The 57671-nt window shown below is 59.3% G+C and carries 49 protein-coding genes and 1 pseudogene (2 of these 50 running past the window's edge); 20 read left to right on the forward strand and 30 right to left on the reverse strand.

The window, feature by feature from the left end:
• Positions 1-665: the 3' portion of a MipA/OmpV family protein gene (locus B723_RS23170; RefSeq protein ID WP_017338229.1), read on the forward strand. 124 nt of this gene lie to the left of the window's left edge; only the last 665 of its 789 coding nucleotides appear in the window; the start codon falls outside the window, past its left edge; the stop codon is at positions 663-665.
• A gap of 240 nt (positions 666-905) precedes the next feature.
• Entirely contained in the window at positions 906-1868 is a 963-nt protein-coding gene (locus tag B723_RS23175; RefSeq protein WP_017341458.1) for an IS110 family transposase, read from the forward strand.
• Between the two features lie 84 nt (positions 1869-1952).
• Here B723_RS23175 and B723_RS23180 read toward each other — a convergent pair whose 3' ends face one another.
• The 3 genes from B723_RS23180 to B723_RS23190 form a co-directional block, all read right to left on the reverse strand.
• A complete protein-coding gene (locus B723_RS23180; protein ID WP_017339416.1) occupies positions 1953-3239 on the reverse strand; it encodes an ATP-binding protein in 1287 nt (428 codons plus the stop codon).
• Positions 3240-3947, reverse strand: a complete 708-nt coding sequence (locus tag B723_RS23185) for a winged helix-turn-helix domain-containing protein (protein ID WP_017339417.1) — start codon at positions 3945-3947, stop codon at positions 3240-3242.
• A 244-nt stretch (positions 3948-4191) separates the two neighbouring features.
• On the reverse strand, positions 4192-4800 hold the full coding sequence (locus tag B723_RS23190; protein ID WP_017339418.1) for a tRNA-(ms[2]io[6]A)-hydroxylase: 609 nt from the start codon (positions 4798-4800) through the stop codon (positions 4192-4194).
• Between the two features lie 160 nt (positions 4801-4960).
• Between B723_RS23190 and B723_RS23195 the strand changes: the two genes are divergently transcribed.
• The gene (locus B723_RS23195) at positions 4961-5824 is read left to right on the forward strand and encodes a universal stress protein (RefSeq protein ID WP_017339419.1); all 864 of its coding nucleotides are present in this window, start codon (positions 4961-4963) and stop codon (positions 5822-5824) included.
• Between the two features lie 147 nt (positions 5825-5971).
• Here the strand turns inward: B723_RS23195 and B723_RS23200 are convergent, their stop codons facing one another.
• Positions 5972-6442 carry a DUF1289 domain-containing protein gene (locus tag B723_RS23200; protein WP_017339420.1) on the reverse strand — a complete coding sequence of 157 codons (471 nt, stop codon included), beginning with the start codon at positions 6440-6442 and terminating at the stop codon, positions 5972-5974.
• A gap of 567 nt (positions 6443-7009) precedes the next feature.
• Here B723_RS23200 and acnB point away from each other — a divergent pair.
• On the forward strand, positions 7010-9619 hold the full coding sequence (gene acnB, locus B723_RS23205; RefSeq protein ID WP_017339421.1) for a bifunctional aconitate hydratase 2/2-methylisocitrate dehydratase: 2610 nt from the start codon (positions 7010-7012) through the stop codon (positions 9617-9619).
• Between the two features lie 152 nt (positions 9620-9771).
• Here acnB and B723_RS23210 read toward each other — a convergent pair whose 3' ends face one another.
• Positions 9772-11052: a serine/threonine transporter gene (locus tag B723_RS23210; protein ID WP_017339422.1), complete on the reverse strand. Its 1281-nt coding sequence runs from the start codon at positions 11050-11052 to the stop codon at positions 9772-9774.
• A gap of 301 nt (positions 11053-11353) precedes the next feature.
• On the opposite strand from B723_RS23210, the gene B723_RS23215 reads away from it, so the two are divergent.
• The 5 genes from B723_RS23215 (at position 11354) to B723_RS23235 (ending at position 15465) form a co-directional block, all read left to right on the forward strand.
• Positions 11354-11737 (forward strand): tautomerase family protein, encoded by a 384-nt coding sequence (locus tag B723_RS23215; protein WP_017339423.1) that lies wholly within the window; start codon positions 11354-11356, stop codon positions 11735-11737.
• A gap of 30 nt (positions 11738-11767) precedes the next feature.
• The gene (locus tag B723_RS23220; RefSeq protein ID WP_017339424.1) at positions 11768-12352 is read left to right on the forward strand and encodes a TetR/AcrR family transcriptional regulator; all 585 of its coding nucleotides are present in this window, start codon (positions 11768-11770) and stop codon (positions 12350-12352) included.
• Positions 12353-12464: 112 nt separating this feature from the next.
• Positions 12465-13448, forward strand: coding sequence for a 2-hydroxyacid dehydrogenase (locus tag B723_RS23225; RefSeq protein ID WP_017339425.1), 984 nt, complete (start codon positions 12465-12467; stop codon positions 13446-13448).
• A gap of 143 nt (positions 13449-13591) precedes the next feature.
• On the forward strand, positions 13592-14659 hold the full coding sequence (locus B723_RS23230) for a phosphotransferase family protein (protein ID WP_017339426.1): 1068 nt from the start codon (positions 13592-13594) through the stop codon (positions 14657-14659).
• Positions 14660-14697: 38 nt separating this feature from the next.
• Positions 14698-15465: an SDR family oxidoreductase gene (locus B723_RS23235; RefSeq protein WP_017339427.1), complete on the forward strand. Its 768-nt coding sequence runs from the start codon at positions 14698-14700 to the stop codon at positions 15463-15465.
• Between the two features lie 91 nt (positions 15466-15556).
• Here the strand turns inward: B723_RS23235 and B723_RS23240 are convergent, their stop codons facing one another.
• The 8 genes from B723_RS23240 to B723_RS23275 form a co-directional block, all read right to left on the reverse strand.
• Entirely contained in the window at positions 15557-18124 is a 2568-nt protein-coding gene (locus tag B723_RS23240) for a hypothetical protein (RefSeq protein WP_052909707.1), read from the reverse strand.
• A gap of 176 nt (positions 18125-18300) precedes the next feature.
• Positions 18301-18597, reverse strand: a complete 297-nt coding sequence (locus tag B723_RS23245) for a hypothetical protein (RefSeq protein WP_144425267.1) — start codon at positions 18595-18597, stop codon at positions 18301-18303.
• A 146-nt stretch (positions 18598-18743) separates the two neighbouring features.
• Positions 18744-20723: a hypothetical protein gene (locus B723_RS23250; RefSeq protein ID WP_052909708.1), complete on the reverse strand. Its 1980-nt coding sequence runs from the start codon at positions 20721-20723 to the stop codon at positions 18744-18746.
• Between the two features lie 847 nt (positions 20724-21570).
• On the reverse strand, positions 21571-21819 hold the full coding sequence (locus B723_RS23255; protein ID WP_017339429.1) for a DUF1652 domain-containing protein: 249 nt from the start codon (positions 21817-21819) through the stop codon (positions 21571-21573).
• A 177-nt stretch (positions 21820-21996) separates the two neighbouring features.
• Positions 21997-23493, reverse strand: a complete 1497-nt coding sequence (locus tag B723_RS23260; protein WP_017339430.1) for a helix-turn-helix transcriptional regulator — start codon at positions 23491-23493, stop codon at positions 21997-21999.
• 83 nt (positions 23494-23576) lie between these two features.
• The gene (locus tag B723_RS23265; RefSeq protein ID WP_017339431.1) at positions 23577-24347 is read right to left on the reverse strand and encodes a hypothetical protein; all 771 of its coding nucleotides are present in this window, start codon (positions 24345-24347) and stop codon (positions 23577-23579) included.
• A gap of 284 nt (positions 24348-24631) precedes the next feature.
• Positions 24632-25915: a Zn-dependent hydrolase gene (locus B723_RS23270; RefSeq protein WP_017339432.1), complete on the reverse strand. Its 1284-nt coding sequence runs from the start codon at positions 25913-25915 to the stop codon at positions 24632-24634.
• 41 nt (positions 25916-25956) lie between these two features.
• Complete coding sequence (locus tag B723_RS23275; protein WP_017339433.1) at positions 25957-27441, reverse strand: NCS1 family nucleobase:cation symporter-1; 1485 nt, start codon at positions 27439-27441, stop codon at positions 25957-25959.
• Positions 27442-27995: 554 nt separating this feature from the next.
• Here B723_RS23275 and hydA point away from each other — a divergent pair.
• The 3 genes from hydA to preA all read left to right on the forward strand — a co-directional run bounded on the left by hydA (position 27996) and on the right by preA (position 32181).
• A complete protein-coding gene (gene hydA / locus B723_RS23280) occupies positions 27996-29435 on the forward strand; it encodes a dihydropyrimidinase (protein ID WP_017339434.1) in 1440 nt (479 codons plus the stop codon).
• Positions 29436-29538: 103 nt separating this feature from the next.
• Positions 29539-30906, forward strand: coding sequence for an NAD(P)-dependent oxidoreductase (locus B723_RS23285; protein ID WP_031319006.1), 1368 nt, complete (start codon positions 29539-29541; stop codon positions 30904-30906).
• Complete coding sequence (gene preA, locus B723_RS23290; RefSeq protein WP_017339436.1) at positions 30907-32181, forward strand: NAD-dependent dihydropyrimidine dehydrogenase subunit PreA; 1275 nt, start codon at positions 30907-30909, stop codon at positions 32179-32181.
• A 115-nt stretch (positions 32182-32296) separates the two neighbouring features.
• Here preA and B723_RS23295 read toward each other — a convergent pair whose 3' ends face one another.
• Positions 32297-32917, reverse strand: coding sequence for a TetR/AcrR family transcriptional regulator (locus B723_RS23295; protein ID WP_017339437.1), 621 nt, complete (start codon positions 32915-32917; stop codon positions 32297-32299).
• Positions 32918-33280: 363 nt separating this feature from the next.
• Between B723_RS23295 and B723_RS33785 the strand changes: the two are divergent.
• The 5 genes and pseudogenes from B723_RS33785 to B723_RS23315 form a co-directional block, all read left to right on the forward strand.
• A pseudogene (locus B723_RS33785) lies at positions 33281-33410 on the forward strand (copper homeostasis membrane protein CopD); the annotation flags it as partial.
• A gap of 130 nt (positions 33411-33540) precedes the next feature.
• Positions 33541-34842 carry an OprD family porin gene (locus B723_RS23300; protein WP_017339439.1) on the forward strand — a complete coding sequence of 434 codons (1302 nt, stop codon included), beginning with the start codon at positions 33541-33543 and terminating at the stop codon, positions 34840-34842.
• Positions 34843-35125: 283 nt separating this feature from the next.
• A complete protein-coding gene (locus B723_RS23305; protein ID WP_017339440.1) occupies positions 35126-35944 on the forward strand; it encodes an NAD-dependent epimerase/dehydratase family protein in 819 nt (272 codons plus the stop codon).
• Positions 35945-35997: 53 nt separating this feature from the next.
• Positions 35998-36885 carry an SMP-30/gluconolactonase/LRE family protein gene (locus tag B723_RS23310; RefSeq protein WP_017339441.1) on the forward strand — a complete coding sequence of 296 codons (888 nt, stop codon included), beginning with the start codon at positions 35998-36000 and terminating at the stop codon, positions 36883-36885.
• Between the two features lie 26 nt (positions 36886-36911).
• Entirely contained in the window at positions 36912-37790 is an 879-nt protein-coding gene (locus B723_RS23315) for an aldose 1-epimerase (protein ID WP_017339442.1), read from the forward strand.
• Here B723_RS23315 and B723_RS23320 read toward each other — a convergent pair.
• From B723_RS23320 to pedF, 13 genes are all read right to left on the reverse strand, one after another.
• On the reverse strand, positions 37775-39502 hold the full coding sequence (locus tag B723_RS23320; RefSeq protein ID WP_017339443.1) for a PAS domain-containing hybrid sensor histidine kinase/response regulator: 1728 nt from the start codon (positions 39500-39502) through the stop codon (positions 37775-37777). The two genes, B723_RS23315 and B723_RS23320, sit on opposite strands and share 16 nt — an antisense overlap.
• On the reverse strand, positions 39486-40649 hold the full coding sequence (ercA, locus tag B723_RS23325; protein ID WP_017339444.1) for an alcohol dehydrogenase-like regulatory protein ErcA: 1164 nt from the start codon (positions 40647-40649) through the stop codon (positions 39486-39488). The genes B723_RS23320 and ercA overlap by 17 nt, the downstream gene beginning before the upstream one ends.
• Before the next feature lie 203 nt (positions 40650-40852).
• Entirely contained in the window at positions 40853-41995 is a 1143-nt protein-coding gene (gene pqqE / locus B723_RS23330) for a pyrroloquinoline quinone biosynthesis protein PqqE (protein WP_017339445.1), read from the reverse strand.
• On the reverse strand, positions 41973-42245 hold the full coding sequence (pqqD, locus tag B723_RS23335) for a pyrroloquinoline quinone biosynthesis peptide chaperone PqqD (RefSeq protein ID WP_017339446.1): 273 nt from the start codon (positions 42243-42245) through the stop codon (positions 41973-41975). The genes pqqE and pqqD overlap by 23 nt, the downstream gene beginning before the upstream one ends.
• Positions 42242-42994, reverse strand: coding sequence for a pyrroloquinoline-quinone synthase PqqC (gene pqqC / locus B723_RS23340; RefSeq protein WP_017339447.1), 753 nt, complete (start codon positions 42992-42994; stop codon positions 42242-42244). The genes pqqD and pqqC overlap by 4 nt, the downstream gene beginning before the upstream one ends.
• 108 nt (positions 42995-43102) lie before the next feature.
• The gene (gene pqqB / locus B723_RS23345; RefSeq protein ID WP_017339448.1) at positions 43103-44017 is read right to left on the reverse strand and encodes a pyrroloquinoline quinone biosynthesis protein PqqB; all 915 of its coding nucleotides are present in this window, start codon (positions 44015-44017) and stop codon (positions 43103-43105) included.
• A gap of 55 nt (positions 44018-44072) precedes the next feature.
• Positions 44073-44144, reverse strand: coding sequence for a pyrroloquinoline quinone precursor peptide PqqA (gene pqqA / locus B723_RS32505; RefSeq protein ID WP_003253598.1), 72 nt, complete (start codon positions 44142-44144; stop codon positions 44073-44075).
• Positions 44145-44403: 259 nt separating this feature from the next.
• Complete coding sequence (gene exaC, locus B723_RS23350) at positions 44404-45924, reverse strand: acetaldehyde dehydrogenase ExaC (protein WP_052909709.1); 1521 nt, start codon at positions 45922-45924, stop codon at positions 44404-44406.
• Between the two features lie 309 nt (positions 45925-46233).
• Positions 46234-48009, reverse strand: a complete 1776-nt coding sequence (locus tag B723_RS23355; RefSeq protein WP_017339451.1) for a PQQ-dependent methanol/ethanol family dehydrogenase — start codon at positions 48007-48009, stop codon at positions 46234-46236.
• Positions 48010-48281: 272 nt separating this feature from the next.
• Positions 48282-49220, reverse strand: a complete 939-nt coding sequence (locus B723_RS23360; RefSeq protein ID WP_017339452.1) for a quinoprotein relay system zinc metallohydrolase 1 — start codon at positions 49218-49220, stop codon at positions 48282-48284.
• 16 nt (positions 49221-49236) lie between these two features.
• A complete protein-coding gene (locus B723_RS23365; RefSeq protein WP_017339453.1) occupies positions 49237-49998 on the reverse strand; it encodes a quinoprotein dehydrogenase-associated SoxYZ-like carrier in 762 nt (253 codons plus the stop codon).
• On the reverse strand, positions 49995-50873 hold the full coding sequence (locus B723_RS23370) for a substrate-binding periplasmic protein (protein ID WP_017339454.1): 879 nt from the start codon (positions 50871-50873) through the stop codon (positions 49995-49997). The genes B723_RS23365 and B723_RS23370 overlap by 4 nt, the downstream gene beginning before the upstream one ends.
• A gap of 3 nt (positions 50874-50876) precedes the next feature.
• Positions 50877-51338: a cytochrome c-550 PedF gene (gene pedF / locus B723_RS23375; protein ID WP_017339455.1), complete on the reverse strand. Its 462-nt coding sequence runs from the start codon at positions 51336-51338 to the stop codon at positions 50877-50879.
• Positions 51339-51592: 254 nt separating this feature from the next.
• Here pedF and exaA point away from each other — a divergent pair, with 254 nt between their 5' ends.
• Positions 51593-53485, forward strand: coding sequence for a quinoprotein ethanol dehydrogenase (gene exaA / locus B723_RS23380; RefSeq protein WP_017339456.1), 1893 nt, complete (start codon positions 51593-51595; stop codon positions 53483-53485).
• Between the two features lie 232 nt (positions 53486-53717).
• Positions 53718-54368 (forward strand): pentapeptide repeat-containing protein, encoded by a 651-nt coding sequence (locus tag B723_RS23385; protein ID WP_017339457.1) that lies wholly within the window; start codon positions 53718-53720, stop codon positions 54366-54368.
• Between the two features lie 141 nt (positions 54369-54509).
• Here B723_RS23385 and B723_RS23390 read toward each other — a convergent pair whose 3' ends face one another.
• Genes B723_RS23390 through B723_RS33945 form a run of 3 tightly spaced genes read right to left on the reverse strand, consistent with a single transcriptional unit; the run spans position 54510 to position 56532 of the window.
• Complete coding sequence (locus B723_RS23390) at positions 54510-55148, reverse strand: response regulator (RefSeq protein WP_017339458.1); 639 nt, start codon at positions 55146-55148, stop codon at positions 54510-54512.
• Entirely contained in the window at positions 55145-56407 is a 1263-nt protein-coding gene (locus tag B723_RS23395; protein WP_017339459.1) for a HAMP domain-containing sensor histidine kinase, read from the reverse strand. Before B723_RS23395 ends, B723_RS23390 begins: the two co-directional genes overlap by 4 nt.
• A gap of 2 nt (positions 56408-56409) precedes the next feature.
• Positions 56410-56532: a hypothetical protein gene (locus B723_RS33945; RefSeq protein WP_017339460.1), complete on the reverse strand. Its 123-nt coding sequence runs from the start codon at positions 56530-56532 to the stop codon at positions 56410-56412.
• A 157-nt stretch (positions 56533-56689) separates the two neighbouring features.
• Between B723_RS33945 and B723_RS23400 the strand changes: the two genes are divergently transcribed.
• On the forward strand, positions 56690-57671 hold the 5' portion of the coding sequence (locus tag B723_RS23400) for an ABC transporter substrate-binding protein (protein WP_017339461.1). 203 nt of this gene lie beyond the right edge of the window; 982 of the gene's 1185 nt are visible here — the first part of the coding sequence; it begins with the start codon at positions 56690-56692; the stop codon falls past the right edge of the window.

Raw genomic sequence — 57671 nt, forward strand, 5'->3', positions numbered from 1 at the left:
GCAGCGATGAACGCGTCGTGGCGCCGCTGCTGGGTGGAAAAATCGTCAGCCCTTACGGTGTCTTTCTCGACACTCAAAAGGGTCTGGGCTGGGCCTTTGACGAGGATGACTACGGCCTCAGCGTGTACGTCGGCGCCAGCGATGTGCGCAAGGATCGCAAGACCGGGTTCAAAGGTTCGGACGAGCTGGACGGCATGGGCTCGATCAAGTCCCGCCCGGTGTTGGGGCTCGACGGCACGTATCAGATGGGGCCGATCATTCTCGGCGCGAGTTTTGAACATGCGCTGGAAAAGGACGATGACGATGAGGACACGGGTTCAGCCTGGAATCGCTTGAAACTCAGCATCAGCGCGCCGTTTTACGAAGGTGAGCATGGCAAGGTCGTCGGCAGCCTCAACAGTCAGTTTGGCGACGGCGATTACATGCGCACCTGGTACGGCGTCAGCGCGGGTCAGGCGTCGCGCAGTCAGTTTCGGGCGTATGACGCTCATGGCGGGCTGGTGAGTCGCGGGGCGGATTTGACCTGGTCGTTGCCGGTCAATGATCAATGGAATGTGTCGACGGTGCTGGCGGTGCAGTATCTGGCCAAAGAGGCCGCGGACAGCCCGATTGTCGAGCGGCGGATGCAGACATCCTTGGCTGGGCAGGTGGTGTACAGCTTTTGATTTGAGGTGATGCGGATGACGCCATCGCGAGCAGGCTCGCTTGTATGTTTAGACTTGAAGGGGTGGGTGGGACTAAAGCTCGTCATCTGACTCTGACCAGTACAGACCGTGGGAGACTTCGTCCCACCCCTTCACCTAATGCGCCGATAAGGAATGCATCGGCTCGGACCGACGATAGAAACAAGCCAGCGCAACGGTGAACCCCGTCAAGTATCTAAACCCTAGCTCGGAGGGTGTGCCATGACAATCCTGGATTCGCAGGTGGTCGTCGGTGTGGATGTGGCGAAGGACGAGATCGTTATCTATCGATCCGACCTGGAAAAGACCCTAAATATCGCGAACAAGCGATCAACCTTGAAGCAATGGCTCAAGACGCTGCCAGCGCACAGCGCTATCGCGCTAGAAGCGACCAATATCTATCACCTTGATACAACGGAAATGGCCCATGAAATGGGCCATGACGTTTACGTCATCGATGGCAGTCGCCTCAACAAATACCGCGATGGAATAGGCATGAGGGCGAAAACAGATACGTTGGATGCCGAGCTGCTGGCCCGTTACTTGAGCCGCGAATCCGACAGATTGAGGATCTGGAATCCGCCACCGAAGGCTTACACACAAATGAAAAGCCTGCTTCGCCGTCGGGCTCAGTTGGTCCGGGCCTGTGTTGCACTCAAGCAGAGCTGGAAAAACGAATCCTTGCTGAAAGAGCACTTCAACCAGCTTCTGGCCGCCATTGCCCAGTTCGAAAAGATGATTCAGAAAACGCTCAAGGAAATTGCTGAGGAAGGTGGGATTGATGATCAGGTGAAGCGTTGCCAGGCCATCGAGGGCGTAGGGCTCCTGACGGCCACCGCAGCGGCCACTGCTTTTATGCGTGGGGAATTTGCCAACAGCGACGAGTACGTCGCCTTCCTCGGCATGGATCCGCGTGTGAGGCAGTCAGGACAAAAGGATCAAAAGCGCCGACTCTCTAAACGAGGGGACTCGGAGTTCCGGCGCTTGTTTCACAATAGCGCTATGGCTGCCAGCCGTTCGCCGACCTGGAAGCCGTACTACGAACGCTATCTGGCCAGAGGTCTAAAAGGCACTCAGGCCTTGGTTATCCTGGCACGCAAGCTGGCCAGAGTGATGTTTGCCCTGATGAAAAACCAAACCGAATACAAGCCAAATTCTATGTTTGGGTGTTCCCCCCAAACATAGAATCTCCCACATTGGATTTGTAAACGACATAGATCCATTGTGGGAGCGAGCCTGCTCGCGATGGCGTACGCAAGAACGCCACAATTAATCCTGATGCGCCCACGTCATACGAAACGAAGCCCCACCCCACGGCGAATCCGCCACTTCCACCTGCCCGCCATGGGACTGCGACACCCGCCGGACCAGCGCCAGGCCCAAACCGAAACCACCCGTGCGGCGATCACGGCTGGCGTCCAGGCGCGAAAACGGCTCGAAGATTTTCTCCCGTCCGGCCATCGGCACGCCTGGCCCATCGTCATTGACCTGAACTTCGTAATGATCGCCGGTGCGCACCAACGACACTTCCACCCGCGCCTCGGCATAGCGAATGGCATTGCGCAGCAGGTTGATCACCGCCCGCGCCATGAAGCGTGGCTCGATGCGCACCTCATCGACCCGACACTCGACAATCAGCAGCTGCACCCCGGCCGCCTCGGCCTCCAGCGCTACGCTGCCGACCACGCTGTCGAGCCAACTGTTGGCCTGGATATTTTCTCGCGTGATCACCGTGGCACCGCGCTCGAGGCTGGCGTAGGTCAGCAGTTCCGACACCATCTCCTCCAGCTCGCCGAGGTCGGCGTACATGTCGGCAATCAGCTCGCGGTTCCGGGTCGGGTCGGGTTGTTGCTTGAGCTGGTCAAGCTCGAACGACAGTCGCGCAATGGGCGTGCGCAACTCATGGGACACCGCGTTGGTCAGCTCGCGCTGATTGGCGATCAGGCCTTCGATACGCGCGGCCATCAGGTTGAAGTGTTCGGACAGGTCGCGGATGTTCGAGCGCTTTGACAGCTGGATACGCGACGACAAGTCGTTATCGCCGAAACGCTCGGCGGCCAGGCGCAGTTTTTCCAGATCTCGCCAGTGTGGACGCACCCAGAAAATCAACACCAGACCGATCATCACCGCAATCATCAGATAGGCCGTGGCAATGTAGAACGGCATCAGGCTCGGCTCGGCCGGCAGCTTGATGCTGAGCAGTTGGGCGCCGTCGTCAATGCGCGAGATGAACTGCGTGTACTTGTCGCGAAGTACCAGCTGGCCTTGGGCCAACTCGGCTTTCTCCTGATCGGTCAGGGCCAGTTGAGCGCTTTCGACCAGGCTCAGGCCCAAACCATAGTGAGGGCGCACGGCTTCCAGTTGGCGTTCCCGGGCCTCATTGTCGAGGCCGCGCAATTGCTCCACCAGCGACCAGGCCTGACCACGCACCGCCTCTCGGTTGTAACTTTGCATCTGACCGTCGAGCAGCGCATCGAACGTGCGCTCGACGGTTTGCAGCCCCAGGACCAGGCCAACCGTCATCACCAGAAACAGCCCGAGAAATAACCGCAGCATTTACAGCTCCCACGCGAACGGATTGAACAGGTAACCCTTGCCCCAGATGGTCTTGATGCACACCGGTTCGCGAGGGTTGTCCTTGAGCTTGCCGCGCAACTTGCTGATGTAAACGTCGACGCTGCGGTTGAGCCCATCGAAAGCGATGCCGCGCATGCGATTGAGTATGTCATCGCGGGACAGAATCTTGCCGGCGGCGCTGGCCAGCAACCACAGCAACTCGAACTCCATGGTGGTCAACTCGATGCCCTCGCCCGCCAGCCGCACTTCGCGACAACTGCGGTCGATACTCAGATGGCCGAACTCCAGCGCGCAGCAAACGCTGCTGTCCGGCGTTTGCCGACGTTGCAACGCGCGCAGGCGAGCCAGCAACACCGGTGGCTTGATCGGCTTGATCACGTAGTCATCAGCGCCGGATTCCAGGCCGAGGATGTGATCGAGGTCGTCTTCCTTGGCGGTGAGGATGACGATCGGCGTGTCGGACACGCTGCGGATCTCGCGGCATACGTGCAGGCCGCTCTGGCCCGGCAGCATCAGGTCGAGTACAACGATTTTCGGTTTGAAGTCGAGGAAAGCCGCCAACGCGAGGTCACCGCGGTGCACCTGCAACACCTCAAAGCCATGTTGGGACAGGAAATGCGCGATCAGCCCGGAGAGCCTCTCATCGTCTTCCACCAGCAATACTTTGCCAAAACCCAGGTTATCCATAACGAACGCTTGCCAACCCTTGAGTGAAGTGGGCGGCATTATGGCGCCAATCGGTGACGGGACGGTGATGCCAGGCAGCAAAAACCGGCCTCTTGGGCCGGTTTTCAGTGATCTTTCATACTCTTAAGAGTTTTTAACAATTCACGTGCAAAGATTGCAGTCTCGTTCCACTCGACAGCGCCTACAGGAAATGCGCTCCAATGCAGGAGCTGTCGAGTGAAACGAGGCGGCGCTCTTTTGATCTTCACGCCGCAGCAGGGACGCCACTGTGAAAGCGGAATTCCACGTCCGGCGACTCGATCAGCTCCTGCTCGGCGGCACGAACCCGGTCAATCACCTGAGCGATATCCTTGGCGTCACCGTACTGATAAGCCAGTTTCAGATACCCCTGGAAATGTCGGGCCTCGCTTTTCAGCAAACCGAAGTAAAACTTGCCCAGCTCTTCGTCCAGATGCGGCACCAGCGCTTCGAAACGCTCGCAGCTGCGGGCTTCGATGAACGCGCCCACCACCAGGGTATCCACCAGTTTGACCGGTTCGTGACTGCGCACCACTTTGCGCAGGCCCGAGGCGTATCGCCCGGCGGACAACTGACGCAGCTCGATCTTGCGCTTTTTCATCAGGCGCATGACCTGTTCGTGATGCACGAGCTCTTCCCGGGCCAGACGCGACATCAGGTTGATCAGGTCGACGTGGGAGTGGTATTTAGCGATCAGGCTCAATGCCGTGCTGGCGGCCTTGAATTCGCAGTTCTTGTGGTCGATCAGCAAGGTTTCCTGATCGGCCAGCGCGGCCCGGACCCAGCCGTCAGGGGTGCGGCAGCCAAGGAACTCGTGAATTTCGGGAAGGATCATGGGGCTCACGGATAAAGGGTTCAAAACGAAGGGCGCCGATTATACCGGCCCGCCGCCAGACCACCAGTCACGACCGTTGATATGCATCAACTCCCCGGTTGCCTCGCAACAACTATAGTTGTGCAACGCCATGCTTTTTTAACCTCTGGAGATCCCGATCATGCAAGCCATTCGCAGCATTCTGGTGGTCATCGAGCCCCAACACTCGGAAAGCCTGGCGCTCAAACGGGCCAAGCTGATTGCCGGCGTGACCCAGGCGCATCTGCATCTGCTGGTCTGTGACCGCAAGCATGACCACAGCGGCATGCTCGGCGTGCTCAAGGCGGCGCTGCTTGAGGACGGCTACAGCGTCACTACAGAGCAGGCGTGGAACGAAAGCCTGCACGAAACCATTGTCGATGTGCAGCAGGCGGAAGGTTGCGGGTTGGTGATCAAACAGCATTATCCCGACAGCTCGTTGAAAAAAGCCCTGCTGACCCCGGCGGACTGGAAACTGCTGCGCTTTTGCCCGACGCCGGTGCTGCTGGTCAAAACCTCGAAGCCCTGGACGGGCGGCGTGATTCTGGCGGCGATCGACGTCGGCAATACCGATAACGAACACCGCCACCTGCACAACACCATCATCGATTACGGTTATGACATCGCCAGTCTGGCCAAGGCGCATCTGCATGTGGTCAGCGCCCATCCGTCACCGATGCTGTCGGCGGCCGACCCGACGTTGCAGCTGAGTGAAACGATCGAGGCGCGTTATCGTGACCAGTGCAAGGCGTTTCAGGCCGAATTCGACATTGATGATGAGCACCTGCATATCGCGGAAGGTCCGGCGGATGTGTTGATTCCGTACATGGTGCACAAACTGGGTGCGGCGGTGACGGTGATTGGCACCGTGGCGCGGTCCGGGTTGTCCGGGGCGTTGATCGGGAATACAGCGGAAGTGGTGCTGGATGCAGTGGAGAGTGATGTGCTGGTGCTGAAAACGCTGGAGATTGAGGACCATCTGCAGGAGATCGTGTCTCATCATTGAGACTTGCGGTGCATTTGTGGCGAGGGAGCTTGCTCCCGCCGGGTTGCGAAGCGACCCCAATTCGTACGGCGCAGTGTTATCAGGTAATACTCGCCAGCCGATTTGCGACTGCTGCGCAGTCGAGCGGGAGCGCCACAGGACTGAGAGTCAGCCGCCGAAGGCGTCCTTGAGGAAGCCCGGCGCAATGTAGCGCTGGTAATGCGCTTCAGAGAGCAAAAAGAATTCCCGATCAATCGCATCCCGCAGCTCAGGCAGGTTCCACTCGCGAAACTCCGGCAGCAGGACCATCCCGTAGGCGTCCAGATTGTTGATCACCCGCGCCCCGCGAGCGATCAGCTGATAGGCCCAGCAATATTCCGACTGATGCGGCACGAAGCGGATCTTGCGCTGTTCCAGCTGCATTCTCAGCAGCGCCGGATCAAAAATTTCTACCTTGCCGGCCATCACCTGGGACAACAGCTGTTCGAGACGCAGCCATACCGCGCGTTTTTCTTCCTCGTTGTAACCGTTCCAGTGGATCACTTCATGGTGGAAACGCTTGCAGCCACGGCAGACCAAGTCACCGTAAACAGTGGAACAGAGGCCGACGCAGGGGGTCTTGATGGTCTGATTTGGCATAGATAAGAAAAACACGGGAAAGCAGAACAGGCCGGCATGTTAGCCCTTTGTCTGACATTCATCACCCCTCAAAGTGAAAGGGCTGAGGGTCTCTTGGACTTTGGTGCCGGCCGCGTTGCGCGCCTACGTGCGCGAGGTGGCGTCGCGGGATTTGCCAAGGGAACAACCATCAGCGGCATCCCCCGCCTTGCCTTGCACACGCAGGCACACATCGCGACTCGCCACCAAAGTCCAATAGCCCCTCACTTACCTTTAAATTTTTTTTGCCGTAGAATCAGCCAGCCTTTTAAGGCGCCAATGTCCGTTAGAAGCTGTTTTCAAAGCGTCACGAGCACAGTCGTTCCTTCAGAGCGGTGTTGGCGAAGGGTTTTTCCAGCGGGGAAAAGCTCTACGCCAACCCTCATCAGCTCCCCGTTCTGCAGGCGTAAAACTTTGAAAGCAGCTTCTGTAAGGAATTGTCGGTAATTCTGGCTAAGTGGCCCACAACGCCACGCAGCGCATGAGTACGGCAATTTCGGGATGAGCGTCCCGGACACCCATTTGGGACCACTGATGAGGGTAATAACTGTGCTTGAAGCCTACCGCAAACATATCGAAGAGCGTGCAGCACTGGGTATCGTTCCCCAGCCGCTTAACGCCGAACAAACTGCAGGCCTGGTCGAGCTGCTGAAGAATCCCCCGGCTGGCGAAGAAGCTTTCCTCGTTGACCTGATCACCAATCGCATTCCACCTGGCGTGGACGAAGCGGCCTATGTAAAGGCCGGTTTCCTGTCTGCCCTGGCCAAAGGCGAAGCCACCTCCCCTCTGATCGACAAGAAGCGCGCTGTTGAACTGCTCGGCACCATGCAGGGCGGCTACAACATCGTGACCCTGGTTGACCTGCTCGACAGCGCCGAACTGGCTCCTGTTGCCGCCGCTCAACTCAAGCACACCCTGCTGATGTTCGATGCGTTCCACGACGTCGCGGAAAAAGCCCGTAACGGCAACGAACACGCCAAAGGCGTGATTCAGTCCTGGGCTGACGGCGAGTGGTTCCGCAACCGTCCGGTCCTGGCCGACAAGATCAGCCTGCGCGTGTTCAAGGTCACCGGCGAAACCAACACCGACGACCTGTCCCCTGCCCCGGACGCCTGGTCCCGCCCGGACATCCCGCTGCACGCCCTCGCCATGCTGAAAATGGCCCGTGACGGCATCGTTCCGGACGTCCAGGGCGTTACCGGCCCGATGAAGCAGATCGAAGAAATGCGCGGCCAAGGCTTCCCTATCGCTTACGTCGGTGACGTGGTCGGTACCGGTTCCTCGCGTAAATCGGCCACCAACTCGGTGCTGTGGTTCTTCGGCGACGACGTTCCTTACGTGCCGAACAAGCGTGCTGGCGGCTTCTGCTTCGGCAGCAAGATCGCTCCGATCTTCTACAACACCATGGAAGATGCCGGCGCACTGCCGATCGAATTCGACGTCACCAACATGAACATGGGCGACGTGATCGACCTGTATCCGCATGCTGGCAAAGTCTGCAAACACGGCACTGACGAAGTCCTGACCACCTTCGAAATGAAGACCCCGGTCCTGTTGGACGAAGTTCGTGCCGGCGGCCGTATCCCGCTGATCATCGGTCGCGGCCTGACCGACAAGGCGCGTGCCGAATTGGGCCTGGGCCCTACCGATCTGTTCAAACTGCCTGAAGCACCTGTCGACACCGGCAAGGGCTACACCCTGGCACAGAAAATGGTCGGCAAGGCGTGCGGTCTGCCAGAAGGCAAAGGCGTTCGTCCTGGCACCTACTGCGAACCGAAAATGACCACCGTCGGCTCTCAGGACACCACTGGTCCTATGACCCGTGACGAACTGAAAGACCTGGCGTGCCTGGGCTTCTCGACCGATCTGGTGATGCAGTCTTTCTGCCACACCGCGGCCTACCCTAAGCCGATCGACGTGACCACCCACCACACCCTGCCAGACTTCATCATGACCCGCGGCGGTGTTTCCCTGCGTCCGGGCGACGGCATCATCCACAGCTGGCTGAACCGCATGCTGCTGCCGGACACCGTCGGTACCGGTGGTGACTCGCACACCCGTTTCCCGATGGGCATTTCGTTCCCGGCCGGTTCCGGTCTGGTTGCGTTCGCCGCAGCCACCGGCGTCATGCCGCTGGACATGCCGGAATCGATCCTGGTGCGCTTCAAAGGCAAAATGCAACCGGGCGTCACCCTGCGTGACCTGGTTCACGCCATTCCTTACTTCGCGATCCAGGCTGGCCTGCTGACCGTTGAGAAGAAAGGCAAGAAGAACGCGTTCTCCGGCCGCATCCTGGAAATCGAAGGCCTGGACAACCTGAGCATCGAGCAGGCTTTCGAGCTGTCCGACGCCTCGGCCGAACGTTCGGCTGCCGGTTGCACCATCAAGCTGTCGAAAGAGTCGATCACCGAGTACCTGAACTCCAACATCACCCTGCTGCGCTGGATGATCGGCGAAGGCTACGGCGATGCGCGTACCCTGGAACGTCGTGCTCAAGCGATGGAAGCCTGGGTTGCCAACCCTGAGTTGATGGTTGCCGATGCTGACGCCGAATACGCCGAAGTCATCGAAATCGACCTGGCCGACATCAAAGAGCCTGTGCTCTGCGCGCCGAACGATCCGGACGACGCCCGTCTGCTGTCCAGCGTTGCTGGCGAGAAGATCGACGAAGTGTTCATCGGTTCGTGCATGACCAACATCGGTCACTTCCGCGCTGCCGGCAAGTTGCTGGATCAGGTCAAGGGTCAGCTTCCAACCCGTCTGTGGCTGTCGCCGCCGACCAAAATGGATGCTCACCAGCTGACCGAAGAAGGCTACTACGGCATCTACGGCAAGGCCGGCGCACGCATGGAAATGCCGGGCTGCTCGCTGTGCATGGGTAACCAGGCACGTGTAGAGCCGAACTCCACTGTGGTGTCGACGTCGACCCGTAACTTCCCGAACCGTCTGGGTGACGGCGCGAACGTTTACCTGGCTTCGGCTGAGTTGGCGTCCGTTGCTTCCATCCTGGGTCGCCTGCCGACCGTCGAGGAGTACATGGAATACGCTGGCAAGATCGACAGCATGGCGGCTGATGTCTACCGCTACCTGTCCTTCGACCAGATCGCCGAGTTCCGTGAGGCTGCTGCGAACGCCAATATCCCGGTCGTTCAAGCCTAACGTTACAACGCTGTAGAAAACGCCGCCCATCGTGAGATGTGCGGCGTTTTTTTATGGCTGGATGATTGGGGTTTCGTGTACATGTCCGCTCAAAAAAAACGGCCAACCCGCAATGCGGATCAGCCGTCATCAAATCAAACGAGCAGCACCAATCAGGCACTCAGCGAATAAATCAACGCCGAAATAGCCACCAAACCCACCGCCGTCACAAACACATTGGACGCCTGACCACGATAGCGCGCCATCGCCGGCACCTTGCGAATCGCGTACATCGGCATCAGGAACAGAATCGCCGCGATGATCGGGCCACCCAGGGTTTCAATCATCCCCAGAATGCTCGGGTTCAGCGTGGCCACGACCCAGCACACCACCAGCATGAACGCCGCGGTCATGCGATCCAGCGTCTTGGGTGCCGGACGCTTGCCGCTCTTCACAATCAGCCCCTTCAGGCCTTCACTGGCACCGATGTAGTGCCCCAGGAACGACTTGGAAATCGCCACGAACGCAATCAACGGCGCAGCGAAGGCGATGGTCGGGTTGCTGAAGTGATTAGCCAGGTACGACAGGATCGACAGGTTCTGCGCCTTCGCTTCCGCCAGTTGCGCCGGGGACAGGGTCAGCACGCAGCTGAACACGAAGAACAGCACCATCACCACCATCAACACGTGCGCGCGGGACAGGATCTGCGAGCTGCGCTCCTCGGCGTGATCACCGTAGCGACGCTTCTGGTCCACCGCGAACGCCGAGATGATCGGCGAATGGTTGAACGAGAACACCATCACCGGAATCGCCAGCCACAACGTGTTCAACAGCGCCGACGGCTCAGGCAGCGTCGATGCAGTGGTCAGGATGCCGCCATTCCAGTGCGGAACCAGGAACACCGCCAGGAACAGCAACGCCACGATAAACGGATACACCATCAGGCTCATGGCCTTGACGATCACCTGCTCACCGCAACGCACCACCGCCAGCAGGCCGAGGATCAGCACGAACGACAATACGGCGCGCGGTGGCGGCATGATGTGCAGTTGGTGCTCAAGGAAACTGCCGACGGTGTTGGTCAGGGCCACGCTGTAGATCAGCAGGATCGGAAAGATCGCGAAGAAGTACAGCAGGGTGATCAGCGCACCGGCCTTGATGCCGAAGTGTTCTTCCACCACTTCGGTGATGTCCGCCCCTTCTCGTCCGGACAATACGAAACGTGTCAGGCCACGGTGTGCGTAAAAAGTCATGGGGAATGCCAGCAGCGCCAGGAACAGCAACGGCCAGAAACCGCCCAAGCCTGCATTGATCGGCAAAAACAGCGTACCGGCCCCGATGGCCGTGCCAAACAGGCCGAGCATCCAGGTGGTGTCGTGGCGGTTCCAGCCTTCAAGGCTGACAGGTTTCGCCGCTACATAGCGTTCGTTGACGCTATTGGCCTGATCATTCATCCGGTGGGATCTCCACATTCCGGTCAGTTGCTACCCGGTCAGGACGAGTCGGAAAAATCCGACAGGCAGCGCCCTGGCCGAAACAGGGGCGCGATTGTCCGGGATTAATTAGCAGAAGCAAAGACTTAGGTGAGGAATGGTTGTACGGGTCAGATAATAGTGGACGACAGAAACCCTGGGGGATTTGGACTGTCTTCGAGATTTGCTTGACTGCGTTTCATCGCCAGACAAAAAATCCTGCTTGATAAAGGTTGTTCGTCATGTATTTTTAACTGACCGATATTTCTTCCGGAGTAATGCCATGCCCCTGGTTCGTATCGACATCAAAAAGCATCAGGACCCCACCCACGCCAAACGCATCGGCCAGCTGATTTACGCCGCCATGCACAGCGCCATTGGCGTTCCGGAAAACGATAACTTCCAGATACTCGCCGAACACGACGAGCAGCACTTCATCTTCGATCCGCAATACCTGGGGATCGATCGCTCCGACCAACTGGTGGTGATTCAGATCACCCTGAGCGAAGGCCGAACCGTCGATCAGAAAAAACTGCTCTATAAAACCATCGCCGAGAGCCTGAACGCGGAGCTGGCGGTGCGGCTGGAGGATGTATTCATTAATCTGGTCGAAGTGAAAAAAGAGAACTGGTCGTTCGGCAACGGAATTGCCCAGTACGCCCTATGATCACCAGCCATTTAACATTGTGAGCCGCCAATGCCCCGTGTTTCCCGCAAGCAAGCCGAACTCAACCGCGAAATCATCGTCGAGGCGGCCACGCGCCTGTTTCGCGAACGGGGTCTGCATGGTATCAGCGTGATTGATGTGATGGGGGCGGCGGGCCTGACCCATGGCGGCTTCTATGGGCATTTCGAGTCCAGGGAAGCCCTGGCCCAGGAGGCCAGCGGCCGCGCATTCCAGCAATCGACAGACCGCTGGAAAGACTGGATCGCCGCCAACGAAGACAAGAACGCCGCCCGTCAGGCCTTGATCGGCCCCTACCTGTCGGCCGCCAGCCGCGACAATCCGGGCGATAGCTGCCCGGTGGTGGCGTTTGCCGGCGACATGTGCCACGAAGCCGCCGAAAGCGGCCTGCGCCAGACCTTTATGGAAGGCCTCGGCTCATTGCTCGACACCTTCACCCCCCTGATGGACACCGGCGACAACGCCAGTGATCGTCAACAGGCGCTGGTGCAATACGCCCTCATGGTCGGCGCGCTGACGCTCGCCCGCGCCACCCGTGGCGATGCTTTGTCCGATGAAATCCTGGAGGCTGCGCGCACCTTTCTGACGGCGCCATAACCTGCTGCTGCTGTTCCGCTATGATCATCTGGCAGTGTTGCGATCTTTGATCGTTGCCCATGCGTTTTGAAGCCAGCAATCTCTAGGGATATTCAAGCCACAGGAGCCCAGCATGCCCGCAACCGTTCTGGTACTGGTTGAAACGATCAATGATTACTTGCCGATTCTCGAACATCAGGGCTTTCACCTGATTTTGGCGCCTACCCCCGCCGAGCGGGCCGAAGCCATTTCGACCCACGGCGCACGTATCGATGCGGTACTGACCCGAGGCCCGCTGGGCCTGTATGCCGATGAAATCGCCGCGCTGCCGGCACTCAAGATCATTTGCGTGATTGGTGCCGGTTACGAACATGTCGACCTGCAGGCCGCAGCCGACCGGGGCCTGACCGTGACCAACGGCGCCGGGGTCAACGCCTCGTCGGTGGCTGACCACGCGATGGCGATGCTGCTTTCAATGGTGCGCGACATCCCCCGTTGCGACGCCGCCGTGCGCCGAGGCGAGTGGCCGAAAATCATGCGCCCTTCCGTGGCCGGCAAACGCCTGGGCATACTCGGCCTCGGTGCCGTCGGCATGGCCATCGCCAAACGCGCAGCCAACGGTTTTGACATGACCGTCAGTTACCACAACCGCCAGCATCGCAGCGACGTGCCGTACAGCTTCTGCTCGACACCGAGCGAACTGGCCCGCGCATCGGACTTCCTGGTGGTGGCCACGCCCGGCGGGCTCGGCACCCGCAGCCTGATTAACCGTTCGGTGCTGGACGCGTTGGGCCCCAACGGATTCCTCGTCAACATTGCCCGGGCCAGCGTGGTGGTGACCGCCGATCTGATCAGCGCCCTGGAGCAACGACGCATTGCCGGCGCAGCACTGGATGTCTTCGATCATGAACCTCAGGTGCCTGATGCGTTGAAGTCACTGAGTAACGTGATTCTCACGCCCCACGTTGCCGGGCTGTCACCCGAAGCAACCCGGGGCACCGTCGAGCTGGTCGGGCGTAACCTGATGGCCTTCTTTTCCGGCCAACCGGTACTCACTCCCATCGACCTGCCGGCGTCGGCATCGGTGACGCCGCCCGAAAACAAGGCGGTTCTGTAGGGCAATTCAAACAGGTGTATCAAAAGCAATGATTGCCCGGCAACACCCTCACCTATAAGGGCCGATCGTAGTTGTGGGTACGGGGTGTGCGCATTAGATTAGCCAATAGTTTCAGGCCTCCAGAATAAGCAGAAGGGATAAGCATGGCGCTTACTGACCAGTCCACCCGTATCCGCACCGGCGAAGAACTCGATGCCAGCCTGATCGATCCGTACCTCAAGGCCCACATTCCGGGTCTCAGCGGTTTGCCGCAGATCAGCCAGTTCCCCGGCGGTGCGTCGAACCTCACCTACTTGCTGGAATACCCCGAGCAGGAATTCGTCCTGCGTCGGCCGCCGTTCGGTCACAAGGCCAAATCCGCCCATGACATGGGTCGCGAATTTCGCATCCTCAATCAACTGCGCGACGGTTTTCCCTACTGCCCGAAAGCCTACGTACACTGCACCGACGAATCGGTGATCGGCGCCGAGTTCTATGTGATGGAACGGGTCAAGGGGATCATCCTGCGCGCCGAACTGCCACCGGAACTGGGCCTGGATTCGGCGAAAACCGAAGCCCTGTGCAAAAGCTTCATCGACAAGTTCGTCGAATTGCACCGGGTCGACTACAAGGCCTATGGCCTGGGCGACCTCGGCAAGCCCGAAGGTTATGTGGCGCGGCAGATCAAAGGCTGGAGCGACCGCTACGAGAAAGCCCTGACCCCGGACGCGCCGAAGTGGGAAGCCGTGAAGGCCTGGCTCAACGACAAGATGCCTGCCGATCACCCGACATCGAGCATCGTCCATAACGACTATCGCTTCGACAACGTGATCCTCGACCCGAACAACCCGATGCAGATCATCGGTGTGCTCGACTGGGAACTCACCACCCTCGGCGACCCGCTGATGGACCTGGGCAACACCCTCGCCTACTGGATCGAAGCCGACGACCCGGCGCCGGTGCAACTGATGCGTCGCCAGCCGAGCCACGCACCGGGCATGCTGACCCGCCGCGAGTTCGTCGACTACTACGCCCAGCGTTCGGGCATCCAGATCGACAACTTCGACTTCTACTACACCTACGGCCTGTTCCGCCTGGCCGGCATCGTGCAGCAGATCTACTACCGTTTTTTCCATGGTCAGACCCAGGACAAACGCTTCGCGCAGTTCATTCACATGAACAAACTGCTGGAGCAGATGAGCCTGCAGGTCATCCAGAAATCCAGCCTCTGATCCAGGCCATCCAATAAGACTTCTCACAAGGGAATCCCATGTCCAAGACTCAGTTGTTCGACCTCGACGGCAAGATCGCTTTCGTCTCCGGCGCCAGCCGTGGCATCGGCGAAGCCATCGCCAAACTGCTGGCCCAACAAGGCGCCCATGTGATTGTCTCGAGCCGCAAACTCGAGGGCTGCCAGCACGTCGCCGATGCAATCATCGCTGCCGGCGGCAAAGCCACCGCCGTGGCCTGCCACATTGGTGAGATGGAACAGATCAGCCAGGTCTTCGCCGGCATCCGCGAACAGTTCGGCCGTTTGGACATCCTGGTCAACAATGCCGCGACCAATCCGCAGTTCTGCAACGTACTGGACACCGACCTCGGCGCCTTCCAGAAAACCGTCGACGTGAACATCCGCGGCTACTTCTTCATGTCGGTAGAAGCCGGCAAGCTGATGCGCGACAACGGCGGCGGCAGCATCATCAACGTGGCTTCGATCAACGGCATCTCGCCGGGGATCTTCCAGGGCATCTATTCGGTGACCAAGGCTGCGGTGATCAACATGACCAAAGTGTTCGCCAAGGAATGTGCGCAGTTCGGGATTCGTTGCAATGCCCTGTTGCCGGGGCTGACCGACACCAAGTTTGCGTCGGCGCTGGTAAAGAACGAGGCGATTTTGAACACGGCATTGGCGCAGATTCCGCTGAAGCGCGTGGCGGATCCGAGTGAAATGGCGGGGGCGGTGTTGTATCTGGCGAGTGATGCGTCGAGTTATACGACGGGGGTTTCGCTGAATGTGGATGGGGGGTTTTTGTCTTGATTTGTTGGTAGGCAGCGCGCCTGGCAATTGATGCAGTCAGAATCTTGCATTGAGTAAAGGAGCTCCAAATGACAGGAGCTCCTTGCCCTTCTTACGCATTAGCAGGAATAAGTAATATCAGTATCCGAATCATGGAAACACGACCTGTTGCTTCGGTCGTTTTCGCCAAAAGTTCAATGACATGCCTTTCTTTAGGATAATACTTGATTACCACGGAGCTTCCGGTCACCCCGGTTGCGTTAGTTGTTCCAAAACCGACTGGGTGATCAGGTGTAATGAACTCGACGTTAACGCCCGCAACCGGAACCCCTTCCTGCGTAGTCACTTGTACCCCAGGCTTAACGCCCCACCCTGCTCCGGCAATCAATTCCGCAGCGAGTACTTCTGTCGGTGGATAAGGCATAGATATTTCAAGAAATCTGAAGCGCATATTGTAGGTTCCAGCCTTCAACGACACTGGAGTTTCCAAAGCAGTCAAAGATGCCCCTTCCCACTCCGCTTTCACTGAAAACTCGGCATCCACGCCGAGGCACCTCAGCTCCCAAGTGGCCCCTTCTGTCGGATGGACCGCCTGAGAGACACCCGGGGCAGGTGTCATTGTCACCCCGTCAGGCGCCTCAATGCCCCAATCGAGCTTGACTTTGTTATCGGGAGCGCCGCTCTTCGGTATGAGTGTAATGGTATGCCGCCCATATCGTGTCGCATGCGCCTTATCGCCAGGTTTCAATGAATTACCATCGAACTGAACCGTAAAGTAATCCGGCACACCGACCCCCGACAAATGACAGACCGGAACAACGAGTTCACTGGTCATGTTGTTGCCCGCCAGACTCAGTTGAAACTTTCCGATCCCTCTTAAACCGGTCATAGTCCAGCGGTGGGTAGTTTGCTCCTCGCCATAATCGGGTTCACTCGGCAAGCTTCCCTCTTCCAACCCTTCTACTATTCTGCACTTCAGTTTTACGGGATGTCCCGGCAGTGGACTGTCGGTTTTATACCTTAGCGTAAGGACCTGGGGTTGCAGATGCTTGAAGTCGATACCTTCTGGAGGAACAATGTTGCCACCAATCAGTACATCGGCCTCATCCGCCAAATCCGGCGACAACAGTTTGTTAGCATCAATTTTTATGTTGCCCCTGCCGAAATGTTCGCCTGCGAGCTCAAAATGAAACATACCGCTTCTATCCGAAGCCAAGGTGATCGTCCAGGAATGCAATCCGGTAAAGGTTTCCGCCGGGGGGTTGCTGGTCACGAGCGGCGACCGCCCGAGCCACAACCCGACCCCATAACCCGCAATCGGGCTGCCTACCTTGGGGACAAGCGTCAGCGTGTGTACCCCGCCCCTGAAATAAAGTGCGCCGGGCTCCGCATCTTTTCCGTCAATCTGAACCGTTGCCTCATCCGCCAGATTGCGCGACAACACCTTGCTGACAGGAGTCGAGACGCCTGCGGTAAAGCCCGCCCCCGTCAAATCCAGCTTGAACGTACCGCTGTTGTTGGAAGCCACAATCGTCCATGTATGCAACCCGTCCGAAGTCACCACCAGGTCGCCATCCTGCAATCCGCTGAGCAAGGTGGCCGTCAGTTCCAGAGGCCAATCCCGCACGGGACTACCAGCCTTATAGCTCAGGGTGATGGTCCGAGGTTCGTCCCTGAACAACACAGCCCCCTCGACTGGATACGCGACACCGTCTACCCAAACACCCTCCACTTCGTCCGACAGGTTGGCGGACATCACCCAGAACGGAAGCTCCCAAGGCAACACCACATCCGTACTGAAAAGAACCAACATGCCAAGACCGCTTAGCCCATCGTCCGGTGTGACCGTCCAGTTGAACGTTTCGCCGACCGGGCTGACATCGCTTTCAAAAGGCGGGTTTGATACAAGGTTCAAGCCTCCAGACTCTCCCACCCCCAGACGCAACACCTTCGCAATCTCGGGCGCAACTTCGACTCTTAAAGCGTTTGCTCTTCCGCGAGTCAGCCCAATGGGATCGCCCCACATCACTTCCCTGTCATTGACGTACAACTTCGCGTCTTCCCAAGGACTTGTCTCATAAACCTTGATCTCAAAAGACTCACTCACCGTTTTATCGTCATACGGGCTGTAGAATTCTGCCGTGATCGTCTGCTCACCCAATGTTTGAACCGTATGGCTGAACTGGCTTACGCCCGACGTCGATGTCGGTACTGTCGTTGTCGTCCCACCAATCGACCACTTGACCTCAATATTTTCCAGCGCCTGTTTTGTGTAGAACGATCCGACCGTGATTTGGGCCTTTACTGTGTCTCCTATCACCGGCGCACTGATTGGGCTGCGGCTGTCCAGAACCTCACGACGATAGTGCCCCAACCGCATCGAGATTTTGTAAGGCACGGCGGTAAACTCACTTTGAATCGAGTATTCGAAGTCGTGATCGATGCCATCGGCCGGACAGCGGAGCTTCCATTCTGAGCCCTCAGGTTCAAGTTTCTGAAGTTCGCCATATCCAGGGTCGGCGAAGATCAAAGGCGAATCAGCGGAAGCGTGATTGAGGCTCACTCCCTGACTGACCCAAGGACTATCCTCAGCGCCTTCAATTCTGAGCGTATGACTATCGGAGCCATAGCAGAGGTATACGGCTCTTTCGGCTGAACTGGACCTGATCTGGATGGTCATGGCATTTCCTCGAACATCGACAATGGTTGAAAAAGGCCATTCGACTATTCAAGAAAAAACGGGGCTGGGTAACTGTCAAAACTGACAAACCAATAGAACAAAACGCGATAAAAACAGTAAATTTCCTTTCCCTTAACCTTTCAACGCCGAAGCCCCGGTAGTCGACATTGTCAGGATCAAGCATTGAAAAAAGGAGCTCCGAACGACCGGAGCTCCTTGGGTTTACTGAATGCATTGCCGACCGGATCGGCAGGGGTGCCGAACTCCGGGGAAGCGGTGATGGCCAGGTCGCGGGAATCCTCTTTCGTGAGAGATATCTGTCCAGTAAAGGACGAGGGGACTTCCACCCTTATATCGTGTACCTGCCCACGCCACAGCATAATGGGCCCCTCGATCAGTTTGTCGTTGAAGAACAACTTGGCGTCTTCCCAACCATTTGGCCGAGCTGATACAGATTTGATTTCATTGGTCATGACGGTACTCTCAGATATCGAATTGGCCGCTCGAGTATCGAGGAAAAACATTGACTGGGTAACTGTCATAACTGACAGCAATCCAGAGAAAACTGTAATAAAACATGGAACTCCAAATGACAGGAGTTCCTTGCCCTTCTTACGTATTAAGCAGGAGTAAGTAATAACAGTAACCGAATCATGGAAACACGACCTGTTGCTTCGGTCGTTTTTGCCAAAAGTTCAATGACATGCCTTTCTTTAGGATAATACTTGATCGCCACGGAGCTTCCGGCCCCCCCGGTTGCGTTAGTTGTTCCAAAACCGACTGGGTGATCAGGTGCAATGAACTCGACGTTAACGCCCGCAACCGGAACCCCTTCCTGCGTAGTCACTTGTACCGAAGGCTGAACGCCCCACCCTGCTCCGGGAATCAATTCCGGAGCGAGTACTTCTGTCGGTGGATAAGCCATAGGTATGCCAAGATAAGTGAAGCGCATATTGTAGGTTCCAGCCTTCAACGACACTGGAGTTTCCAAAGCAGTCAAAGATGCCCCTTCCCACTCCGCTTTCACTGAAAACTCGGCATCCACGCCGAGGCACCTCAGCTCCCAAGTGGCCCCTTCTGTCGGATGGACCGTCTGAGAGACACCCGGGGCAGGTGTCATTGTCACCCCGTCAGGCGCCTCAATGCCCCAATCGAGCTTGACTTTGTTATCGGGAGCGCCGCTCTTCGGTATGAGTGTAATGGTATGCCGCCCATATCGTGTCGCATGCGCCTTATCGCCAGGTTTCAATGAATTACCATCGAACTGAACCGTAAAGTAATCCGGCACACCGCCCTCCGACAAATGACAGACCGGAACAACGAGTTCACTGGTCATGTTGTTGCCCGCCAAACTCAGTTGAAACTTTCCGATCCCTCTTAAACCGGTCATAGTCCAGCGGTGGGTAGTTTGCTCCTCGCCATAATCAGGTTCACTCGGCAGGCTTCCCTCTTCCAACCCTTCTACTATTCTGCACTTCAGTTTTACGGGATGTCCCGGCAGTGGACTGTCGGTTTTATACCTTAGCGTAAGGACCTGGGGTTGCAGATGCTTGAAGTCGATACCTTCTGGAGGAACAATGTTGCCACCAATCAGTACATCGGCCTCATCCGCCAAATCCGGCGACAACAGTTTGTTAGCATCAATTTTTATGTTGCCCCTCCCGAAACCATGGCCTGCGAGCTCAAAATGAAACGTACCGCTTCTATCCGAAGCCAAGGTGATCGTCCAGGAATGCAATCCGGTAAAGGTTTCCGCCGGGGGGTTGCTGGTCACGAGCGGCGACCGCCCGAGCCACAACCCGACCCCATAACCCGCAATCGGGCTGCCTGCCTTGGGGACAAGCGTCAGCGTGTGTACCCCGCCCCTGAAATAAAGTGCGCCGGGCTCCGCATCTTTTCCGTCTATCTGAACCGTTGCCTCATCCGCCAGATTGCGGGACAGCACCTTGCTGTCGGCTAGCGTTATGCCGGTGGTAAAGTCCGACCCCGTCAAATCCAGCTTGAACGTGCCGCTGTTGTTGGAAGCCACAATCGTCCACGAATGCGGCCCGGCCAAAGTGACCACCAGGTCGCCATCCTGCAATCCGCTGAGCAAGGTGGCCGTCAGTTCCAGAGGCCAGTCTTGCACGGGGCTGCCCGGCTTATAGGTCAGGGTGACGGTCTGAGGTTCGTCCCTGAACAGCACGACACCCTGGGTCGGATAAGGGGCACCGTTCACTTGAACACCGTCCACTTCGTCCAGCAGGTTGGTTGACATCACGCGGCAAGAGAGCACCCAAGGCACCTCCACTTCCTTGCTGATCAGCACCAGCGTGATTCGGCCACTGGCACCATCGCCCGGTGTAATCGCCCATGCGAATTCGCCCTCCACCCAATCGCCAAATCCCGGCGATGAAACAAGATCCAGTTCGTCATCTTCAGCCAATTCCAACCTTATCTGCTTCGCGATATCCGCTGACACCTCCACCTTTACTTGATTTGGCTGGCCGCGGAGCAAGAAAAACTCCTCCCCTTCCTGGAACTCCTGGCCGTTGATAAATAACCTGGCGTTATCCCAGAAGCGTTGTAACGTTGATCCGGCGTGGCGTTCGAAGGTCATGGCGTTATCCCGTTAGTCAGCAGTCGCATTAAAAAAGACTGCTCGACTATCGGAAAAAATGCAGGTTTATGGAACTGTCATATTTGACAGTAAAGTTAGATCAAATCGCGATTAATGCACGATTTGACGAGAGTATCGGTGCCATAAAATAGATTGCGTTACTCGTTTTATAGAATGAGCAAAAGACAACCTTGGCTGCCTTTTTTTTCAAGCGACGGGTAATGATTCAAAATTCGCGAAGCAAAAATTGTTTATCGTCTGGACAAATCAGCAAGCCATGAGTTACAGCGTGTGCTGATTTCACCTGACTTGTGATGACTCATAGCACCGCCTCGACATCCAGGGTGGCATTAAGAAATACCGACCACTCAACTATCGAGACAGTGCATGAATTATGGAACTGTCAGAGTTGACAGTTCGGCTAGAACCAATTGCGATCAAAAGCCAATTTTTCATAAACAACACGCCGCTACTGAGTCACACACCGAGTCAACGTAGTCACTCGTGTGACCTCACCCTCCGCCCTTACATCACCCAGTACATCGGTTTTTTCGGACGTTTCACACGTGCGTTGAGGCATCGGAGGTGGAGCGGCGGGCGGCGGTGGGGGAGGACTGGCACAACCGCCGAGTATCGTTATGCAAAAGGCGAGCGACAATGACGCAAACGTGCATTTCCCAAGACTGTTCATAAACTGACCCGCGATAAGTGATCGACATATTCCGCGACAAACAGCAAACACTACAAAAGTGTGGACCGGTCACGGCAAACAAACGTTCACTTTTCTTATAGGCGGCATGGTTGAGATCGCTTGGCTTTTTCATAGCAAGGATCTAACCGGCACGCGCTATCGGACAGGGTCGGGGCGATGCAGCGTGTTGCTCTCAAGTTCATAACGCAGTTCTTCAATCAGTGCCTCTACCGCTTCCAGAGTCGCAAGCGGGACCCTCAAGCCACTGACTACCAGGTCAACCTGCCCGGAAACCGGGTGATAGAGTTTCACCGTCAACGAGTGATCCCCCGTCAGCGTGCACTCACAAGCCAGCGGCGAAAAACTGCGCTCCAGTTGCAGACGTAATTGCGCCAGGGAAATCATTGCAATTCACCTTGGCGGCGGCGCATCAAACAGTGCGCTGTGAACGTGACCATGTGACGGTTCCTTTTCATGTATCGAAGGGGTTCGCGAAGACTCGTATCGCACCCTTACAGCTTAAGAACCGCCAAGCCCGGTCAGAACATCCATTTGCACTGGCTAATCTAGTGCAATTGCACCTTACCTTTGCCGCTTCGGTCGGCGTTCGCTGGAGAACAATCCGCGCTCGCGCGCCCAGACAATCGCTTCACTGCGACTGTGCACGTCCAGCTTGGAATACACCGTCGAAACATGGTTGCGCACGGTGTTGGGGGCCAGTTTCAGGCGCGCTGCGATTTCCTTGTCAGCCAGGCCTTCGCAGATCAGGCCAAGCACATCGCGTTCACGGGCGGTGAGGTCAGTGAAGGAGACGCTGGGCAATTTCGGCGAGTTGACGCTTTTCACGTTGGCCAGTTTTTCGATCAGCGTACGGCTGAACCAGGACGCGTCTTTCATCACCTCTTCAATCGCGGCCACCAATTCCAGCTCGGTGCGTTTGCGTTCGGTGATGTTCATCAACACCAGCAGGTAGCAAGGGCTGTCCTGAATGTTCACGGTGTCGGCGGAAATCGCGCAATCGATCAGTTCGGTATCTTTTTTACGTACGCTGACATCGATGCGATCCAGGCTGCCGGTTTTCTCCAGTGCCGCAAACAGACGAGTGCGTGCGCCGGTGTCATGGATGAAATCGATCTCGGCGATGGTCTTGCCGAGCACTTCTTCACTCGGATAAGCGAGGGTTTCGAGGAACGCCTCGTTGACGTCCAGCACCACTTGATCACTGGCGTTGCACACCAGGATCGGCACCGGTGTCAGGCGGAAAGCCTTGGCAAACCGTTCCTCGCTCTGGCGAAGGGCAACCTCGGCCTTATGCCGGGGTTCCATGTCGACGAAGGAAAACAACATGCATTCTTCGTCGTTGAGCTCAAGCGGCTGGCCCGCGACGATCACCTGCTTGCTGCCGCCTTCAGGCAATTTCAGCTCGGCCTGCATCTGGGGAATAGTGGCGTGTTCACGCAAGCGCTCGATTGCCAGGTCTTTCTTTTCGGCGCCTTCAAGAATGTCCAGCTCATAGGTCGACACACCGATGACCTGATCGCGGCTGTAGCCGGTCATTTCAAGGAAGCCGGCATTGACCTTGATGTAGCGCAGATCGCTGAGGCGGCAAATCACCGCCGGGGCCGGGTTGGCATTGAAGGTCTTTTCGAAACGCTGCTCGGCGCTGGCCCACTCGGTGACATCGTCCATGATCAGCACCAGCAACTCCGGTTCGCCGCCGCTGTCGGTCAGGACCAGGCTGCGTACGTTGTGGACCCAGGTACGCGCTTCATCGTCGAGCGGAGTCACTTCCACCAATACATCGCTGAACGTATCACCACGGGCCACGCGATTGATCGGGTAGTTGTCGGCCGGCACCGGATGATTGTTGCGATAACGCAAGGCGAAGCGTTTCGCGTACTCCTTGGCATTGGCGCCCAGTTCGCTGATCCGTCTGACACCGTGCATGGTCAGCGCGGCTTCATTGGCCCAGAGGAGGGTCTGATCGAGCTCCAGCAGGATCACGCCGTCGGACAGACCGGCGATGATCTGCTGCAATTGACGGCGATTGGTTTCAGTGGTCAGGACGTCTTGGCTCATTGGATCTCCACAATCGCGGGAGCGCCAACGTGCGGCGCTCTGTGAAGATTACGACCTCAGGGGTTTGTGATCGTGCGTTACTTCTACTCCTTGGCTGAATCTGTGGAACTCTCAATTGCTTCTGAATGCTCCAACTTGCCAGATACGGTTTCAGTCATGACATCTGCTGTGGGCGAAAAGTCAAAACTAGTAGCTAACGGCACACCTTCAGCCTCAAACCGTGCGGTTACCGGCACTACTTTATCGAATTTATCGAAACTAAAATTCCACTTCAATTCTAAGTGCCCCATCGTCTGAGGCTCGGCAGGCGTAACATCGGGAACTCCATGCTCCCCCGTCAATGTCATTGTTATTTTTTTACCAAACAATCTGTTCCCAACGGGCCAAAGCTGGATGCCATTTCGGTAGTCAGTTTGAGTAAGGCGCAAAATACCCTTATGAGCAAAAAATCCATTATTGGTCGGCGTAAAAACGTAAAACCTTGAACTTGAATACCAAGGGTGATCGGCCGCATAGGATTCGCAGTGAAATGCCAACGTTTGATTAAAGTCCCGGCTGTACAGTACCAAAGTGAAACGCTCTTCCGTACTTCCAGGTGTTATCGTCCACTTTAACTTACCAGCCACCGGTTTCACCCACGTATCGGTACCCGGCTCTAAATAGATGGGTTGTCCATCAGAGACTACCCCCAGACGAAACGCCCCCAACGAGCCGGGCATATTAATGCTCAACTTATTTGCGAAAGAACTTTGCAGCAGCAGAGGCGCGCCACGCGTTAGTCTGTTCTGGTTGATCTCCATGAATAGATTATCGTACGGGTCATTTCTTGATTCAGCATCTACGACAGTTCCCATAATGCAATCTCCCTCTAATTGATTCACACACCAGCCTATGCGCGACTACTATTAGAGAAAATAAACTACAGCGCCACTGTCAAATATGACAGTTGCTTAGAATCAAATTCGAATAAACAGCCTTTTTAATAGCCAAAATAGAATCACAACACCTTCGTCGTAGCGAAGCTTGCTCACGAAGAGTCCATCATATGCAACATCTTCGCCGCCTGATCCGACGTCTTCGCGAGCAAGCTCGGCTCCTGCAGGGGTTGCGTGCACCTGAAAACACGAACGTCGGATCTTCATGCCGCGATTTGCCCTCCGGCAATCGCCGCCGACGCCGCCAGCATCGCCCGTAACAACACCGCACACCCTGCCGCCAGGTCGTCCGGTGCGGCGTTTTCGATTTCGTTGTGGCTGATACCACCCTCGCACGGTACGAAGATCATCCCGGCCGGGCCGAGTTCGGCGAGGAAGATGGCGTCGTGCCCTGCTCCGCTGACGATATCCATGTGCGACAAGCCAAGCCCTTGGGCCGCGCCGCGTACCGCTTCGACGCAGCCTTTGTCGAAGTACAGCGGCGGGAAGTCGGCGGTCGGTGTCAGTTCGAAGGTCAGGCCGTGCTCTTCGCAGGTGGCTTCGATCACTTCGCGGACTTCGGCGATCATCGAATCCAGGCGTGCCGGTTCCAGATGCCGGAAATCCAGGGTCATGCGCACTTCGCCGGGGATGACGTTGCGCGAGCCAGGATAGGCTTGCAGGCAACCGACAGTGCCGCAGGCGTGGGGTTGATGGCCGAGGGCGGCGCGATTGACGGCGCCGACAATGACGGACGCACCGACCAATGCGTCTTTGCGCAGGTGCATCGGGGTGGGTCCGGCGTGGGCTTCGACGCCGCGCAGTTTCAGGTCGAACCATTTCTGGCCGAGGGCGCCCATGACCACGCCGATGGTTTTGCGTTCGTCCTCAAGGATCGGCCCCTGTTCGATGTGGGCTTCGAAATAGGCGCCGACGGCGTGACCGCTGACCTTGCGCGAGCCGGCATAGCCAATCGCGTTCAGTGCTTCGCCGACGGTAATGCCTTCGGCGTCGACCTTGGCCAGCGTTTCTTCAAGGGTGAATTTTTCCGCGAACACGCCGGAGCCCATCATGCACGGGGCGAAACGCGAGCCTTCCTCGTTGGTCCAGACCACCACCTCCAGCGGCGCTTCGGTTTCCACGCCGAGGTCGTTGAGCGTACGCAAGACTTCGACGCCGGCGAGCACACCGAAGCAGCCGTCGAACTTGCCGCCGGTGGGTTGAGTGTCGATATGACTGCCGGTCATCACCGGTGGCAGGTTGGGATTGCGCCCGGGGCGCCTGGCGAAGATGTTGCCGACGGCGTCGATACTGACGGTGCAGCCGGCCTCCTCGCACCACTTGACGAAGATGTCCCGGGCCTGGCGGTCGAGGTCGGTCAGGGCCAGGCGACAGACGCCGCCCTTGACTGTGGCGCCGAGTCTGGCCAGGTCCATGAGCGACTGCCACAGGCGGTCGCGGTTGATGTGCTGATGGGTGGATTGCAGAACGTCTACGGCCGCGTTCATGGTGATCTCCTCAGGAAGTTGTCATAGGTGTATGCCTGTACCTACACCGCAGTTTTCGCAACAGACGGACTGGGCCGAACAGAGCACAACCCGTAATAAATCAACCCACCCAGCGCCGAACCCGTGAACCAGCCATAGCTGTAGAACCAGCTGAAGGCATCGCTGCCCAACGACAGCAGCGTCAACACCACCGGCACACCAAACGCGATAAACCCGCACCAGTTCCACGCCGGATAGACGTCATCGCGATAAAGCCCGGCCAGGTCCAGTTGCTGTTTCTTGATCAGGAAATAATCCACCACCATGATCCCGGCGATGGGGCCGAGAAGACTGGAATAGCCCAGCAGCCAGTTCGAATAGACCGTTTCCAGGCTCACATCGGAAACGATCAGCCCGAGCTTCTTCAGCAGCTCATGCGCCATCAGCACCAGGCCAACCACCCCCGTGAGCATTACCGCCTTGGTGCGGTTGATCACCTTCGGCGCGATGTTCTGGAAGTCGTTGGTCGGCGAAACAATGTTGGCGGCGGTATTGGTGGAGAGCGTGGCGATGATGATCAGCGCCATGGCCAGCGCGACCCAGACCGGGCTCTGGATGTGACCGATCAGCGTCACCGGGTCGGACACGGTCACGCCCACCAGCTTGACCGATGCGGCCGTCATCACCACGCCCAGTGAAGCGAACAGGAACATGGTCAGCGGCAGGCCGATGATCTGCCCGACGATCTGGTCCTTCTGACTTTTGGCGTAGCGGCTGAAGTCCGGAATGTTCAGTGACAACGTGGCCCAGAACCCGACCATCGCAGTCAGCCCGGCGGCGAAGTAACTGACCACGCTCGCCCCTTCCGGACGCTTGGCCGGGATCGCCATCAATTCGCTCATCGATACGTTCGGCATGGCCCACACCAGCAGCCCGACACCGACCAGCACCAACAGCGGCGCGGACAGCGTTTCCAGCCATTTGATCGACTCGGCGCCGCGAATCACCACCCACAGGTTCAAGGCCCAGAACACCATGAAACCGATGACCTCACCCGTGCCGCCGAGGGATTTCCAGCCCTCGAACACCGAGCCCAGGAACAGGTGAATCGCCAGCCCACCAAACATCGTCTGGATGCCGAACCAGCCACACGCCACCAAGGCGCGAATCAGACAGGGAATGTTGGAGCCCAGAATGCCAAAGGATGAACGCAGCAGGACGGGAAACGGGATGCCGTATTTGGTGCCGGGGAACGCGTTCAGCGTCAGCGGAATCAACACAATGATGTTGGCAAACAGAATCGCCAGCAGCGCCTCACCGACGCTCAGGCCGAAGTAAGCGGTCAGCACCCCGCCGAGGGTATAGGTCGGCACGCAGATCGCCATGCCGACCCACAGCGCGGTGATGTGCCATTTGTTCCAGGTTCGCTCGCGCACCTTGGTCGGTGCCATATCGTGGTTGTAACGGGGACTGTCGAGGACATCGCTGCCGGCTTCGAGCTCGAACAAGCCGTCGCGCTCGGTCACTTGCGATCTGATCTGTTGCATGGCCGCTCCACTGTTCTTTGAATTATTTTTTGCTCAACAAGGGGCTGGTGGCATCAATAAACGTGCCGGGCACCCCGATTGCGCATCGGGCAGTTCCATAAAAACTTCGTAAAGCACTGATGTTTATCAGCTTTATTTATATACCTGGTGAGTCCTCGGTGACTTGCCTGTTTCCTCAGGCTAAAAGGCCAGGCCAGTGGTCCGAACCGTCAGGACTCAATCTGGTGCGTCGATCTTTTTTTCAAAGTTGCGCATCAACCATAGACCATCCTCAAGCGGCTGATTTCACATAAGAAATCTTGACCATTTTTGGAACCTGTCAAGTGCGTCAAAATGGTGAGAGGCCTCACCATTTTGGTGATTAATCGTTTTAGTACTTATATTTCAAATACTTAAATCAGTTATATGCTTATAAAAATTATTCTTGCTGATTCCACGAACTCATACTAGTTTCTATTCCTGACAGTGTTGACAGGAATACTCCTGTCTACGCCTGCTTCATATAAAACATTTAGAACCGGCACCAGTCGGTCATTGCCTGCGAGGAACTCGGAATGTCTCTGTTGATCCGTGGCGCCACCGTTATTACCCATGATGAAAGTTATCGCGCCGACGTCTATTGCGCCGACGGCGTGATCAAAGCCATCGGTGACAATCTTGATGTTCCGGCAGGCGCCGAAGTGCTCGACGGCAGCGGCCAATACCTGATGCCCGGCGGCATCGATCCGCATACGCACATGCAGCTGCCTTTCATGGGCACTGTGGCCAGTGAGGACTTTTTCAGCGGTACGGCGGCAGGCCTTGCCGGGGGCACCACGTCGATCATCGACTTCGTGATTCCCAACCCGCAGCAATCGCTGATGGAAGCCTTTCATCAGTGGCGCGGATGGGCCGAGAAGTCGGCCTCCGATTACGGTTTCCACGTTGCGATCACCTGGTGGAGCGAGCAGGTCCGCGAGGAAATGGCCGAGCTGGTCAGCCATCACGGCGTCAACAGCTTCAAGCATTTCATGGCTTACAAGAACGCGATCATGGCGGCCGATGACACCTTGGTAGCGAGTTTCGAACGCTGCCTGGAACTGGGCGCGGTGCCGACGGTGCATGCGGAAAACGGCGAGCTGGTTTATCACCTGCAACGCAAGCTGATGGCGCAGGGCATCACCGGCCCTGAAGCGCATCCGCTGTCGCGTCCGTCGCAGGTCGAAGGTGAAGCGGCGAGCCGGGCCATCCGCATCGCCGAAACCCTGGGCACGCCGCTGTATCTGGTTCACGTATCGACCAAGGAAGCCCTCGACGAAATCACCTACGCCCGCAGCAAGGGCCAGCAAGTCTACGGTGAAGTGCTCGCCGGTCATCTGCTGCTGGACGACAGCGTCTATCAACACCCGGACTGGCAGACCGCCGCCGGCTACGTGATGAGCCCGCCGTTCCGTCCGCGCGGCCATCAGGAAGCACTTTGGCATGGTCTGCAATCCGGCAACCTGCACACCACCGCCACCGACCATTGCTGCTTCTGCGCCGAGCAAAAAGCCGCGGGGCGTGACGATTTCAGCAAGATCCCGAACGGCACCGCGGGTATCGAAGACCGCATGGCGGTGCTCTGGGATGAAGGGGTGAACACCGGGCGTTTTTCGATGCAGCAATTTGTCGCGCTGACCTCTACCAACACCGCGAAGATCTTCAACCTCTACCCGCGCAAAGGTGCGATTCGCGTCGGTGCCGATGCGGATCTGGTGCTGTGGGATCCCGAGGGCACACGGACGATTTCAGCGAAGACCCATCACCAGCAAGTCGACTTCAACATCTTCGAAGGCAAGACCGTACGCGGGGTGCCGAGCCATACGATCAGCCAGGGCCGTGTGGTCTGGGCCGATGGGGATTTGCGCGCCGAGCGTGGGGCCGGGCGGTATGTCGAGCGGCCGGCGTATCCGGCGGTGTTTGATTTGCTGAGCAAGCGGGCTGAGTTGAATCAGCCGGTTGCTGTGAAACGCTGATCTGCCCCCTGTGGCGAGGGTGCTTGCTCCCTCGCCACTGGGTGATGCAAAAAAGCCAATGCCCACCAGAGGCAGTTACCTCAATAACCGTGAGGCCAACACCGTGATCAAGTCCCTGAACCACCTCCCGCATCCCTACGAGAATGCGGCCGACCTCGCTGGTCATTTCACCGACCTGGCGCCGCCGCTCAACGACCGCCAGGCACATCTGGAAGCCTCGCGCTGCCTGTATTGCTATGACGCGCCGTGCGTGAATGCCTGTCCGAGCGACATCGACATTCCCTCGTTCATCCGCAATATCCATCAGGACAACGTGCAAGGCGCGGCGCAGAAAATCCTCTCGGCGAACATCCTCGGCGGCAGTTGCGCCCGGGTCTGTCCGACGGAAATCCTTTGCCAGCAAGCCTGCGTGCGCAACAACGCCCATGAATGCGCGCCGGTACTGATCGGCCTGCTACAGCGCTACGCCGTGGACAATGCGCACTTCAGCGAACACCCCTTCCCTCGCGCCGCAACCACCGGCAAGCGCATCGCCGTGGTCGGTGCCGGTCCGGCCGGTTTGTCCTGCGCCCATCGCAGCGCCATGCATGGGCATGACGTGGTGATTTTCGAAGCACGGGAAAAGGCTGGTGGCCTCAACGAATACGGGATCGCCAAGTACAAACTGGTGGACGATTACGCGCAGAAGGAACTGGACTTCCTGCTGCAGATCGGTGGCATCGAAATCCGTCACGGACAAAAACTCGGCGAAAACCTGACCCTCAGCGAGCTGCATCAACAATTCGACGCAGTGTTCCTCGGACTTGGCCTCAACGCCAGCAAACAGCTTGGGCTGGCCCGCGAAGATGCACCGGGCTTGCTCCCCGCCACTGAATACATCCGTGAATTGCGCCAGGCCGATGATCTGACACAACTGCCTTTGGCCAACCGCTGCATCGTCCTCGGTGCCGGCAACACCGCCATCGACATGGCCGTGCAAATGGCCCGCCTCGGCGCGCATGACGTGAATCTGGTGTATCGCCGCGGCGTCGAGGACATGGGCGCCACCCACCACGAACAAGACATCGCCAAAGCCAATCAGGTGCGCTTGCTGACCTGGGCGCAACCCGAAGAAGTGCTGCTCGACGATCGAGGCAACGTGCGCGGCATGCGCTTCGCTCGCACGCACCTGGTGGAAGGTCGCCTGCAAACCACCGGCGAAACCTTCGAACTGGCGGCCGATGCGATTTTCAAAGCCATCGGCCAGGCCTTCGACTCGAGCGCTCTTGGCGATCCGCTGGCTCGCGAACTCAAGCGTTCGGGCGATCGGATTCAAGTCGATGAACACCTGCGCACCAGCATTCCGGGCGTGTATGCCGGCGGCGACTGCACCAGCCTCGATCAGGACCTCACCGTGCAAGCAGTGCAGCACGGCAAACTGGCGGCCGAGGCCATCAACGCTCAACTGATGCTCAACGTGGAGGCTGCGTAAATGGCCGATCTTTCGATTGTCTTCGCCGGCATCAAAAGCCCCAACCCGTTCTGGCTGGCCTCCGCGCCACCGACCGACAAAGCCTACAACGTGGTCCGCGCCTTCGAAGCCGGTTGGGGGGGCGTGGTCTGGAAAACCCTGGGTGAAGACCCGGCGGCGGTCAACGTGTCCTCGCGCTACTCGGCGCACTTCGGGGCCAACCGTGAAGTGTTGGGTTTCAACAACATTGAGCTGATTACCGACCGTTCGCTGGAGATCAACCTGCGGGAAATCACCCAGGTCAAAAAAGACTGGCCGGATCGGGCGTTGATTGTGTCGCTGATGGTGCCCTGCGTCGAAGAATCGTGGAAATACATCCTGCCGCTGGTGGAAGCCACCGGTGCCGATGGCATCGAACTGAATTTCGGTTGTCCGCACGGCATGCCGGAACGGGGCATGGGCGCGGCGGTCGGTCAGGTGCCGGAGTATGTCGAGCAGGTCACGCGCTGGTGCAAGACGTATTGCTCGCTGCCGGTGATCGTCAAGCTGACGCCGAACATCACCGACATCCGCGTCGCCGCCCGTGCGGCCCATCGCGGTGGTGCCGACGCGGTGTCGCTGATCAACACCATCAACTCGATCACCAGCGTCAACCTGGAGCGCATGGTCGCCAACCCCACCGTCGGCAGCCAAAGCACCCACGGCGGTTATTGCGGTTCGGCGGTGAAGCCGATTGCGCTGAACATGGTCGCCGAGATTGCCCGCGATCCGCAGACGCAAGGCTTGCCGATCTCCGGCATCGGCGGCATTGGCAACTGGCGCGATGCGGCGGAATTCATCGCGCTGGGCAGCGGCTCGGTGCAGGTGTGCACGGCGGCGATGCTGCATGGTTTCCGGATTGTCGAGGAAATGAAGGACGGTTTGTCACGCTGGATGGACAGTCAGGGTTACGCCAGCGTGTCGGAATTTTCCGGGCGCGCGGTGGGCAATACTACCGATTGGAAGTACCTGGACATCAACTATCAGGTCATTGCGAAGATTGACCAGGAAGCGTGTATCGGCTGCGGGCGTTGCCATATTGCCTGCGAAGACACGTCCCATCAGGCCGTGGCCAGTCTCAAGCAGGCGGACGGTACGCATAAATATGAAGTCATCGACGAGGAGTGCGTGGGCTGCAATTTGTGCCAGATCACTTGCCCGGTACAGGACTGCATAGAGATGGTGCCGATGGAGAACGGGAAGCCGTTTCTGGACTGGAATCATGATCCGAGGAATCCGTATCACGTTGCGGTCTGAAATCTTCGGCGCCTGAACTGACGCCATCGCGAGCAGGCTCGCTCCTACATTTGAAATGCATTCCAATGTGGGAGCGAGCCTGCTCGCGATGAGGCCGGCAGCACCACTCGAGATTTTAAGGCTCCAGACCGATCCCCCGCAAAATCACACTCGTCACCGTCTGCACCGCCCGCTCGAACTGCATGTCCGACAGCGGCTGATGATCGTTCAGGATATTCACCTGATGATCAAAGTCAGCGTAATGCTGGGTCGAGGCCCAGATCATGTACAGCAGGCTTGAAGGCTCCACCGGCAAGATGCGTTTGTCGTCCACCCACTGGCGAATTTTCGCCTCTTTCATCTTGGCCCAGTCGTACAGGCTGACGTCCAGTTTCTCACCCAACGTCGGTGCGCCGTGGATGATTTCATTGGCCCAGACTTTCGAGCCGTAAGGCCGGCTGCGGGAGTGGTTCATCTTGGCGCGGATGTAGCTGCTGAGCACCACGCGCGGATCATCGAACATCTCGAAACACAGGGCGTCCTGCTTCCACACCTCCAGCAAATCGAACAGCACGGCGCTGTACAATTCGGTCTTGGTGCTGAAGTAGTAATGCAGGTTGGAACGCGGCAGTTGCACTTCGGCGGCGATGTCGGCCATGGCGGTGCCGCCGAAGCCTTTTTCGGCAAAGACCTTTTCGGCCCCGAGCAGGATTTTTTCGACGTTACTGCGGCGAATCTCGATCTTGTGATTGCCCATGGGGGCTCCCTGGCAACAGCGTTGCTCAAGACTAGCATCCGCTCTACCTCGCGGCGACATCGGAAAACGAAACTTCGTACCACCACCCGCTAACGCTCGCAGTTAACTGTCGCCCTTCTTCGAACCTGCCTCTGAGATCTCCGCGATGCTTTTCAAGAAATCCCTCTCCATCGCCGTCCTCCTCGGCTCGCTGCTCGCCGCCTCGTCGGTATTTGCCACGCCCATCTGAAAGGCCAGCCCCCGGCCGCTGACAGCACCGTGAGTGCACCGTCGGACTTGCGTCGGTCGACACCCATAAAAGCGAAGGCGCGTACAGCTTCAAGGTTGACGGGTCACTCATGACGAGCGCGCTGGTGCTGTGCCGTTTCCTGCATTTTGCGGTTGGTGCTGTTCAATCGGTTGCAGATCAAGGATTGCGGAATGGTTGGTGGGGATGGGCGCAGTGGCTGCGGTCTCCCTCCTGGGCACCATGCCTCCCATGATTTCTAGCTGACAGCACAATCCCCAAGTCATCGTATAACTTCCGATTGACAACCCGCTAAACCCTCGCAAATAATCGCCCTAATGTTGTACGACGACGTATGACAACAATAAAAACAACAAGAAACATCGGGAGCGTCACAGTGAGCAAGCACGTCCGTAATTCCTTCGCCTGCACCCCTCGCCCAACCTTCGTACGCCGCAATACCCTGAGCCTGATCGGTTGCAGCAGCCTGGCCGTACTCGCCATGCCCATGATCAGCAACGCCGAAGGATTCGTCGATGACGCCAAGGCCACGCTGAACCTGCGCAACGCCTACTTCAATCGCAACTACACCAATCCGGCCTACCCTCAAGGCAAGGCTGAAGAGTGGACGCAAAGCTTCATCCTCGACGCCAAATCCGGCTTCACTCCGGGCCCGGTCGGCTTCGGCGTGGATGTGCTCGGCTTGTACTCGCAGAAACTCGACGGCGGCAAAGGCACGGGCGGCACCCAGTTGCTGCCGATTCACGATGACGGCCGCCCGGCGGACAATTTCGGCCGGATGGGCGTGGCGCTGAAAGGCAAAGTCTCGAAGACCGAATTGAAAGTCGGGGAATGGATGCCGGTGCTGCCGATCCTGCGCTCTGACGATGGTCGCTCTCTGCCGCAAACCTTTCGTGGCGGCCAGGTGACGTCCACCGAGATCAGCGGCCTGACGCTCTACGGCGGCCAGTTCCGCCAGAACAGCCCGCGTAACGATGCGAGCATGGAAGACATGTTCATGAACGGCAAATCGGCGGCCTTTACCTCGGACCGCTTCAACTTCGGCGGCGGTGAATATGCGTTCAACGAAAAACGTACCCAGGTCGGTGTCTGGTACGCGGAACTCAGCGATATCTATCAGCAGCAGTATTTCAACCTGAGCCACAGCCAGCCAATCGGCGACTGGACCCTGGGCGCCAATCTCGGTTACTTCATCGGCAAGGAAGACGGCAGCGCCCTGGCCGGCGACCTCGACAACAAAACCGCGTTCGCCATGCTCTCGGCCAAGTACGGCGGCAGCACGTTCTATGTCGGCCTGCAGAAACTCAGCGGCGACGATGTCTGGATGCGCGTCAACGGCACGAGCGGCGGCACCCTGGCCAACGACAGCTACAACTCCAGCTACGACAATGCCAAGGAGAAATCCTGGCAGCTGCGTCATGACTACAACTTCGTGGCGCTCGGCATTCCCGGCCTGACGATGATGAACCGCTACATCAGCGGCGATAACGTGCACACAGGGGTGATTACCGATGGCAAGGAATGGGGTCGCGAATCGGAACTGGCCTACACCGTCCAGAGCGGCCCGCTGAAAAACCTCAACGTCAAATGGCGCAACGCGAGCATCCGCAAAGACTTCAGCACCAATGAATTCGATGAGAACCGGATTTTCGTCAGCTATCCGATTTCGTTGCTGTAAAACCTTTTGAAGCCTGGACAACTCTGTGGCGAGGGAGCTTGCTCCCGCTCGGCTGCGAAGCAGTGGCAAAACCGGACAATCCAGTCTTGCTGAAGGATTGCAGGGGCCGCTTCGCGCCCCAGCGGGAGCGAGCTCCCTCGCCACAGTTGGGCGCTTGACAACCCTCCGTCCATTTCCACCAAAGTCGCGTTGACAAGACCCGGAAAGCCTAACGATACTCCGACCAAGTCATACGACAACCTACAACGATTCTGACAACAATAATTTGCGTCCAGGAACTGCCATGACCACTACGCCCAACGCCCCTTTCAATCGCCTGCTGCTGACCGGTGCCGCCGGTGGCCTCGGTAAAGTCCTGCGCGAAAGCCTGCGGCCTTACGCCAACGTGATTCGCCTGTCGGACATCGCTGACATCGCCCCCGCCATCGATGATCGCGAAGAAGTCGTGACCTGCGACCTCGCGGACAAGCAAGCCGTGCATCAACTGGTGGAAGGCGTGGATGCGATCCTGCACTTCGGCGGCGTTTCGACGGAACATTCGTTCGAAGACATCCTCGGCGCCAACATTTGCGGTGTATTCCACATCTATGAAGCCGCACGCCGCCATGGCGTGAAGCGGGTGATTTTCGCCAGTTCCAACCACGTCATCGGTTTCTACAAACAGGATGAAGTGATCGACGCCCACTCCCCTCGCCGCCCGGACAGCTACTACGGCTTGTCCAAGTCCTACGGTGAGGACATGGCCAGTTTCTACTTCGATCGCTATGGCATCGAGACCGTCAGCATCCGCATCGGCTCTTCGTTCCCGGAACCGCAAAACCGCCGGATGATGAGCACCTGGCTGAGTTTCGGCGACCTGACCCATTTGATCGAACGCGCCCTGTACGCCCCTGGTGTCGGCCACACCGTGGTCTACGGCGCCTCCGACAACAAGAAGGTCTGGTGGGATAACCGCTATGCTACCGCCCTGGGTTACGTACCAAAGGACACGTCTGAAGTGTTCCGCGACAAAGTCGAAGCCCAGCCGATGCCGGCCGCAGATGACCCGGCCATGGTTTATCAGGGTGGTGCCTTCGTCACGTCCGGCCCGTTCGGCGACTGACCCCATTCGTTTCACTTGATCTCCACAACAAAAAACCAAGGGAATGAGTCGCCATGCAAGCCGAATTGATTGTCGATGCCCGAAACGGGGTCGGTGAAAGCCCGGTCTGGGTTCCTGAGGAAAACGCCCTGTACTGGGTCGACATTCCCGCCGGGGGCCTGCAACGCTGGAGCGCCGAAACCGGCCGTGTCGAGGCCTGGACTGCACCGGAAATGCTCGCCTGCATCGTGCGAAGCCCTGACGGCGGTTGGGTCGCCGGGATGGAAAGCGGATTCTTTCGCCTTCACACGCACAACGATGGCAGCCTTGACAGTGAATTGCTGGCGCACGTCGACCATTCCCGCACCGACATGCGCCTCAATGATGGTCGTTGTGACCGTCAGGGGCGTTTCTGGGCCGGCAGCATGGTGCTGAACATGGGCGCCAATGCGGCCGACGGCGCGTTGTATCGCTACAGTGCCGGACAGCGCGGGCCGCTCGGCGCGCAACTGGGTGGATTCATCGTGCCCAATGGCCTCGGCTTCAGCCCGGATGGCCGCACGATGTACCTGTCGGACTCGCATCCCTCGGTCCAGCAGATCTGGGCTTTCGACTACGACATCGACAGCGGCACGCCGTCCAGCCAACGGCTGTTCGTCGATATGCATCAGTTCCCTGGCCGCCCCGACGGCGCCGCAGTAGACGCCGATGGCTGCTACTGGATCTGCGCCAACGACGCTGGGCTGATTCACCGTTTTACTCCCGACGGTCGTCTTGATCGTTCCCTCGCCGTACCCGTGAAAAAACCAACCATGTGCGCCTTCGGTGGCAGTCGACTGGACACGCTGTTCGTGACCTCGATCCGCCCCGGTGACGACCACGACCCACAGTCACTGGCCGGGGGCGTGTTCGCCCTTGAACCCGGTGTAAAGGGATTGCCGGAACCCGTTTTCAACCACTGACTGAAACGCTCGTATCGCTGGTGAACATGACGCCAACCTTGCTCGAACTCAACGACGGACTCACCCTCCTCACCCTCGCCCCCGAACTCGGTGCGAGCATCGTCAACTGGACCGTGCGCAGTTCGGGTCAGCCGCTGTTGCGCCACAGCGACGCTCACGCGCTCAACACCGGCCTGCCGGGCAAGCTCGGATGCTTTCCGCTGGTGCCATGGTCGAACCGCATTTCCGACGGTGGTTTTGATCGCCCGGATGGCTGGCTCGCGCTCGAGCCCAACAGCCTCACTGATCCGCTGCCGATTCATGGCAGCGCCTGGCAGCAGCCGTGGCAGGTGGTTTTGCAAACGCAGGATGAAGTCGTGCTGCAACTCGACAGCACCACACCGTTCGCGTATCGCGCCCGGCAGCGTATCCATCTGAGCAACGGCAAACTGAGCATCGAATTGCACGTCTCGCATCTGGCCGAACGCGCTGCGTGGCATGGTTTGGGATTGCACCCGTATCTGCCGCGCACCGCTGGCACGCGGTTGCAGGCAAAAGCCGGGCAAGTCTGGTTATGCGACGCGGCCAAACTGCCCACACGGCTCAGCACATTGCCGGCCGATTGGGACTTTCAGCAACTCAAGGCCTTGCCCGGCACGCTGGTCGACAACGGATTCTGCCAATGGGATGGCCACTGCCTGATCCAGCAACCCGACCTCGGTTATGAACTGGAATGCCAGGCCAGCGGCAGCGATTACTACTTGCTCTACTGCCCGGTGGACCTGGCGTTTTTCTGCATCGAACCGGTGAGCCATCCGGTCAATGCGCACCACTTGCCCGGCCGGCCGGGATTGGTGTTGCTGGAGCAGGATCAGTCCGCTGAACTGGCTTTCAGCATGCAGTACCGCGCCTACCCCAATAGCTGACTCAGCACTGCGCGCAACTTGCCGGGTTTCACCGGTTTGTTCAGCAGCGGCGCGTCGAGTCGTTGCAACGAGCGTCGGCACTGGTCCGTGCGGTCGGCGGTGATGATCACCGCCGGAATGGTCTGGCTGAAATGCTCGCGTAGATGCCGGACCACCTCACACCCCACCACCCCGTGATCGAGGTGGTAGTCCGCCAGGATCAGTTCCGGCGCCTGGCCCTGCAACGCGGCCAGTGCCGAGGTTTCGTCGGTGGCGACGACCACTTCGCAGCCCCACTGCCCGAGCAATGCGCTCATGCTTTGCAGAATGCTCACCTCATTGTCCAGCACCAGCAACCGCCGGCCCGGCAACGGATTTCCGGTCCCCGACTGGGGCGCCGCGAGGCTGATGGGTAACGGAATCTCATGGGAGATCGGCACCTCAATGCTGAACATCGAGCCGCGTCCCGGCAGCGAATGCACCTGGATCCGGTAGTCGAGGATCTTGGCGATGCGCTCGACGATGGCCAGCCCCAGCCCCACACCTTTGCGGTCGGCGGCGCGGCCGACGTCCAGTTGATTGAACTCGAGGAAAATCGAGTCGAGGCGATCCGCCGGTATCCCGCGCCCGGTGTCCCAGACTTCCAGGCGCAGCCTGTCACCCCGCCGCCGGGCCCCGAGCAGAATGCTGCCTTCGTCGGTGTAGCGGCAGGCGTTACTGAGGAAGTTGCGCAGGATACGGGTCATCAGCCGCAGGTCGGTGCGAATGGCGAAATCGCCCATGTGCACGCGCAAACGCAACCCGGCCGCATCGGCCACTGACCGGAACTCGGACGCCAGCGGCCCGAGCAATTCATCGAGGCGGTACAACGCGACATCCGGTTTGACCGCGGCCTGATCGAGCCGGGAGATGTCGAGCAAATCGGTAAGCAAGTCTTCCGCCCCTTCCAGGGCCTGATGGGTGCGTTCGACCAGCACCTGTTCGACGTCCGGCAGTTTGCGTTCACGCAAGGTCGAAATCAGCAAACGCGCGGCGTTGAGCGGTTGCAGCAGGTCGTGACTGGCGGCGGCGAGGTATTTGTCCTTGCTGCGATTGGCGGCCTCGGCAGCGTCCCGGGCATCGCGCAAGGCCTCGGCGATCTGTTTGCGCTGGGTGATCTGTTGCTGCAGGTTGCGGTTGGCTTCAAGCAATTCGTCGGTGCGCGCGGTGACACGCTGTTCCAGTTCGTCATTGAGCTGTTGCAACCGTTGCTGCGCCTGCTTGCGTTCAGTGATGTCGGCGACAAAACCCTCCACCAGCGCCTCTTGATCGGGCTTGAGCAGCAGGTTCATCAGCACATCGAGGCTGCTGCCGTCCTTGCGCCGCAACTGGGTTTCATAGCCGTGCAGACTGCCCTGATGCCGGAGGATTTCACCGATGTTTTCCAGTTCCCGCGCACCGCCGACAAACAGGTTGCTCGCCAGATCCGCCAGGGAAAACAGCACGTCCTGAGGGTTTGCATAGCCCAGCATCCGCGCCAACGCAGGGTTGGCGGCGCGCATGCCTTCGAGCAGGCTCGCCTGGAAGATCCCGTGCACGGCATTTTCGAACAGCCACTTGTAGCGATTGCGCTCGGCTTCGAGCTCGTCGAGGCGCGCGGCGAGTTCCGGGTAATGGCTCTTGCGCGCCGAGTGACTGCCTAATCCGAGTAACCCGGCCAGCGCCCGTTGTTGTTCGTCAGAGGGCTTCGCCATAGACGACCTCGACATCACGCTGACTGGATTCGCGCGGGTTGGTGAGGATGCACGGATCGTGCATGGCGTGTTGCGACAGGAACGGGATGTCCGCCGTGCTGACGCCGTGCAGACCGAGGGTTTCATGGAAGCCAATCGCATGTTTCAACGCGATCAGGTGCTCAACCAGACGCCCGCAGATCTGCCGGTGATTGAGGCCACGGCAATCGATGCCGAACGTTTCGGCAATCACCTTGAACCGTTCCGGCGCGGAGCTGTAATTGAAGGCCACCACGTGTTCCACCAGTACCGCGTTGCACAGCCCATGGGGCAAGTCGAGGAAGCCGCCCAGGCTGTGGGACATGGCATGCACTGCGCCGAGGATCGCGTTGGAGAACGCCAGCCCGGCCTGCATGCTGCCGAGCATGATCTTCTCGCGCAGGGCGATGTCGCTCGGGTTGGCGATCATCTGCACCAGGTTGCCGTTGATCAGGCGCATCGCTTCCAGCGCATGCGGGTCGGTCAAGGGGCCGTGACCCGTGGACACGAAGGCTTCGATGGCGTGCACCAACGCGTCGATGCCGGTACAGGCCGACAGGAACGGGTCCATGCTCAGGGTGGTTTCCGGGTCGATCAGCGACACGTCCGGGACCACCGCTTTGCTGACGATGGAGAACTTCATGCGTTCTTGCTGGTTGGAGATGATCACGAATTGCGAGACGTCCGCCGAGGTACCCGCGGTGGTCGGAATCAGGATCAGCGGCGGGCTGGGCACGCGAATGGTGTCCACCCCTTCGAACTCGAGGATGCTGCGCCCGTGAGCGACGACAATGCCGATGCCCTTGCCGCAATCCATCGGGCTGCCGCCACCGACGGCGACGATTACGTCGCAATGGTTTTCCCGGTACAACTCGGCACCGAGCATGACCTCCTCGACCCGTGGGTTGGGCGAAACGTCGCTGTAGAGGAAGTAATCGATGCCCAGGGCTTGCAGGCTGGCCTCGACATCGGCGACCCAACCGGCGGCGATCACGCCAGGATCGCTGACCACCAGGACCTTGCGGGCACCAAAGGTCTTGGCGTAGTTGCCGACGTTGTGCCGGCAACCGGCACCAAAGATGATTTCAGGTGAAACGAATTTACGCAGCTGGCTGAGACTCTGGCTCATTGGAAAGCCTGTTTTTATTGTTTTGGAAGGTAAGAGCCACACTAACCCATCCGGCTGTGAATGCAATCAGACCAATGGTTACACCGCAGATCCCTGTGGGAGCGAGCCTGCTCGCGATGGGGGCGGCACATTTAACATCTGTATTGCCTGACAAACCGCTATCGCTAGCAGGCTGGCTCCCACAGGGATTTGTGTCGCTGTATTCATCCGCGATAGATCAACCGCGAGGCCTTTTCATTGCGCAACGTCAAGTGTTCCATGCCCTGCCCCGGCGCATCGGCTTCCTCGCGGGCCTTGAGGATCACGCCGTGGTGCGGCGACTTGCTGCACACCGGGTCGGCATTGGCCGCATCGCCGGTGAGCATGAACGCCTGGCAGCGACAGCCGCCAAGGTCCTTGTGCTTTTCATCACAGGAGCGGCACGGTTCCTTCATCCAGTCATCACCACGAAAGCGGTTGAAACCGAAGGAATCGGTCCAGATGTGCTCGATGCTGTGTTCGCGCACATTCGGGAACGTCACCGGCAATTGCCGGGCACTATGACAAGGCAAGGCCGTGCCGTCCGGGGTGATGTCGAGAAACAGATTGGCCCAGCCGTTCATGCAGGTCTTGGGGCGTTCTTCGTAGTAATCCGGGGTGACGAAAATCAGCTTGCACGGATGGCCCTGCGCCTCAAGCCGCTCACGGTATTCGTTGGTGATGCGCTCGGCGCGCTGCAATTGCTCGCGGGTCGGCAACAGGCCCACGCGGTTGAGCTCGGCCCACCCATAGAACTGACACGTGGCCAATTCGACGAAATCCGCTTCCAGCTCAAGACACAGGTCGATGATCTTCGCGATCTCGTCGATGTTGTGCCGATGGGTGACGAAGTTCAGCACCATCGGATAACCCTGGGCTTTCACCGCGCGGGCCATGGCAAGCTTCTGCGCGAAAGCCTTGCGCGAGCCGGCGAGCATGTTGTTGACCGCTTCGTCGGCGGCCTGGAAGCTGATCTGGATATGGTCGAGCCCGGCGACTTTGAAATCATGGACTTTCTGCTCGGTCAAACCGATGCCCGAGGTGATCAGGTTGGTGTAGTAACCCATGTCCCGTGCGGCTTTTATCAGCTCCGCCAGGTCCTGGCGCACCAACGGCTCGCCACCGGAAAAGCCCAGTTGCGCAGCGCCCATTTCGCGGGCCTCGCGGAACACGCGAATCCATTCTTCGGTACTCAACTCCGCGCCTTGCTGAGCGAAATCCAGTGGATTGGAGCAATACGGGCATTGCAGCGGACAACGATAAGTCAGCTCCGCCAACAGCCACAGCGGCGGTCCCGGGCGCGAATCATTCGATCCAGAATTGAGCATGGGCCACCTCCAGAAACGCCAGCACGTCCTCGTCGATCCCCGGCACACCGGGAAAACTCGCGGAGAGTAAATCAATGATCGCCGCCACACTGCGTTGACCGTCCAGCAGATCGAGAATCTGCCCGGCGCTGGCGTTGAGTTTGATCATGCCTTCGGGGTACAGCAGTACATGGCAGTCCTGACGCGGCTCCCACTGCAAGCGGAAACCCTGGCGCAACGTCGGCGCCTGCGCACGGTTGATCAGGCTCACAGCGCAATCCCCCGATGCCAGACGCGGTCGGTCGTCACCGTGTGATACGGCGGGCGTTGCAGCTCGTAAGCCATGCTCATGGCATCGAGCATGCTCCACAGCACGTCGAGCTTGAACTGAAGGATTTCCAGCATCCGCTGCTGGCCTTCGACGGTGACGTAATGCGCCAGGGTGATGCGCAAACCGTGCTCGACATCACGCCGCGCCTGACTCAGGCGCGTGCGGAAATAGTCGTAGCCGGCGACGTCAATCCACGGGTAATGCGTGGGCCAGGCATCGAGCCGCGACTGGTGGATCTGCGGCGCGAACAGCTCGGTCAGCGAACTGCTGGCCGCTTCCTGCCAGCAGGCGCGCCGGGCGAAATTGACGTAGGCGTCCACGGCGAAACGTACGCCGGGCAATACCAGTTCCTGGGACAGGATCTGTTCGCGATCCAGGCCCACCGCTTCACCGAGGCGCAGCCAGGCTTCGATGCCGCCTTCACTGCCGGGCACGCCGTCGTGGTCGAGAATCCGCTGCAGCCATTCGCGGCGCACGTCGCGGTCCGGGCAGTTGGCCAGGATGGCGGCATCCTTGAGCGGAATGTTGATCTGGTAGTAAAAGCGATTGGCGACCCAGCCCTGGATCTGCTCGCGAGTGGCGCGTCCGGCGTACATGGCTTGGTGGAAAGGATGATGGATGTGGTAGTACGCACCTTTGGCGCGCAGGGCGGCTTCGAATTCGGTGGGGGTCATTGGGGTGTCAGTCATTGCGGTTCTCCGGGAATATGCGGTGTCTGGTCTGGCCCCATCGCGAGCAGGCTCGCTCCCACAAGGGATCTGCGGTGTACACAAACCTGCTCGCGATGAGGCCATCAGCTACAGCTCAATACTCATGCCATCGAACGCGACCTCAACGCCCCGCCGCTCCAGCAACGCCCGCTCCGCCGAGTCTTCGTCGAGGATCGGATTGGTGTTGTTGATGTGGATCAGCACCTTGCGCTGGCGGCTGAAACCCTCCAGCACTTCAAGCATGCCGCCCGGTCCGCTTTGCGGCAGGTGGCCCATTTCACTGCCCAGGCTCTGGCCGACTTCACACACGCGCATCTCGTCATCGCGCCACAACGTACCGTCCAGCAACAAACAATCGGCACGTTGCATCCAGCTCAGCACCTCATCGTCGATCTGGCCCAGGCCCGGGGCATAGAACAGCGACCCGCCCGTGCGCAGGTCTTCGATGAACAGGCCAATGGTGTCGCCCGGTTGCGGATTGCCGCGATTGGGCGAATACGGCGGCGCGTTGCTGACCAACGGAATCGCCCGGAACTGCAAATGCTTGCACGCCGCGATAGTGAACGGCTCGCGGTCAAGCCCCACGGGTTGCCACTGCAAGCCGCCGTTCCAATGCTTGAGCATGGTGAACAACGGGAAACCGCTGCTCAGGTCTTCATGAACCCGCTCGGTGCACCAGACCGAATGCGGGCAACCTTCGCGCAGGCTCAACAGGCCGGTGCAATGGTCGATCTGGCTGTCCATCAGGACCACGCCGGCAATCGCCGTGTCGCGCAAGCGGCGGGCCGGTTGCAACGGCGCGAAACTCTCGAGTTGCGCGCGAATGTCCGGGGACGCATTGCACAGCACCCAATCCACACCGTTGTCGCTCAGGGCAATGGAAGACTGCGTGCGTCGTTGCGCGCGCAGGCTGCCATTGCGCATACCGGCGCACTGGCGGCAGTTGCAGTTCCACTGCGGAAAACCACCGCCAGCGGCGGAACCGAGAACCCGAATGTACATGGGCGATGCTCCAGAAGGCAGGCCCGGCCAACGCAGCGGCTGGCCGGGTGGACGATCAACGGTTGGCGAAATACATCGTCACTTCGAAGCCAATGCGCAGATCGGTAAACGCGGGTTTAGTCCACATGGGTCATTCCTCTTCTTGTGCCGGACGATTCCGGTAAAGCCATTAATGCACGGGGCGGCAGGCGCCCGAATGCTACTTTCGAAGGAGGTTGTGGGGTGCGTTGGTAGGGGGTATGGCGGGGAGTTCAAGCACACACAAACCAATGTGGGAGCGAGCCTGCTCGCGATGGCGGCGTGACAGTCAACATCAATGTTGAATGTACTGGCCTCATCGCGAGCAAGCCCGCTCCCACAGGGGGATTGTGGTGTTCTTGCGGGGGTTAGAAGAACCCGAGCGGATTGATGTCGTAGCTCACCAGCAGGTTTTTGGTCTGCTGATAGTGATCGAGCATCATCTTGTGGTTTTCACGGCCGACACCGGATTTCTTGTAGCCACCGAACGCAGCGTGCGCCGGGTACAGGTGGTAGCAGTTGGTCCAGACACGCCCGGCCTTGATCGCCCGACCCATACGGTACGCACGGTTGATGTCGCGGGTCCACAGGCCGGCACCGAGGCCGAACTCGCTGTCGTTGGCAATCGCCAGGGCTTCGGCTTCGTCCTTGAACGTGGTGATGCCCACCACCGGACCAAAGATTTCTTCCTGGAACACGCGCATCTTGTTGTGCCCCTTGAGCAGGGTCGGCTGGATGTAGTAACCGGTCGACAAGTCGCCTTCGAGCCGCTCGGCCGCGCCGCCGGTGAGCAGTTCGGCGCCCTCCTCCTGGGCGATTTTCAAGTACGAGAGGATCTTGTCGTATTGCTGCTCCGACGCCTGGGCGCCGACCATGGTTTCGGTGTCCAGCGGGTTGCCGCGCTTGATCTTGACGATCTTTTTCATCACCACTTTCATGAAGTCGTCGTAGATCGATTCCTGCACCAGCGCTCGCGATGGGCAGGTGCAGACTTCGCCCTGGTTGAAGAAGGCGAGCACCAGGCCTTCGGCGGCTTTCTCGATGAACTGCGGCTCGGCGTTCATGATGTCTTCGAAGAAGATGTTCGGCGACTTGCCGCCCAGTTCGACGGTGCTTGGAATGATGTTCTCGGCCGCACATTTCATGATGTGCGCACCAATCGGGGTGGAACCGGTGAAGGCGATCTTGGCGATGCGCTTGCTGGTGGCCAGCGCCTCACCGGCTTCGCGACCGAAACCTTGCACGATGTTCAACACACCGGCCGGCAGCAGGTCGGCGATCAGTTCGGCGAAGATCATGATCGACAACGGCGTTTGCTCGGCCGGTTTGAGCACGACACAGTTACCGGCCGCCAGGGCCGGGGCGAGTTTCCACGCGGCCATCAGCAGCGGGAAGTTCCACGGAATGATTTGCCCGACCACGCCCAGCGGTTCGTGGAAATGATAGGCGGTGGTCAGCTCGTTGATCTCGGCGGCGCCGCCTTCCTGCGCGCGAATGCAGCCGGCGAAGTAGCGGAAATGGTCGGCGGCCAGCGGCACGTCGGCATTCAGGGTTTCGCGCACGGCCTTGCCGTTGTCCCAGGTTTCGGTGACGGCGAGGATTTCCAGATTCTGCTCGATGCGATCAGCGATTTTCAGCAGCACCAACGAGCGGTCCTGCGCCGAGGTTTTGCCCCAGGCATCGGCAGCGGCGTGAGCGGCGTCGAGGGCTTTGTCGATGTCGGCGGCGCTGGAGCGCGGGAACTCGGCGATCACTTCACCGGTGACCGGCGAGGTGTTGGTGAAGTATTCGCCATTGACTGGCGCGACGAACTCGCCACCGATGAAGTTGCCGTAGCGCGCCTTGAACGTGACGACGGCGCCTGGTGTTCCGGGTTGTGCGTAGATCATGGTGAGCCTCTGTCTGGGTCGATGCCTGTCGGGCAAACAGGCGATGAACCGATAGTAGAGAGCCCCGCGTGCCGAACGAATGCGCCGTTGGCAGGGGGGTTCTCGTTATTTGGTAGTAGTCGCCGCCGGGTCAGCAGGCTTTTGTGGCGAGGGCGCTTGCTCCCGCTGGAGTGCTAAGCGCTCCCGAACCCAGACGCTGCGGTTTATCTGTCACACCGCGTAGGCCGGATTTACGACTGCTTCGCAGCCGAGCGGGAGCGAGCTCCCTCGCCACAGGTACGTCATTACCCCAGGGTTGTGGTGGTTGGGTCAGTGTTTGGCGACCAGGTCTTTCGGCAACTTGAACGTCCAGAGCATGCCGCCCTGGTTGAAGTCCTTGATGCGCTTGGCCACTTCACCACCCCACAGCGGAACAGCACCGCCCCAACCGGACAGCACCGAGACGTACTGCTCGCCATCCATTTCCCAGGTCACGGGCGAACCCAGCACGCCGGAGCCGGTCTGGAATTCCCAGACTTTCTCGCCGGTCTTGGCGTTGAATGCCTGGAGGAAACCTTCCGGCGTGCCGGTGAATACCAGGTTGCCCTTGGTGGTCAGCACCCCGCCCCACAGCGGCGCGAAGTTCTTGTGACGCCAGACTTCCTTGCCGGTTTTCGGGTCGATGGCGCGCAGTACGCCGATGTAGTCTTCGTTCAACGGCTTGATGGTGAAACCGGCACCGAGGAACGCCGCGCCTTTCTTGTAGGCAATGCCTTCGTTCCAGATGTCCATGCCCCATTCGTTGGACGGTACGTAGAACAGCCCGGTGTCCTTGTTGTAGGCCATCGGCATCCAGTTTTTCGCGCCGAGGAACGCCGGGGCGACGAACACCGAACTGCCTTTGGCTTCAGTGCCCGGTGCGCCAGGACGGCTGGCCTCGTTGTAGATCGGCCGGCCCTCTTTATCGAGCCCGGTGGCCCAGGTGATCTTGTCCACGAACGGGAAGCCGCGAATGAATTTGCCGTTGGTGCGGTCCAGCACGTAGAAGAAACCGTTACGGTCGGCAGTTGCCGCCGCTTTGATTTCCTTACCGCCTTCGGTGTAGTTGAACGAGACCAGCTCGTTCACGCCGTCATAGTCCCAACCGTCGTGGGGCGTGCTCTGGAAGTGCCATTTGATCGTGCCGTCGTCAGGGTTCAGCGCCAGACGTGACGAGGAGTAAAGGTTGTCGCCAGGACGCAGGTGCGAGTTCCACGGCGCCGGGTTGCCGGTGCCGAACAGCAGCAGATTGGTTTCCGGATCGTAGTAACCGCCCAGCCAAGGTGCCGCGCCGCCGGTTTTCCACAGATCGCCCGGCCAGGTCTTGCCCGCTTCGCCACCGGAAATGCCGTTCTCCACGGCTTTGCCGTCCTTGTAGACATAACCCATGTGCCCTTCGACGGTCGGGCGACTCCACAGCAAGTCGCCATTTTTTGGGTCATAGGCTTCGATCTTGCCGACCACCCCGAACTCGCCACCGGCCACACCGGTAATCAGCTTGCCGTTGATCACCAGCGGCGCCGCGCTGATGGAATAGCCTTCCTTGTGGTCGGCGACTTTCTTGCTCCAGACGACTTTGCCGGTGTCTTTGTTCAGCGCCACGAGTTTGGCGTCGAGGGTGCCGAAGAACACCAGGTCGCCGTACAGCGCCACGCCCCGGTTGATCACGTCGCAGCACGGGCGGATGTCATCGGGCAGGCGCGCATCGTATTGCCAGAGCTTCTTGCCGGTGCGCGCGTCCACCGCAAACACCCGCGAGTAGGAACCGGTCATGTACATCACGCCGTCCTTGATCATCGGCTGTGCTTGCTGACCGCGTTGTTTTTCGCCGCCGAAGGAGAAGGCCCAGACCGGCCGCAAATCCTTCACGTTGTTGACGTTGAGGGTGTCGAGCGGGCTGTAGCGCTGACCCTGGACGCCCAGACCGTTGGTGACGATCTGCTCCGGGTTCTTGGGGTCCTGGAGAATGTCCTGATCGGTGACGGCGGCCAATGCCGTGCCGGACAACAGCATGGCACTGAGCAACAGGCTCAAGACGAAGGGTTGGCGACGTGCGGGTTGGGTCATGACGGCTGCCTCTGCGGTTTTTGTTATACCCGGGAAATTTTCCCGGTCTGGTGCAGATTCTTGGGCGCCGCCGCCCTTGCAACAATTGCCCGCAGTGCGGAGATTGCTAGTTCCTTAGTAGCGGGTCGGAGGAGATGAACACCGGTTTTTGTGATCGACACCAGTTCCCTGTGGGAGCGAGCCTGCTCGCGATGAGGGCCTGACAGTCGATATCTTTATCGACTGCTACACCGCTATCGCGAGCAGGCTCGCTCACACAGGGTTGCGTGTTTTCACTTGGTTGGGGCGGAATCGACTCGGGGCATTTGTGCGCGCTCGTAGCGCGGGTAGAGATGACTGACGCTGCGAATCAGCTCATAGCGACTCAGGCTGATACTGGCGAACCGTTCAGGGATGGGACTGCGGATCATCTCGCCCATGTCGCTGCCATTGGCCGCGCCATCACGCATCAGTTGATCGAGCCAGCCCAGGTAATCGCGCATTTGCTCGAAGGGTTTTGCGTCCGTGGCGACCGGGCCGTGGCCGGGGACGATGAGCGTCCACGGCAAGCCTTGCAGCGTCGCAATGTCCGCCAGCCACACCGACAAACCCGGACTGTTGGGCGTGGTCAGCGCCCGTTGATAAAACACCAGATCCCCGGCAAACAGCACGCCGGTTGTCTGGTCGAGAATAGCCAGATCAGCGCCCGTGTGCCCACCCAGGCTCAGCAGACGCAGATCGTGATTCCCAAAAGTTCGCACGCCCGGCGTCAGCGTCTCGGTCGGCAACACCACTTCGGTGCCACGCATCCAGTCGCCCACCAGTCGGTACATATTCTCGGCCATGGCATCGCCCTGCTGTTTCAACAGCTCGGCTGTACCGCCCAACGCGCCAATCGGCACGTCACTGAAGGCCTGATTGCCCAGCACATGATCGGGATGATGATGGGTCAGCAGCACCTGGATCACCGGTTTGTCGGTGGTCGCGGCAATCGCTTTGCGCATCGCTTCGCCGTATCGCCTGGACGGCCCGGTGTCGATCACCACCACGCCGCGTTCGGTGACGATGAACGCGGTGTTGACGATGTTGCCACCGTTGTCCTTGGCGAAATTGTCGGTGCTGCCTTCCAGCAGCCAGGTGTCTGCGGCGATCTGCCGGGGCTTGAGTGAATAGTCGAGATCGGCCAACGCAGGAAGGCTCAGGCTCATGAACAACAGCAGCATCCAGCGCATCACGCGCTCCTTTGAGTCAGGGTATGGCCGCATCAAACTGGTTGCCGCTGTTGTCGCGCAGCAACAAGCGCGTCTGCCCTGCCCCTTCAATGTCGAACGCCAGGCTGGGGTTTTCGCTGACGGCGGGAAACAGTTCGAGACGGGCCAGCAACCGGTCGTTGTGATCGCGCAACTCGGCATGGTTGATGAAGAATTCCGGGATACCGCTGACCATGCCGTTGTCCATCGGATGCGCCACCTGCAAGCGCAAGCGGCTGTATTCGCCACGCGGGTAGCGCCCGCCGATGACTTCGCCAATGTGTTCTTCCCAACCCGGCTGGGTGCGCACCACGCTGGGCGCCGTGCAGCCGCCGCCCGCCGCATCGATCAGGGTCGAGCCGACATGCCACAATCCATCGCGGGTCAGCACCGCTGCACGCAACGGCGTGGCTTGTTCGACACGAATGCGGATCGACAGCCACGGCAGCACGCGATCCAGCGGTTGAAAATCGACAATTTTCGGCAACGGATTAAGCTCGGCCCAGGCAAGGATTTTTACCACCTCGCCCTTGAACGCCCGGGCGTCGATTTCCAGCGGCACTTGCCGGGCATCTTCGGCGAACGGCGGCGCCATCAGCTTGACCCGCTCGTCGAACACGAACGGCGCATCGCCAAGCATTTGCTTGTGATAGAAGGCCCACATCACCGACGGCACCGGGTCTTTGCCCGGTTCGATGACTGCCGCGTGCGCGGCCAAGGGTAGCCAGCAGGCCAACAGGCAAAACGCGCTCCAGTTCACTGTTGATACATCTCCGGCACGTCATAGCGCAGGCCGTAACGGGCGTAAATGGCTTTGACCGAGCCTTCACGGATCAAGGTTTCCAGGGTTTCTTCCACGGCATAGGCCAATTGACGATTGCTTTCGTGCACCGCCATGCCGATCTCCCAGAGTTGCTTGCCCATGTTCGGATAGGCGTTTTCCGCCAGCGCGAGTTGCGGGTCCGCCGCCTCGTGAACCTGCCAGTCGATCTCGCCGCGCATCGCCATGACCGCGTCTACTTCACCGGCCTTCATGGCCGCGAACGCCTGGGGCACACCGGGATAGTGGCGGGTTTTGCCGGCGAGCATGCCGCTGAACACCGAGGTCAGGTAGAACGACGGCACGCTGTCGACCTCGACGCCAATCGGGTGGTGCTCGAACACCGCGACGCTGCCCACCGACTCCAGCCGACGGCGGTCATACGCGACCTGCCATTGCTCGTTCTGGTACGGACCGAACATCACCACATGGCCGTTTTCCAGCTCGCCCAGTTCGTTGCGCTTGCGCGCGTAATCCTGGTCATAGGGCACGCGCATCATCAGGTCGGCCAGTTGCAGATCGTGCAACTGGCTGGCGCGCCAGATGTAGTCGCGCAGGTCGTCGTCGAGCTTCTCGCCGGCAGGCGCCCAGATCAGTTTCAAGTGAACGCCAAGGGCTTTGGCCAAGGCCTCGGCCAGTTCGACATCCACACCACGGGGCTGGCCGGCGTCTTCGAAACTGTAGGGAGCAAAGTCTTTGTAGACCGCCACCTTCAGCTCCCCGGCAGCGATCATTTCGTCATAGGTACGAATCTGCGCCTGCACCACCTGGCAGCACAGCAGCACAGCGCTGATCAACACAGCGAGCAGGCGCATGCATTACTCCTCGACGTGAACGCTGTCCAGGTAAGTGCGCACAGCCCACAGGGCTTCCTGACTCAGGTAATCAGCCATCTTTGGCATGTACACCCGGCCGTCCCTCACGGCGCCGTGGCGGACCCGTTCGACGAACCATTCATCACCGGCCTCGCCGACGTCGAGCATGCGCAAATCAGGGGCGATCCCGCCAGATTTCGCTTCCAGACCATGACAGGCCGCGCAGTTCTGGTTGTAGGCCGATGAGCCGATTTCGACGGCTTTATCGTGCTCGGCTGTCGTACGGTAAGGGTTTACTGCCGCCCAGCCATCGCCATCAACCTGCACGCCGGCGTCCTTGATCGGGGTCAGTCCCTTGGTTTCGACGGCTTGTGGCACCACGTTGCCGTGGGCCCAGACTGAACCTGCACTGATAAAGCCGGCCAGCAGTCCGGCAACGAGCAAGGCGTTGCGTTTTGTTGTCATTGTTATGCCCTCAGGATTGCACGCAAAACCTCTTGGCAGAGGCTATGGCAACCATCTTAGGAAGCGTTTCACGCAAGCCCCATGCTGCTTTGGTGGCCGCCGTCCAGTACCTTGGTAGTAGGGCTTGTGGCGCACACCCAAATCAGGTGCCGCATGGGAAATATTCCCGGCAACAGCGGGACTTTTTCCGTATTCGCCACCCCGTCGGACACACCACCCTGTGCAGGCCAAAACCTCCACTGGGAACTGCAACCATGACAATAAGATCGCTACCCGCCCTTTCCCCTTTGACCCTCGCCGTGCAAGCCTTTTTGCTGGTGAGCAGCCTGACCCTGAGCGCTGCCGGCCAAGCCGCGACCGAACCCGCGAAGCCGACACACAACGTGAGCTGGGAAGACATTGCCAACGATCACCTGACCACCAAGGATGTTCTGCAATACGGTATGGGCACCAACGCCCAGCGCTGGAGCCCGTTGGCCCAAGTCAACGACAAGAACGTATTCAAACTGACGCCCGCCTGGTCCTATTCATTCGGCGATGAGAAGCAGCGCGGCCAGGAATCCCAGGCGATCGTCAGTGACGGCGTGGTGTACGTCACCGGTTCGTACTCGCGGGTATTTGCCCTCGATGCCAAGACCGGCAAGCGCCTGTGGACCTACAACCATCGCCTGCCGGACAACATTCGTCCGTGCTGCGATGTGGTCAATCGCGGGGCGGCGATCTATGGCGACAAAATCTACTTCGGCACCCTCGACGCGCGCCTGATCGCGCTGGACAAGAACACCGGCAAAGTGGTGTGGAACAAGAAATTCGGCGACCACGCCGCCGGCTACACCATGACTGGCGCCCCGGTGCTGATCAAGGACAAGACCAGCGGCAAGGTACTGCTGATTCATGGCAGTTCCGGCGATGAGTTCGGCGTGGTCGGGCAACTGTTTGCCCGCGACCCGGACACCGGCGAAGAAGTGTGGATGCGGCCTTTCGTCGAAGGCCACATGGGTCGTTTGAACGGCAAGGACAGTACCCCGACCGGTGACGTCAAGGCGCCGTCCTGGCCGAACGATCCGACCACCGAAACCGGCAAGGTCGAAGCCTGGAGCCACGGCGGCGGCGCCCCTTGGCAGAGCGCCAGTTTCGATCCGGAAACCAACACCATCATCGTCGGCGCCGGCAACCCTGGCCCGTGGAATACCTGGGCGCGCACCGCCAAGGATGGCAACCCGCACGATTACGACAGCCTCTACACCTCGGGCCAGGTCGGCGTCGACCCGAGCACCGGCGAGGTGAAATGGTTCTACCAGCACACCCCGAACGATGCCTGGGATTTCTCCGGCAACAACGAGCTGGTGCTGTTCGACTACAAGGACAAGGACGGCAAAGCGGTCAAGGCCACCGGCCACGCCGACCGCAACGGTTTCTTCTACGTCGTCGACCGCAACAACGGCAAATTGCAGAACGCCTTCCCCTTCGTCGACAACATCACCTGGGCCAGCCACATCGACCTGAAGACCGGGCGGCCGGTCGAGAACGAAGGCCAGCGTCCGGCGAAACCGCTGCCGGGCGAAACCAAAGGCAAACCGGTTGAAGTGTCGCCGCCGTTCCTTGGCGGCAAAAACTGGAACCCGATGGCCTACAGCCAGGACACCGGGCTGTTCTACATTCCGGGCAACCAATGGAAAGAGGAATACTGGACCGAAGAGGTCAACTACAAGAAAGGCTCGGCGTATCTGGGCATGGGTTTCCGCATCAAGCGTATGTACGACGATCACGTCGGCACCTTGCGCGCGATGAACCCGACCACCGGCAAAGTGGTGTGGGAGCACAAGGAACCCCTGCCACTGTGGGCCGGCGTGCTGGCGACCAAGGGCAACCTGGTGTTCACCGGCACCGGCGATGGTTTCTTCAAGGCCTTCGACGCGAAAACCGGCAAGGAGCTGTGGAAGTTCCAGACCGGCAGCGGCATCGTCTCGCCGCCGATCACCTGGGAACAGGACGGCGAGCAGTACATCGGTGTGACCGTCGGGTATGGCGGTGCGGTGCCGTTGTGGGGCGGCGACATGGCCGAGCTGACCAAACCGGTGGCTCAGGGCGGGTCGTTCTGGGTGTTCAAGATTCCGAGCTGGGATAGCAAGGTGGCGAAGAAGTAACACGCCTCCCCCCTGTAGTCACAGGGGGCTTGCCTGTATTCAGCAAGCCCTTCTGTGGCGAGGGAGCTTGCTCCCGCTGGGTCGCGAAGCGGCCCCTCCATACTTCAGCAATACCGGGTTGTCCGGGTTTGCGACTGCTTCGCAGTCGAGCGGGAGCAAGCTCCCTCGCCACAGGAACCTGCCTGGCCACAGTTTTGTGTATCCCGCCGACTCTCCATTCCGAGGACCTGCCATGAACTATCTACCTTTGATACTGTTGCTGACTGCACTTCCGGCTTACGCCACCGATGACGGCGAAGACACCCCGTTGATCATCAACGGCTGCACCATCGCCGAACACAGCCCCTGCCCCGGCGCCAATCTTAAAGGCGCCAACCTGAGCAATCAGGACCTGCGCAACATGAACCTCAGCGGCGCTGACCTGCGCGATGCCGACTTGCGTCACGCCCGCCTCGACCTCGCCAATCTGGAAAAAACCCAGCTGCAAGGCGCCAACCTGACCCGGGCCAGCCTGCAACAGAGCAACCTGCGTCTCGCCGATTTCACCGGCGCGACGCTGATGGCGATTCAGGGTTGGGGAATGTTCGCCCAAGGCGCGCAATTCGAAGACGCCAACCTCAGCGGCGCCTATCTGCAATTCGCCCGGCTCTCCGGGGCCAGATTGCACAACGCCAACCTCCGGGCGGCCGACCTGGAGATGACCTGGCTGAGCAAGGCTGATCTCAAAGGCGCGGATCTTAGCGATGCCAATCTGCAGGAGGCCAAGTTTGGCGAAAGCAACCTGGAGCAGGCGAACCTCAATGGCTCGCGCCAGCATTATACGAATTTTCAGGATGCGAATATGGAGGGTTGCAGCGGCTGCCCGACGACGTGGAACAAGTGAGACCCGAATCGACAATGCAACACAGACCTCCTGAGAGAGCGAGCCTGCTCGCGATGACGGTATGGCAGCCAATATCAATGTTGAATGTTATGCCCTCATCGCGAGCAGGCTCGCTTCCACAGGGTCTTGCCGTGGATTGAATCATCTCGCCACCCGCACCACCCCCATATCAATCCCCAAATGCACCAGCTCGGCGTGGGAACTGACCTGCAATTTGCTCTTGAGCAAGGTCAGGTGATTGGAGACGGTCTTGCTGCTGATGCTCAACTGCTCGGCAATCAACCGGGCCGGGGTGCCTTTGGCGAGCATCACGAAAATCTCCAGTTCACGCTGGGTCATGCTCTGCAAACGCGGATCGCTGGCGTCCTGCTGCGGATGACAGACCAGTTGAGTCGCCAGCGGTTGTTCGATGTACGCGTGGCCGGCGAGGATGCGCCGCACAGCCTCGATCAATACATCCGGCGCCGAGCTTTTGGTCAGGTAGCCCGAGGCGCCCGCGTCCAGTGCCTGGCGCACCAACGGCAGCTCATCGTGCATGCTGAAAAACAGCACGCGCAATTGCGGCAGGCGCTGTCGCAGGCGGCGCGTGGTTTCCAGCCCGCTGATCCCCGGCAAGCCGAAATCCATGATCACCAGATTCGGCACGGCTTCCTGAACCTTGGTCAGCGCCTCTTCACCCGTTGCGGCTTCACGCACTTCCATCGCCGGCAACAACGCGCGCAACAAACTCGCGTAGCCCTGACGGACCACCGCATGGTCATCCACCAGCAGAATATTCATGACGCCTCCAAAGGCATGCTCAAGGCCAGCGCCCAACCGGCGCCGGGGTGGCTGATGATGCATAGCTCGCCGCCCAGACTGCGAGCGCGCTCGAACATCGAATACAAACCGACGCCCGGTCGCTGTGGCGGGTGCGCACCGCAACCGTTGTCACGCACCAGCAAGCGCAACCGCCCGCCACGGTGGTGCAGGCGCACCCGCACTTCACTGGCACCGGCGTGGCGGGCGACGTTGGTCAAGGCTTCTTGCAACAGGCGGTAGAGATGGGTCTTGTCCGGTGCGGACAACGACGGCAAGTGCGCGCTGACCCGTAACCGGCAATCGATCCCTTGTCGGGCTTGCCAGTGTTCCACCAGCAACCCGAGGGCTTCGGCCAGTGGCAGGTGTTGCAACACCACCGGGTAGAGGTCGTGAACCAACGCTCTGAAACCGTGTTGAAGGTGTTCGCAGTTGTGCTCCAGCTCACGCACCGTGCGCTCAACGGTGTCGGGTTGATCGGCGACCAACCGCAACAGACAGGCCTGAGCCCGAATCCCCGCCAGGTATTGACCGAGGTCGTCGTGCAGGGTCTGCGCCAGATGGGTGCGTTCCTGTTCCTGCACCGCCAGCAAGGTCTGGGTCAGTTGCGTGTTGTCGGCGCATGCCTGTTCCAGCGCTTCGGTCATGCGGTTGAAATGCGTCGCCAGTTGCTGCGCTTCCGGCAGTCCTTGTACACGCAATCGCACCTTGAGCTGGCCGCCGGAGACCTGCCGCAACGCGCGCAGCAACTCGTCGAGCAGGCCCATGCCCCGGCGCACGGCCCAGCGAATGGTCAACAGACTCAACAACAACGCCAGACCGCACAGGCTCAGTAATTGCTGGAGGGAATCCCAGACTTCATCGATTTCATCCCGTGGGTCGACCGCGATCTGCACGCGTCGGCCATCCTGCAAATCCAGGACCCGCGCGTGGTGTCGGGCCTCGGCAAACAGCAATCGCCCGAGCCAGGCGTCGAGCCCGTCCTGCGTCGGCAGTTGTGCCGCCTCGCCCGGTTCGAGCCAGCGCACCCGTACGTGACGCAGACTTTGCGTCAGCCGTGGTTGCAGGCTGACGGGATCACGCTCGGCAGTTTCGCTCAAGTATTCGACCACCGCCTCGGCGGATTGCAGCTCACGCTCCACATCCGCCAGCGCCTGGTGCACCAGCAAGCCCATGCACGCAAAGGTGACCAGGGCGAAGAATCCGCAGACCCAGAGGTTGATCCGCCACAGCGCTGACATGCCTAGCGCCCCGGTGTCGCGGGCAAGACCTGCAGCGACGCGGGGCGCGGGCTGTGGAGCTTGTCGACGCCGATCAGACTCAGGATCAGCAGTAACGGCAGGAGCAGCGCTTTGAGAATACGCATGGTCGATCTCCTCCAGAGTGATGGCCGTTGTTGTCCATGCTAAAACCGCGCCGCCCTCGGCGAGTTACTACCTTGGTACTGCCTCACTGGTACTTTCTGCATATTTCATCCTGTCCTCAGGCTTCCTATGCTGGCGCTAACCCCCGTGGAGTGCCTTATGCGCCAGCTTGCCCCTTACGCCCTGATCTACGTGCTGGCGATTGCCTGCGCCGCCGGGCTGGCGACCCAGAGCCAGGCGGCCGACGCGCCCTTGCAGGTGCAGATCGGCTACCTGGGTTATCGCCCTGATCCGGGACCGTTGCTGTCCAACGTGATTCCCGAGCCGGTCGATGCCGGAGGGCGTGGCGCCGAGCTGGCGATCACCGACAGCAACAGCACCGGGAGCTTTCTCAACCACAGTTACAGCCTGTCCAGCGCCAACGTCGACAGTCCCGAGGCCTTGCTTGAAGCCGCCAAGACTCAGCACGCGCAAGGTCTGCGCCTGTTTGTGGTGAACGCCCCCGTGGCCAGCCTTCGCCAACTCAGCGCCGCACTGCCCGACAGTTTGCTGTTCAACGCTGGCAGCCCGGATGACAGCCTGCGCACCACCGACTGCTTGCCGAACGTGCTGCACACGCTGCCGAGCCGAGCGATGCTGGCCGATGCGCTGGCGCAGTTTCTGGTGGTGCGCAAATGGCAACGGGCGCTGCTGATCGTCGGCCCGACCGCTGACGATCAAGCCTATGCCGCCGCCCTGCGCCGCTCGGCGAAGCGCTTCGGCGTGCAACTGGTCGCGGAAAAAGCCTGGAGTTTCGATAACGACCAGCGCCGCAGCGCCCAGGCCGACATGCCGCTGTTCACCCAGACTGCCGAGTACGACGTGGTGCTGGTGGCCGATGAACGCGGAGACTTCGGCGAATACGTGCCCTACCAGACCTGGTATCCGCGCCCGGTGGCCGGCACTCAAGGCCTGACCCCGGTGGGTTGGCACAAGACCGTGGAAACCTACGGCGCCGCCCAACTGCAAAAGCGCTTCGAAGCCATGGCCGGGCGCTGGATGAACGACCGCGACTTTGCCGCGTGGATAGCCGTGCGCAGCATCGCCAGTGCAGTGAGCAAATTGCGTCAGACCGATCCGATGGCGATCCGCACGCTGGAAA

This window comes from Pseudomonas fluorescens NCIMB 11764 (assembly GCF_000293885.2).
GTDB lineage: Bacteria > Pseudomonadota > Gammaproteobacteria > Pseudomonadales > Pseudomonadaceae > Aquipseudomonas > Aquipseudomonas fluorescens_B.

Excerpts from the sequence above, each read along its gene's own strand:
- B723_RS23175 (WP_017341458.1), top strand. The coding sequence starts at position 906 with ATGACAATCCTGGATTCGCAGGTGGTCGTCGGTGTGGATGTGGCGAAG.
- B723_RS23180 (WP_017339416.1), bottom strand. The coding sequence starts at position 3,239 with ATGCTGCGGTTATTTCTCGGGCTGTTTCTGGTGATGACGGTTGGCCTG.
- B723_RS23185 (WP_017339417.1), bottom strand. The coding sequence starts at position 3,947 with ATGGATAACCTGGGTTTTGGCAAAGTATTGCTGGTGGAAGACGATGAG.
- B723_RS23190 (WP_017339418.1), bottom strand. The coding sequence starts at position 4,800 with ATGATCCTTCCCGAAATTCACGAGTTCCTTGGCTGCCGCACCCCTGAC.
- B723_RS23195 (WP_017339419.1), top strand. The coding sequence starts at position 4,961 with ATGCAAGCCATTCGCAGCATTCTGGTGGTCATCGAGCCCCAACACTCG.
- B723_RS23200 (WP_017339420.1), bottom strand. The coding sequence starts at position 6,442 with ATGCCAAATCAGACCATCAAGACCCCCTGCGTCGGCCTCTGTTCCACT.
- B723_RS23210 (WP_017339422.1), bottom strand. The coding sequence starts at position 11,052 with ATGAATGATCAGGCCAATAGCGTCAACGAACGCTATGTAGCGGCGAAA.
- B723_RS23215 (WP_017339423.1), top strand. The coding sequence starts at position 11,354 with ATGCCCCTGGTTCGTATCGACATCAAAAAGCATCAGGACCCCACCCAC.
- B723_RS23220 (WP_017339424.1), top strand. The coding sequence starts at position 11,768 with ATGCCCCGTGTTTCCCGCAAGCAAGCCGAACTCAACCGCGAAATCATC.
- B723_RS23225 (WP_017339425.1), top strand. The coding sequence starts at position 12,465 with ATGCCCGCAACCGTTCTGGTACTGGTTGAAACGATCAATGATTACTTG.
- B723_RS23230 (WP_017339426.1), top strand. The coding sequence starts at position 13,592 with ATGGCGCTTACTGACCAGTCCACCCGTATCCGCACCGGCGAAGAACTC.
- B723_RS23235 (WP_017339427.1), top strand. The coding sequence starts at position 14,698 with ATGTCCAAGACTCAGTTGTTCGACCTCGACGGCAAGATCGCTTTCGTC.
- B723_RS23240 (WP_052909707.1), bottom strand. The coding sequence starts at position 18,124 with ATGACCATCCAGATCAGGTCCAGTTCAGCCGAAAGAGCCGTATACCTC.
- B723_RS23245 (WP_144425267.1), bottom strand. The coding sequence starts at position 18,597 with ATGACCAATGAAATCAAATCTGTATCAGCTCGGCCAAATGGTTGGGAA.
- B723_RS23250 (WP_052909708.1), bottom strand. The coding sequence starts at position 20,723 with ATGACCTTCGAACGCCACGCCGGATCAACGTTACAACGCTTCTGGGAT.
- B723_RS23255 (WP_017339429.1), bottom strand. The coding sequence starts at position 21,819 with ATGATTTCCCTGGCGCAATTACGTCTGCAACTGGAGCGCAGTTTTTCG.
- B723_RS23260 (WP_017339430.1), bottom strand. The coding sequence starts at position 23,493 with ATGAGCCAAGACGTCCTGACCACTGAAACCAATCGCCGTCAATTGCAG.
- B723_RS23265 (WP_017339431.1), bottom strand. The coding sequence starts at position 24,347 with ATGGGAACTGTCGTAGATGCTGAATCAAGAAATGACCCGTACGATAAT.
- B723_RS23270 (WP_017339432.1), bottom strand. The coding sequence starts at position 25,915 with ATGAACGCGGCCGTAGACGTTCTGCAATCCACCCATCAGCACATCAAC.
- B723_RS23275 (WP_017339433.1), bottom strand. The coding sequence starts at position 27,441 with ATGCAACAGATCAGATCGCAAGTGACCGAGCGCGACGGCTTGTTCGAG.
- hydA (WP_017339434.1), top strand. The coding sequence starts at position 27,996 with ATGTCTCTGTTGATCCGTGGCGCCACCGTTATTACCCATGATGAAAGT.
- preA (WP_017339436.1), top strand. The coding sequence starts at position 30,907 with ATGGCCGATCTTTCGATTGTCTTCGCCGGCATCAAAAGCCCCAACCCG.
- B723_RS23295 (WP_017339437.1), bottom strand. The coding sequence starts at position 32,917 with ATGGGCAATCACAAGATCGAGATTCGCCGCAGTAACGTCGAAAAAATC.
- B723_RS23305 (WP_017339440.1), top strand. The coding sequence starts at position 35,126 with ATGACCACTACGCCCAACGCCCCTTTCAATCGCCTGCTGCTGACCGGT.
- B723_RS23310 (WP_017339441.1), top strand. The coding sequence starts at position 35,998 with ATGCAAGCCGAATTGATTGTCGATGCCCGAAACGGGGTCGGTGAAAGC.
- B723_RS23315 (WP_017339442.1), top strand. The coding sequence starts at position 36,912 with ATGACGCCAACCTTGCTCGAACTCAACGACGGACTCACCCTCCTCACC.
- B723_RS23320 (WP_017339443.1), bottom strand. The coding sequence starts at position 39,502 with ATGGCGAAGCCCTCTGACGAACAACAACGGGCGCTGGCCGGGTTACTC.
- ercA (WP_017339444.1), bottom strand. The coding sequence starts at position 40,649 with ATGAGCCAGAGTCTCAGCCAGCTGCGTAAATTCGTTTCACCTGAAATC.
- pqqE (WP_017339445.1), bottom strand. The coding sequence starts at position 41,995 with ATGCTCAATTCTGGATCGAATGATTCGCGCCCGGGACCGCCGCTGTGG.
- pqqC (WP_017339447.1), bottom strand. The coding sequence starts at position 42,994 with ATGACTGACACCCCAATGACCCCCACCGAATTCGAAGCCGCCCTGCGC.
- pqqB (WP_017339448.1), bottom strand. The coding sequence starts at position 44,017 with ATGTACATTCGGGTTCTCGGTTCCGCCGCTGGCGGTGGTTTTCCGCAG.
- exaC (WP_052909709.1), bottom strand. The coding sequence starts at position 45,924 with ATGATCTACGCACAACCCGGAACACCAGGCGCCGTCGTCACGTTCAAG.
- B723_RS23355 (WP_017339451.1), bottom strand. The coding sequence starts at position 48,009 with ATGACCCAACCCGCACGTCGCCAACCCTTCGTCTTGAGCCTGTTGCTC.
- B723_RS23360 (WP_017339452.1), bottom strand. The coding sequence starts at position 49,220 with ATGCGCTGGATGCTGCTGTTGTTCATGAGCCTGAGCCTTCCTGCGTTG.
- B723_RS23370 (WP_017339454.1), bottom strand. The coding sequence starts at position 50,873 with ATGCGCCTGCTCGCTGTGTTGATCAGCGCTGTGCTGCTGTGCTGCCAG.
- pedF (WP_017339455.1), bottom strand. The coding sequence starts at position 51,338 with ATGACAACAAAACGCAACGCCTTGCTCGTTGCCGGACTGCTGGCCGGC.
- exaA (WP_017339456.1), top strand. The coding sequence starts at position 51,593 with ATGACAATAAGATCGCTACCCGCCCTTTCCCCTTTGACCCTCGCCGTG.
- B723_RS23385 (WP_017339457.1), top strand. The coding sequence starts at position 53,718 with ATGAACTATCTACCTTTGATACTGTTGCTGACTGCACTTCCGGCTTAC.
- B723_RS23390 (WP_017339458.1), bottom strand. The coding sequence starts at position 55,148 with ATGAATATTCTGCTGGTGGATGACCATGCGGTGGTCCGTCAGGGCTAC.
- B723_RS23395 (WP_017339459.1), bottom strand. The coding sequence starts at position 56,407 with ATGTCAGCGCTGTGGCGGATCAACCTCTGGGTCTGCGGATTCTTCGCC.
- B723_RS33945 (WP_017339460.1), bottom strand. The coding sequence starts at position 56,532 with ATGCGTATTCTCAAAGCGCTGCTCCTGCCGTTACTGCTGATCCTGAGT.